Source organism: Halomonas lysinitropha, from assembly GCF_902500215.1.
Classification (GTDB): domain Bacteria; phylum Pseudomonadota; class Gammaproteobacteria; order Pseudomonadales; family Halomonadaceae; genus Halomonas; species Halomonas lysinitropha.
The window spans coordinates 234,359-290,167 of the sequence record NZ_CABVOU010000046.1; the positions used below are offsets into that span (position 1 = coordinate 234,359).

53 protein-coding genes (1 of these 53 running past the window's edge) are annotated in these 55,809 nt (G+C 65.0%); 34 read left to right on the top strand and 19 right to left on the bottom strand.

Annotated elements, in window-relative coordinates; genetic code table 11:
* The 12 genes from aspS to HALO32_RS17055 form a co-directional block, all read left to right on the top strand.
* Positions 1-1,381, top strand: the 3' portion of a protein-coding gene (gene aspS / locus HALO32_RS17000) for an aspartate--tRNA ligase (protein WP_151445077.1). The gene continues 401 nt to the left of window position 1, outside the view; only the last 1,381 of its 1,782 coding nucleotides appear in the window; its start codon lies beyond the left edge, outside the window; it ends in the stop codon at positions 1,379-1,381.
* A 77-nt stretch (positions 1,382-1,458) separates the two neighbouring features.
* A complete protein-coding gene (locus tag HALO32_RS17005) occupies positions 1,459-2,208 on the top strand; it encodes a YebC/PmpR family DNA-binding transcriptional regulator (RefSeq protein ID WP_151445078.1) in 750 nt (249 codons plus the stop codon).
* A 9-nt stretch (positions 2,209-2,217) separates the two neighbouring features.
* The gene (ruvC, locus tag HALO32_RS17010) at positions 2,218-2,760 is read left to right on the top strand and encodes a crossover junction endodeoxyribonuclease RuvC (protein ID WP_151445079.1); all 543 of its coding nucleotides are present in this window, start codon (positions 2,218-2,220) and stop codon (positions 2,758-2,760) included.
* 151 nt (positions 2,761-2,911) lie between these two features.
* On the top strand, positions 2,912-3,526 hold the full coding sequence (ruvA, locus tag HALO32_RS17015; RefSeq protein ID WP_151445080.1) for a Holliday junction branch migration protein RuvA: 615 nt from the start codon (positions 2,912-2,914) through the stop codon (positions 3,524-3,526).
* A 44-nt stretch (positions 3,527-3,570) separates the two neighbouring features.
* Entirely contained in the window at positions 3,571-4,587 is a 1,017-nt protein-coding gene (ruvB, locus tag HALO32_RS17020; protein WP_151445081.1) for a Holliday junction branch migration DNA helicase RuvB, read from the top strand.
* A gap of 47 nt (positions 4,588-4,634) precedes the next feature.
* A complete protein-coding gene (gene tolQ, locus HALO32_RS17025) occupies positions 4,635-5,324 on the top strand; it encodes a protein TolQ (protein WP_151445082.1) in 690 nt (229 codons plus the stop codon).
* 13 nt (positions 5,325-5,337) lie between these two features.
* Positions 5,338-5,781, top strand: coding sequence for a protein TolR (tolR, locus tag HALO32_RS17030; protein WP_151445083.1), 444 nt, complete (start codon positions 5,338-5,340; stop codon positions 5,779-5,781).
* Positions 5,782-5,790: 9 nt separating this feature from the next.
* Positions 5,791-6,894 carry a cell envelope integrity protein TolA gene (tolA, locus tag HALO32_RS17035; RefSeq protein ID WP_151445084.1) on the top strand — a complete coding sequence of 368 codons (1,104 nt, stop codon included), beginning with the start codon at positions 5,791-5,793 and terminating at the stop codon, positions 6,892-6,894.
* Positions 6,894-8,183, top strand: coding sequence for a Tol-Pal system beta propeller repeat protein TolB (tolB, locus tag HALO32_RS17040; RefSeq protein ID WP_151445085.1), 1,290 nt, complete (start codon positions 6,894-6,896; stop codon positions 8,181-8,183). The genes tolA and tolB overlap by 1 nt, the downstream gene beginning before the upstream one ends.
* A gap of 23 nt (positions 8,184-8,206) precedes the next feature.
* Positions 8,207-8,761 (top strand): peptidoglycan-associated lipoprotein Pal, encoded by a 555-nt coding sequence (gene pal / locus HALO32_RS17045; RefSeq protein WP_151445086.1) that lies wholly within the window; start codon positions 8,207-8,209, stop codon positions 8,759-8,761.
* Between the two features lie 29 nt (positions 8,762-8,790).
* Positions 8,791-9,570, top strand: coding sequence for a tol-pal system protein YbgF (gene ybgF / locus HALO32_RS17050; RefSeq protein WP_151445087.1), 780 nt, complete (start codon positions 8,791-8,793; stop codon positions 9,568-9,570).
* Positions 9,571-9,587: 17 nt separating this feature from the next.
* Entirely contained in the window at positions 9,588-10,352 is a 765-nt protein-coding gene (locus HALO32_RS17055; RefSeq protein ID WP_151445088.1) for a YciK family oxidoreductase, read from the top strand.
* Positions 10,353-10,379: 27 nt separating this feature from the next.
* On the opposite strand, the gene HALO32_RS17060 is transcribed toward HALO32_RS17055, so the two are convergent.
* A complete protein-coding gene (locus tag HALO32_RS17060; RefSeq protein ID WP_151445089.1) occupies positions 10,380-11,054 on the bottom strand; it encodes an HAD-IA family hydrolase in 675 nt (224 codons plus the stop codon).
* Positions 11,051-11,779, bottom strand: coding sequence for a bifunctional 2-polyprenyl-6-hydroxyphenol methylase/3-demethylubiquinol 3-O-methyltransferase UbiG (gene ubiG / locus HALO32_RS17065; protein ID WP_151445090.1), 729 nt, complete (start codon positions 11,777-11,779; stop codon positions 11,051-11,053). The genes HALO32_RS17060 and ubiG overlap by 4 nt, the downstream gene beginning before the upstream one ends.
* 143 nt (positions 11,780-11,922) lie before the next feature.
* On the opposite strand from ubiG, the gene galU reads away from it, so the two are divergent.
* Together galU and HALO32_RS17075 are read left to right on the top strand one after the other, a co-directional pair.
* Positions 11,923-12,813, top strand: a complete 891-nt coding sequence (gene galU / locus HALO32_RS17070; RefSeq protein WP_151445091.1) for a UTP--glucose-1-phosphate uridylyltransferase GalU — start codon at positions 11,923-11,925, stop codon at positions 12,811-12,813.
* A 5-nt stretch (positions 12,814-12,818) separates the two neighbouring features.
* Positions 12,819-14,108 (top strand): UDP binding domain-containing protein, encoded by a 1,290-nt coding sequence (locus HALO32_RS17075; protein ID WP_151445092.1) that lies wholly within the window; start codon positions 12,819-12,821, stop codon positions 14,106-14,108.
* Between the two features lie 38 nt (positions 14,109-14,146).
* On the opposite strand, the gene HALO32_RS17080 is transcribed toward HALO32_RS17075, so the two are convergent.
* A complete protein-coding gene (locus tag HALO32_RS17080) occupies positions 14,147-14,725 on the bottom strand; it encodes a superoxide dismutase (RefSeq protein WP_151445093.1) in 579 nt (192 codons plus the stop codon).
* Between the two features lie 246 nt (positions 14,726-14,971).
* Between HALO32_RS17080 and HALO32_RS17085 the strand changes: the two genes are divergently transcribed.
* From HALO32_RS17085 to msrA, 4 genes are read left to right on the top strand one after another with little or no spacing between them, the layout of a single operon-like run.
* Positions 14,972-15,814: a coiled-coil domain-containing protein gene (locus tag HALO32_RS17085; RefSeq protein ID WP_151445094.1), complete on the top strand. Its 843-nt coding sequence runs from the start codon at positions 14,972-14,974 to the stop codon at positions 15,812-15,814.
* A 28-nt stretch (positions 15,815-15,842) separates the two neighbouring features.
* Positions 15,843-17,696 carry an autotransporter assembly complex protein TamA gene (gene tamA, locus HALO32_RS17090; RefSeq protein WP_151445095.1) on the top strand — a complete coding sequence of 618 codons (1,854 nt, stop codon included), beginning with the start codon at positions 15,843-15,845 and terminating at the stop codon, positions 17,694-17,696.
* An 11-nt stretch (positions 17,697-17,707) separates the two neighbouring features.
* Positions 17,708-21,811 (top strand): autotransporter assembly complex protein TamB, encoded by a 4,104-nt coding sequence (gene tamB, locus HALO32_RS17095; protein ID WP_151445096.1) that lies wholly within the window; start codon positions 17,708-17,710, stop codon positions 21,809-21,811.
* Positions 21,812-21,854: 43 nt separating this feature from the next.
* On the top strand, positions 21,855-22,469 hold the full coding sequence (gene msrA, locus HALO32_RS17100) for a peptide-methionine (S)-S-oxide reductase MsrA (RefSeq protein WP_151445097.1): 615 nt from the start codon (positions 21,855-21,857) through the stop codon (positions 22,467-22,469).
* Positions 22,470-22,472: 3 nt separating this feature from the next.
* Here the strand turns inward: msrA and HALO32_RS17105 are convergent, their stop codons facing one another.
* The 11 genes from HALO32_RS17105 to can form a co-directional block, all read right to left on the bottom strand.
* Positions 22,473-23,219, bottom strand: coding sequence for a Crp/Fnr family transcriptional regulator (locus tag HALO32_RS17105; protein ID WP_151445098.1), 747 nt, complete (start codon positions 23,217-23,219; stop codon positions 22,473-22,475).
* Positions 23,220-23,451: 232 nt separating this feature from the next.
* Complete coding sequence (locus HALO32_RS17110) at positions 23,452-24,078, bottom strand: ferritin family protein (RefSeq protein ID WP_151445099.1); 627 nt, start codon at positions 24,076-24,078, stop codon at positions 23,452-23,454.
* 188 nt (positions 24,079-24,266) lie between these two features.
* The gene (locus HALO32_RS17115; protein WP_151445100.1) at positions 24,267-25,334 is read right to left on the bottom strand and encodes a hydrolase; all 1,068 of its coding nucleotides are present in this window, start codon (positions 25,332-25,334) and stop codon (positions 24,267-24,269) included.
* A gap of 7 nt (positions 25,335-25,341) precedes the next feature.
* Positions 25,342-26,661, bottom strand: coding sequence for a Xaa-Pro dipeptidase (pepQ, locus tag HALO32_RS17120; protein ID WP_151445101.1), 1,320 nt, complete (start codon positions 26,659-26,661; stop codon positions 25,342-25,344).
* Positions 26,658-27,608, bottom strand: coding sequence for a LysR family transcriptional regulator (locus tag HALO32_RS17125; protein ID WP_151445102.1), 951 nt, complete (start codon positions 27,606-27,608; stop codon positions 26,658-26,660). Before HALO32_RS17125 ends, pepQ begins: the two co-directional genes overlap by 4 nt.
* A 64-nt stretch (positions 27,609-27,672) precedes the next feature.
* Positions 27,673-28,737: an ABC transporter ATP-binding protein gene (locus HALO32_RS17130; RefSeq protein WP_151445103.1), complete on the bottom strand. Its 1,065-nt coding sequence runs from the start codon at positions 28,735-28,737 to the stop codon at positions 27,673-27,675.
* A complete protein-coding gene (locus HALO32_RS17135; protein ID WP_151445104.1) occupies positions 28,737-29,756 on the bottom strand; it encodes an ABC transporter ATP-binding protein in 1,020 nt (339 codons plus the stop codon). The genes HALO32_RS17130 and HALO32_RS17135 overlap by 1 nt, the downstream gene beginning before the upstream one ends.
* 3 nt (positions 29,757-29,759) lie before the next feature.
* A complete protein-coding gene (locus HALO32_RS17140; RefSeq protein WP_151445105.1) occupies positions 29,760-30,704 on the bottom strand; it encodes an ABC transporter permease in 945 nt (314 codons plus the stop codon).
* Positions 30,701-31,747, bottom strand: coding sequence for an ABC transporter permease (locus HALO32_RS17145; protein ID WP_151445106.1), 1,047 nt, complete (start codon positions 31,745-31,747; stop codon positions 30,701-30,703). Before HALO32_RS17145 ends, HALO32_RS17140 begins: the two co-directional genes overlap by 4 nt.
* 106 nt (positions 31,748-31,853) lie before the next feature.
* Positions 31,854-33,428 (bottom strand): ABC transporter substrate-binding protein, encoded by a 1,575-nt coding sequence (locus HALO32_RS17150; RefSeq protein WP_151445107.1) that lies wholly within the window; start codon positions 33,426-33,428, stop codon positions 31,854-31,856.
* A 147-nt stretch (positions 33,429-33,575) separates the two neighbouring features.
* Positions 33,576-34,226 carry a carbonate dehydratase gene (gene can, locus HALO32_RS17155; protein WP_151445108.1) on the bottom strand — a complete coding sequence of 217 codons (651 nt, stop codon included), beginning with the start codon at positions 34,224-34,226 and terminating at the stop codon, positions 33,576-33,578.
* Between the two features lie 166 nt (positions 34,227-34,392).
* Between can and gorA the strand changes: the two genes are divergently transcribed.
* From gorA to HALO32_RS17175, 4 genes are all read left to right on the top strand, one after another.
* Positions 34,393-35,754 carry a glutathione-disulfide reductase gene (gene gorA / locus HALO32_RS17160; protein ID WP_225810124.1) on the top strand — a complete coding sequence of 454 codons (1,362 nt, stop codon included), beginning with the start codon at positions 34,393-34,395 and terminating at the stop codon, positions 35,752-35,754.
* Positions 35,755-35,979: 225 nt separating this feature from the next.
* Complete coding sequence (ectA, locus tag HALO32_RS17165) at positions 35,980-36,558, top strand: diaminobutyrate acetyltransferase (protein ID WP_151445109.1); 579 nt, start codon at positions 35,980-35,982, stop codon at positions 36,556-36,558.
* A gap of 116 nt (positions 36,559-36,674) precedes the next feature.
* The gene (ectB, locus tag HALO32_RS17170) at positions 36,675-37,940 is read left to right on the top strand and encodes a diaminobutyrate--2-oxoglutarate transaminase (RefSeq protein WP_151445110.1); all 1,266 of its coding nucleotides are present in this window, start codon (positions 36,675-36,677) and stop codon (positions 37,938-37,940) included.
* 90 nt (positions 37,941-38,030) lie between these two features.
* The gene (locus tag HALO32_RS17175) at positions 38,031-38,441 is read left to right on the top strand and encodes an ectoine synthase (RefSeq protein WP_151445111.1); all 411 of its coding nucleotides are present in this window, start codon (positions 38,031-38,033) and stop codon (positions 38,439-38,441) included.
* 62 nt (positions 38,442-38,503) lie between these two features.
* Here HALO32_RS17175 and HALO32_RS17180 read toward each other — a convergent pair whose 3' ends face one another.
* Positions 38,504-39,046: a DUF3833 domain-containing protein gene (locus tag HALO32_RS17180; RefSeq protein ID WP_151445112.1), complete on the bottom strand. Its 543-nt coding sequence runs from the start codon at positions 39,044-39,046 to the stop codon at positions 38,504-38,506.
* A gap of 283 nt (positions 39,047-39,329) precedes the next feature.
* Here HALO32_RS17180 and HALO32_RS17185 point away from each other — a divergent pair, with 283 nt between their 5' ends.
* From HALO32_RS17185 to yidD, 6 genes are all read left to right on the top strand, one after another.
* A complete protein-coding gene (locus HALO32_RS17185) occupies positions 39,330-40,178 on the top strand; it encodes an ATP-dependent zinc protease family protein (protein WP_151445113.1) in 849 nt (282 codons plus the stop codon).
* 43 nt (positions 40,179-40,221) lie between these two features.
* Positions 40,222-41,727, top strand: a complete 1,506-nt coding sequence (locus tag HALO32_RS17190; protein WP_151445114.1) for a UUP1 family membrane protein — start codon at positions 40,222-40,224, stop codon at positions 41,725-41,727.
* Positions 41,728-41,731: 4 nt separating this feature from the next.
* Positions 41,732-42,694, top strand: coding sequence for an alpha-L-glutamate ligase-like protein (locus HALO32_RS17195; RefSeq protein WP_151445115.1), 963 nt, complete (start codon positions 41,732-41,734; stop codon positions 42,692-42,694).
* A 74-nt stretch (positions 42,695-42,768) separates the two neighbouring features.
* Positions 42,769-43,242, top strand: coding sequence for a transcriptional repressor (locus HALO32_RS17200; protein ID WP_151445116.1), 474 nt, complete (start codon positions 42,769-42,771; stop codon positions 43,240-43,242).
* Entirely contained in the window at positions 43,239-43,679 is a 441-nt protein-coding gene (gene hisI, locus HALO32_RS17205) for a phosphoribosyl-AMP cyclohydrolase (RefSeq protein WP_151445117.1), read from the top strand. The genes HALO32_RS17200 and hisI overlap by 4 nt, the downstream gene beginning before the upstream one ends.
* A 69-nt stretch (positions 43,680-43,748) precedes the next feature.
* Entirely contained in the window at positions 43,749-44,036 is a 288-nt protein-coding gene (gene yidD / locus HALO32_RS17210) for a membrane protein insertion efficiency factor YidD (RefSeq protein ID WP_151445174.1), read from the top strand.
* On the opposite strand, the gene HALO32_RS17215 is transcribed toward yidD, so the two are convergent.
* Together HALO32_RS17215 and HALO32_RS17220 are read right to left on the bottom strand one after the other, a co-directional pair.
* Positions 44,037-44,465: a SufE family protein gene (locus HALO32_RS17215; protein ID WP_151445118.1), complete on the bottom strand. Its 429-nt coding sequence runs from the start codon at positions 44,463-44,465 to the stop codon at positions 44,037-44,039. It abuts the gene before it with no gap.
* A 27-nt stretch (positions 44,466-44,492) separates the two neighbouring features.
* The gene (locus tag HALO32_RS17220; protein WP_407646895.1) at positions 44,493-45,698 is read right to left on the bottom strand and encodes a tyrosine-type recombinase/integrase; all 1,206 of its coding nucleotides are present in this window, start codon (positions 45,696-45,698) and stop codon (positions 44,493-44,495) included.
* Positions 45,699-45,916: 218 nt separating this feature from the next.
* Here HALO32_RS17220 and HALO32_RS17225 point away from each other — a divergent pair, with 218 nt between their 5' ends.
* Complete coding sequence (locus HALO32_RS17225) at positions 45,917-46,954, top strand: DNA-binding protein (protein ID WP_192576543.1); 1,038 nt, start codon at positions 45,917-45,919, stop codon at positions 46,952-46,954.
* Positions 46,955-46,987: 33 nt separating this feature from the next.
* Here HALO32_RS17225 and nfuA read toward each other — a convergent pair whose 3' ends face one another.
* Entirely contained in the window at positions 46,988-47,578 is a 591-nt protein-coding gene (gene nfuA / locus HALO32_RS17230; protein WP_151445121.1) for a Fe-S biogenesis protein NfuA, read from the bottom strand.
* Positions 47,579-47,883: 305 nt separating this feature from the next.
* Here nfuA and metH point away from each other — a divergent pair, with 305 nt between their 5' ends.
* From metH to HALO32_RS17245, 3 genes are all read left to right on the top strand, one after another.
* Positions 47,884-51,603: a methionine synthase gene (metH, locus tag HALO32_RS17235; RefSeq protein ID WP_151445122.1), complete on the top strand. Its 3,720-nt coding sequence runs from the start codon at positions 47,884-47,886 to the stop codon at positions 51,601-51,603.
* 223 nt (positions 51,604-51,826) lie between these two features.
* Positions 51,827-53,482, top strand: coding sequence for a nitrite/sulfite reductase (locus HALO32_RS17240; protein ID WP_151445123.1), 1,656 nt, complete (start codon positions 51,827-51,829; stop codon positions 53,480-53,482).
* Positions 53,472-54,005, top strand: a complete 534-nt coding sequence (locus tag HALO32_RS17245) for a DUF934 domain-containing protein (protein WP_151445124.1) — start codon at positions 53,472-53,474, stop codon at positions 54,003-54,005. Before HALO32_RS17240 ends, HALO32_RS17245 begins: the two co-directional genes overlap by 11 nt.
* Positions 54,006-54,078: 73 nt before the next feature.
* Here the strand turns inward: HALO32_RS17245 and smrA are convergent, their stop codons facing one another.
* Positions 54,079-54,672 carry a DNA endonuclease SmrA gene (gene smrA / locus HALO32_RS17250; protein ID WP_151445125.1) on the bottom strand — a complete coding sequence of 198 codons (594 nt, stop codon included), beginning with the start codon at positions 54,670-54,672 and terminating at the stop codon, positions 54,079-54,081.
* A gap of 116 nt (positions 54,673-54,788) precedes the next feature.
* Here smrA and HALO32_RS17255 point away from each other — a divergent pair, with 116 nt between their 5' ends.
* Both HALO32_RS17255 and HALO32_RS17260 read left to right on the top strand, forming a co-directional pair.
* A complete protein-coding gene (locus tag HALO32_RS17255) occupies positions 54,789-55,205 on the top strand; it encodes a gamma-glutamylcyclotransferase family protein (protein ID WP_151445126.1) in 417 nt (138 codons plus the stop codon).
* A gap of 101 nt (positions 55,206-55,306) precedes the next feature.
* Positions 55,307-55,768 (top strand): MgtC/SapB family protein, encoded by a 462-nt coding sequence (locus HALO32_RS17260; protein WP_151445127.1) that lies wholly within the window; start codon positions 55,307-55,309, stop codon positions 55,766-55,768.
* The last annotated feature ends 41 nt before the right edge of the window (positions 55,769-55,809 follow it).

The following is a 55,809-nucleotide window of genomic DNA, read 5'->3' on the forward strand; positions in this document are numbered from 1 at the left end:
CGAGATGGTCGAGAAGCTGCGGCTGCGTTCGCGCATCACGCACAGCGTGCGCGCCTTCCTCGAAGGGCAGGGCTTTCTCGATATCGAGACCCCGGTGCTCACGCGTGCCACGCCGGAAGGGGCGCGTGACTATCTGGTGCCCAGTCGCACCCACCCTGGCAGCTTCTTCGCGCTGCCCCAGTCGCCGCAGCTGTTCAAGCAGCTGCTGATGGTGTCGGGCTTCGATCGCTACTATCAGATCGCCAAGTGCTTCCGCGACGAGGACCTGCGCGCCGACCGTCAGCCGGAGTTCACCCAGATCGACCTCGAGGCGTCCTTCGTCAACGAGGACGATATCATGGCGATCACCGAGTCGATGGTGCGCCAGCTTTTCCGGGACGTGCTGGATGTCGAGTTGCCGGCCTTCCCGCGCATGGGCTGGGACGAGGCGATGAGCCGCTACGGCTCCGACAAGCCGGATCTGCGCATCCCGTTGATGCTGACCGATGTCGACGACCTGATGAAGCAGGTTGACTTCAAGGTGTTCTCCGGCCCGGCCAACGCCGACGACGGTCGGGTGGCCGCGCTCAAGGTGCCCAATGGCGCCGTGCTGTCGCGCAAGGAGATCGACGACTATACCCGCTTCGTCGGCATCTACGGTGCCCGGGGCCTGGCCTGGATCAAGGTCAACGACCGCAGCAAGGGTCTCGAGGGGCTGCAGTCGCCCATCGTCAAGTTCATGGAGAACGTGGTCGAGGAACTGCTCGACCGGGTCGGCGCCGAGGATGGTGACCTCGTCTTCTTCGGTGCCGACAAGACACGCATCGTCAACGAGTCACTCGGTGCCTTGCGCGTCAAGCTCGGTGAGGATCTCAATCTCTATACGCGCGACTGGGCACCCCTGTGGGTGGTCGACTTCCCGATGTTCGAGGACGACGGCAGCGCCCGTATGCAGGCCCTGCACCATCCGTTCACCGCGCCGGCCTGCGACGTGGAAACCCTCAAGGCAGACCCGATCGCGGCGCTGTCGCGGGCCTACGACATGGTCCTCAACGGCACCGAACTGGGAGGCGGCTCGATCCGTATCCATGATCGCCACATGCAGAGTACGGTGCTCGAGGTGCTCGGCATCGGCGAGGAGGAAGCGCGTGAGAAGTTCGGCTTCCTGCTCGACGCCCTGCAGTATGGGGCACCGCCCCATGGCGGGCTCGCCTTCGGCCTCGACCGACTGGTGATGCTGATGACCGGAGCGCGCAGCATCCGCGAGGTGATCGCTTTCCCGAAGACGCAGAGCGCCGCCTGCCTGATGACCGACGCGCCCAGCGAGGTCGACGCCGAGCAGCTCAAGGATCTCAATATTCGGCTGCGGCAGAAGGCCAAGACGGAAACCACCGGCGAGTGACGGCGACCCCTGCGACCCGAAGTCATCCCACCGGCGCCCTATGGCGCCGGTGTCATGTTTCTGGCAAGGAGCAGTGAATGGCAGGACACAGCAAGTGGGCCAATATCAAGCATCGCAAGGCGGCCCAGGACGCCAGGCGCGGCAAGATCTTCAACAAGCTGATCCGCGAGTTGAGCGTGGCCGCCCGCCAAGGCGGCGGCGAGCTGTCCGACAATCCTCGGCTGCGTGCCGCCGTCGACAAGGCGCTGGCCAACAACATGACCAAGGAGACCATCCAGCGGGCAGTGGACCGGGGCGCTGGTAACGCCGACGGCGATGCCATGGAGGAGTGCGTCTACGAGGGGTATGGCCCCGAGGGCGTGGCAGTGATGGTCGAGTGCATGACCGATAACCGCAATCGGACGGTCTCGGAAGTTCGACATGCCTTCGGCAAGCATGGCGGTAACCTCGGCACCACGGGCTCGGTGGCCTTCATGTTCCACCGCCAGGGCCGCCTGCTTCTTCCGAAGGAGGTCACGGAGGAAGCCGCCATCGAGGCCACCCTGGAAGCGGAGCCCGAGGAGATCGAGGCCCGCGACGATGGCCGCCTCGAGGTGGTCACCACGCCCGACTCCTTCGGCCGGGTCAAGGACGCGCTCATTGAGGCGGGGATCGAGCCCGAGCAGAGCGACGTGGGGCTCTATCCGGATTCCACGACGCCCGTTGCCGATGCGGAGTTCGCCCAGAGAGTTCTCAAGCTGCTCGACATGCTGGAAGACCTGGACGACGTCCAGAACGTCACCACCAACGCGGAGTTCGCCGACCATGTCCTCGACCAGCTCGACTGAGCCCTGCAGATGCTGATCCTCGGCATCGACCCCGGTTCGCGGATCACCGGCTATGGGGTGCTGGACGTCACCATGCCCACGCCACGCTACGTCGCCAGCGGATGCATTCGCATTCAGGCCGACGATCTGGCACAGCGCCTGGCCCAGGTCTATGCCGGAGTCGGCGAGCTTATTGCGGTGCACGGCCCGGGAGAATTCGCCATCGAGCAGGTGTTCATGTCGAAGAATGCCGACTCTGCCCTCAAGCTCGGCCAGGCTCGCGGCACGGCCATCGTCTGCGCGGCCAATCATGGTCTAGCGGTCAGTGAATACGGCCCTCGCCAGATCAAGCAGGCCGTGACGGGCAGTGGAAGCGCCGACAAGAGCAAGGTGCAGCACATGGTGACGGCCATCCTCGGTCTCTCGGCCACGCCACAGGCGGATGCCGCCGATGCCCTGGCCGTTGCGCTTACCCATGCCCATGCGCGCATGGGTCTGATTCGCGAGGGGAGCTTCGGAGGACATCATAGCCGCCGTAAAGGCGTATCATGGCGACACTTCCGGCCATTATGACCGGCGCCGCGTGATGCCGCTGCCAGATTGTCGAACGCTGTTCCCACGGGCTGGCATGCGGCACTGGCGAACAGTATAGTGGCCCGAAGACGGCCTCCGGGCCGCGAAAGATTCAACTCCCTGACCTATCCCCTGAGGGGCAGCGAATTTCATGATAGGACGCCTGCGCGGCACCCTGCTCGAGAAACAGCCCCCTTGGATGGTGGTGGACGTGGCCGGTGTCGGCTATGAACTGGAAGCCTCCATGACCACCCTGGTGGCCATGCCCGGGACCGGTGAGTCGGTATCGCTCTATACCCATCTGACCATCCGGGACGATGCTCATCTGCTCTTCGGCTTCGCCCGGGAGCAGGAGCGAGCGCTTTTCCGCGCCCTGATCAAGGTCAACGGGATCGGCCCCAAGCTGGCCCTGGGCATCCTCTCCGGCATGGACGAGGACGCCTTCGTGCGTTGCGTGATGGACGACGATGTCAAGTCACTGACACGGCTGCCCGGGGTGGGCAAGAAGACTGCCGAACGGCTGCTCATCGAGATGCGTGATCGCTTTCCCCATTGGGAGCAGCCGGGTGAGCTGGCTGTCGGCACCCACGCTGCCGCGGGTGGCGTATCATCCGATACGCCGGACCCTGTCGCCGATGCCGAGGCGGCCCTGGTCAGCCTGGGCTACAGGCCCGCCGAGGCGACGCGGATGCTCGTCGGTCTCGAGGCCTCCGGTTCCACCGAGGCGATGATCAAGGCGGCGCTGACCCGTCGTCTGGCGGGGTGAACCGATGCCACGTCCACGCTTGCAACTGATGCCGGATGGCCACCATGCTCGAGACTGATCGCCTGATCGCCGCCGACCCGCGTGACGGGGAGGGCGGTGTCGACCACGCCATTCGTCCCAAGCGGCTGGTGGACTACATCGGCCAGCCTCGGGTGCGCGAACAGCTTGATATCTTCATCAGCGCTGCGCGTGGCCGCGAGGAGAGTCTCGATCACACCCTGGTGTTCGGCCCGCCAGGGCTCGGCAAGACGACGCTCGCCAACATCGTCGCCGCCGAGATGGGGGTGGGGCTAAAGTCCACCTCTGGGCCGGTGCTCGAGCGGGCCGGTGACCTCGCCGCCATGCTCACGAACCTGCAGCCCGGCGACGTCCTCTTCATCGATGAGATTCATCGCCTGTCGGCAGTGGTGGAGGAGATTCTCTATCCTGCCATGGAGGATTTCCAGCTCGATATCGTCATCGGCGAGGGGCCGGCGGCGCGTTCGATCAAGCTCGACCTTCCTCCCTTCACGCTGGTCGGCGCCACTACCCGGGCGGGCCTGTTGACCTCGCCGCTGCGCGACCGCTTCGGCATCGTCCAGCGACTGGAGTTCTACAGCGTCGACGAGCTCACCGAAATCGTCGTGCGCTCTGCACGCCTGCTGGGCGTCGAGAGCGACCGGGAGGGCGCCAGGGAAGTCGCGCGCCGTTCCCGGGGTACGCCGCGGATTGCCAACCGGCTGCTGCGCCGGGTGCGTGACTTCGCCGAGGTGCGCGCCCAGGGTCGCGTGGATGCCGAGATCGCCGACCTGGCCTTGAATATGCTCCATGTGGACCACCATGGCCTCGATCACATGGATCGGCGCCTGCTGCTGGCGATGATCGAGAAGTTCGACGGTGGCCCGGTGGGCATCGACTCTCTGGCCGCGGCGATCGGTGAGGAACGCGACACTATCGAGGACGTCATCGAACCCTACCTGATCCAGCAGGGTCTGATGATGCGCACCGCTCGCGGCCGGGTGGTGACCCGTCAAGCCTGGGAACACTTCGACCTGGCGCCTCATGAACGCGCCTCCGACTAGCGGACGCCCACTTCCGTGACGACAGACCAAGACCGACGAGGATGCCCGTGAACGACTCGATGTCCATACCCCACCTGATCATTAACGCCAGTGGCGTGGTGCAGATCGTGATGCTGATCCTGATGATCGGCTCAATTCTCTCCTGGGTGGTGATCTTCCAGCGCACCTTCGTGTTGCGCCGGGCGCGCAAGGCGCACCGTGCCTTCGAGGACCGCTTCTGGTCCGGCGTCGACCTCAATGATCTCTACCGCGAGACCCCCGCCGAGCAGGATACCCAGGGGGCCGAGCACGTCTTCCGTGCGGGCTTCCGCGAGTTCAACCGTCTGCTGGCCAAGACCCGCAGCCCCCAGGCGATTCTCGAAGGGGTCCAGCGCAGCATGCGCGTGGCCTGGTCCCGCGAGGAAGACCGCCTCAGCCTGCACCTGGTATTCCTGGCCACGGTCGCCTCGGCCAGCCCCTACATCGGGCTGTTCGGCACCGTCTGGGGCATCATGGGCTCCTTCCAGTCTCTCTCCATGGCCCAGCAGGCCACCCTTTCCACCGTGGCCCCCTGGATTGCCGAAGCGCTGATCGCTACCGCCATGGGCTTGTTTGCGGCGATTCCCGCGGTGATCTTCTACAACCGGCTTTCCGCGGAATCTAGCCGCCTGCTGGGCAAGTACGAGGACTTCGCCGAAGAGTTCCATTCCATCCTGCACCGCAACCTGCAGGGTCGGTCCGACCCCGGCGCCGACTGAAGGAGAGGCTTTCATGCTAGGACCCTTCAATCGTGGCGGGCGTCGCAAGCCCATGGGCGAGATCAACGTCGTACCCTTTATCGACGTGATGCTGGTGCTGCTGGTGATCTTTATGATCACCGCGCCCATGCTGACCCAGGGCGTTCAGGTCGACCTGCCGCAGGTAGCCTCGGAGCCCATCGATCCGTCCGAGGACAGCGACCCAATCAATGTCGCGGTGGAGAGTGACGGTCGGTATTCAATCTGGGTGGGCGGCGATGAACCACGCGAGGTTGGCATTGATGAAATTGCCGAGCGCGTGATCATCCTGCTGGAGCGTCAGCCCGGTACACCCGTGATGGTTCATGGCGATCGCAATGTTCCCTATGGCCAGGTGGTGACGCTGATGAGCACGCTGCAGACCGCCGGGGTGAGCAATGTCGGGCTGATCTCGGAACCGCCTCCCGGGGAAAATTGAGGAGCCCAGATGGCCAGACATGACCGACGCGTGGGCTATGGCCTGCCTGTGGTGCTCGCCGTCGCCCTGCATCTGGCGATCCTGGTGGCCAGCGTGATCCGCTTTCCCGAGCGAGAGATCGAGCCGCCAAGCACCAGCATCGTACAGGCGACGCTCGTCAGCACCGAGACCACCACCGATCGGGCCCAGCGTGCCGAGGAGGCCCGCACCCGGGCGGCGGCTCGCCAGGATGAGGAGGAAGCCGCGGCGCGCGCTGCGGAAGAAGATGCTCGCCAGGCGGACGCCGAGGCGAACGAGGCTGTCGAGGAAGCGGCGCGCCAGGCCGCTACAGAAGCCGAGCGACAGCGTCAGGCTGAGGCTGAGGCTCGCGAGGCGGCTCGCCGGGCCGCCGAGGAGGAGGCCGCCCGTCGTGCTGAGCAGGCCGAGCAGCAGGCGCGTGAACGCGAGGAACAAGCCGAGCGGCGGCGCCAGGAAGAAGCCGAACGTCAACGCCAGGCGGAAGCCGAAGCCGAACGCCAGGCGGAAGCCGAAGCCGAACGCCAGGCCGAGGCAGAAGCCGAACGCCAGCGTCAAGCGGAAGCCGAACGCCAGCGCCAGGCCGAGGCAGAAGCCGAAAGCCAGCGTCAAGCCGAAGCGGAAGCCGAACGCCAGCGCCAGGCCGAGGCAGAAGCCGAACGCCAGCGTCAAGCCGAAGCGGAAGCCGAACGTCAGCGCCAGGCCGAGGAGCAGGCCCGCCGTGAGCGAGAACGGCAGGAAGCTGAAATGCAGCGCCTTATTCAGGAATCCGAAGAGCGTGCGGCCAATGCTCGCCAGGCCAGCGAGGCGGCCAACAGCTTCATCAACCTGGTGCGCCGAGCCGTGGAGCAAGCCTGGGTCATTCCGCCCAACGTGCCCGACGGGGCCACTGCCGACATTTTGGTGCGGCTGGGTCCCTCAGGGGAGCTATTCGCGGCTACCATTGAGCAGAGCAGCGGCTACAGCGCTTTCGACCGCTCTGCTATCCAGGCCGTGGAGGCCGCTGCACCTTTTGCAGAGCTGCGCCAATTACCGGCGTCTGTCCAACGCGACTACCGTCAATTCAACTTGCGATTCCGACCAGGGGATATCCGCTGATGAACGTCCTGAAGACCACCTGGCTGGCTGCCACGCTGCTGTTGTTCACCAGCCTGGCGCAGGCCGCCGATCTGACCATAGAGATCACCCGTGGCAGTGATCGTGCCACGCCCATCGCCATCGTGCCCTTTGCCGATGGCGACGACCTGCCCCAGGACATTGCCCAGATCGTCTCCGATGATCTGGAGCGCAGCGGCTATTTCGAGCCGCTGGAGCGCCGCGCCATGTTCGATCGTCCTGCTTCGCGAGAGGAAGTCCGCTTTGGTGAGTGGGGTGCCCTGGACGTTCGATACCTGGTCGTGGGTCGGGTCAGTCGTGAGGACGATGGCTATCGCATCGGGTACGAGCTCATGGACGTCAGCGGCGAGCGACGCATGCTCGGAGAGACCGTGACCACGGGTCGCAGCGAGCTGCGTGACGCCGCCCACTACATCAGCGACCAGATCTTCGAGGCGATCACCGACATCCGCGGTGCCTTCTCCACCCGCATCGCCTATGTGACCTCCAGCGGTATCGGTCCCGATACCCAGTATGCCCTGCATGTCGCCGATGCCGATGGCCGCAACAGCCAGCAGATCCTCTCGTCCGACGAGCCGATCATGTCGCCCGCCTGGTCGCCGGATGGTGGCAAGCTGGCCTACGTCTCCTTCGAGACCGAGCGCCCGGCGATCTATATCCAGGATCTTGCCTCCGGCCGGCGCGTGCGTGCCACCTCCTTCGAGGGGCTGAACAGCGCGCCGACCTGGTCGCCGGATGGTCGCCGCCTGGCGATGGCGCTCTCCAAGGATGGCCAGCCCGAGATCTATGTGATGGACATCGGCGCGCGCGATGTCCGGCGTGTCACCAACAACTCCAGCATCGACACCGAGCCCGCCTGGTCGCCGGATGGCCGCAGCCTGCTGTTCACCTCGGATCGCAGCGGTGGCCCGCAGATCTACCGTCTCGACCTGGACAGCGGCGAGGAAGAGCGCTTGACCTTCACCGGCAACTACAATGCCCGCGCGCGTTTCGCGCCGGACGGCGAGGCGATCTTCCTGATCCACCGGGGCAACAATGGCTTTCAGGTAGCGCGCCAGGATCTGGAAAGCGGCCGCCTGGTGGCTCTGACCGAAGCCGGGCATGCCGAATCCCCCAGTGTCGCGCCCAATGGCACCATGGTAATCTTCGCCACCCGGCAGGCCGGCAATGGGGTGTTGGGTGGGATCTCAGCGGATGGGCGTGCCTCCTTTCGTCTGCCGGCAGCGCAGGGTGATGTCCGCGAACCCGCATGGTCACCGTTTCTGAACTGATGTAGCCCACAAGGAGTTTCACGATGCAGCTCAAGCCCTATGCCAGAACCCTGGCCATCGCCCTGTCCCTGGCCTTCGTGGCCGGCTGTTCCAGCACCGGAGGTGGCCAGGACGGCGACTCGACAGGTGGCACTGGTGGCACCGGTGGCACCGATGGCGGTGGAGTCTCCACCGGAACGGCCGATGGCCGTGGCATCAACGGCGACCGTGACGGTCGTGAGGGACAGCGAGCCACCACCGACGATCGTATCCCGCAGACCCGAACCATCTACTTCGAATACGACAGTGACGCCATTCGTAGCGAGTTCGAGCCAGTGCTGACCGCTCATGCCCGTTTCCTGCGCGCCAACCCTAGCGCTAGCGTCGTTCTGCAGGGGCACACCGACGAGCGCGGCACGCGCGAATACAACCTGGCGCTGGGTGAGCGTCGTGCCGATGCGGTCGAGAGCTACCTCAATGTCCAGGGCGTTTCACCCTCCCAGGTCGAGGTGGTCAGCTACGGAGAGGAGCGTCCTGCAGCACGCGGTCAGAATGAGCAAGCTTACGCCCAGAACCGTCGAGTGGTCTTCGCCTACTGAGCCGGGCCGATTCCACGAGGGAGAGAACGATGAGACAGGGTCTTAAGAGACTGTGCGGCGCGGGAGCTCTGCTTCTCCCGCTGACCGTAGCGACGCCGCTTGTGGCGCAGCAGCCGGTGGTGGAGGACCTCACTGGACAATCCGAATCCGGTAGTTTCTATGACCAGGCGGCCACTCGTGAGGAGGCCGGCGGCAGTCTGGTGCTCTTCAACCAGGTCCAGAAGCACCAGGAAGAGCTCCGCCAGCTGCGCGGGCAGGTGGAGGAGCTGCGCCACCAGCTGGAGCAGCTGCGCCGTCAGACCCGCCAGCAATATATGGACATCGAGGATCGCCTGATGGCGACGAGCGGCGGGGTCGACCAGGCCGTTCCGGCCGTGGACGAGGAGAGCGCCCGTCAGGTCGCCGAGGCTCCTTCGCCAAGTGCGGAGGAACCCGGCATACAGGAGGCCTACCAGGAGGCCTTCTCCCACGTTCAGGCCCGCGAATTCGGCCAGGCCATCAGTGCCTTCAACGCTTTCGTCAGCGAGCATCCCGATAGCCGTCTGACCGCCAACGCCCACTACTGGCTCGGCGAGCTCCATTCCGCCGAGGGCGAACTGGAGGCCGCCGATGCCGCGTTCCGTCGGGTCCTGGATGACTTTCCCGAGAGTAGCAAGGTGCCCGACGCTCTCTACAAGCTAGGCCTGCTCGAGGCTCGCCAGGGACGCCCGGAAGAGAGCCGGGCGCTACTCGACCGCGTACGCGAGGAGCATCCCGACAGCAGCGCCGCCGGTCTGGCCGACGACTTCCTCCGCCAGGCAGGCAACTGAGGGACAAAGGAATAATGATGACCTGCAAGATCGACTACCAGCCTGCGGCCGACCTGCTCGACGGCCGCATTATCCTGGTGACCGGTGCCGGGGATGGCATCGGTCGAGCGGCGGCGCTGACCTTTGCCGACCATGGGGCCACCGTGGTCCTGCTCGGGCGCACCATCAGCAAGCTGGAGAAGGTCTACGACGAGATTGAAGCCGCCGGAGGGCCCCAGCCGGCGATCTTTCCGCTGAACTTCGAGGGAGCCACGCTCAAGGATTACCACGATATGGCCGAGACCCTCGACAAGGCGTTCGGCCGCCTCGACGGGATCCTGCATAATGCTGGTATCCTTGGCCGCATCACGCTCTTCGAGCAGTACAACCCTGAACTCTGGGAGCAGGTGATGCAGGTCAACATCAATGGGCCGATCTGGATGACTCAAGCGCTGATGCCATTGTTGAAGCGCTCGACGGATGCCTCGGTGATATTTACCTCCTCAAGCGTTGGGCGCCGTGGCCGGGCCTACTGGGGGGCCTACGCGGTATCCAAGTTCGCTACCGAAGGCTTCGTCGAGGTGCTGGCCGATGAAGTCGAGCACCTGGGGTCGGTACGCGTCAACAGCCTCAATCCAGGAGGCACGCGAACCGCCATGCGCAAGGCTGCCTATCCCGGCGAGAACGAGATGACGCTGCGGACTCCCGAAGAGATCATGCCCACCTATCTGTGGCTGATGGGTCCGGACAGCCGCGGCCACAACGGCGAGAAGTTCGACGCCCAGCCACCGAAACATGGATGATGACGGGCCGGGTCTCTCGAGGGCCACTTACTTTCCTCGCCCGGTGTTTCTCAGGGCCGCCGCCAGCGCCTCGGCCGTATCGAACCAGAGGTCGGCGGGCCACCCTCGGTAGTCGTCCCCTTCCTCGATATAGCCATAGCCCACCGCCACCGCGGCCATGCCGGCCGCGCGTGCCGCCTGCATGTCGCGGCGGTGATCACCGATATACCAGCAGTCGGCAGGTGCCGCTCGGAGATAACGCGCGGCTTCTCTCAGGGGCTCGGGGTCGGGTTTCTTGACCGGCAGGTCGTCGGCGCAGAGCAGGGCGCCAGGGGTAAGCTGCAGCGCTTCGATCAGTGGCGCGGCATAGGCCCGAGGCTTGTTGGTCACGATTCCCCAGGGACGAAAGCTTGCCTCCCATTCGGCGAGCAGTCGTTCCAGCGGGGGAAAGACCCGGCTCTCCTCGGCTACCGCGCGACCGTACGCCTCGAGCAGGAAAGCACGCGCCTCGCCATGGCCCTCGGCTTCCTTGTCGAGACCCAGGGCCAGGGTTACCAGGGCACTGCCGCCGTTGGAGACCTGGGCGCGAATTACCCCATAGGGCAGGGCCGGCAGCCCATGATGGTGACGCAGGACGTTGGTGGCCCGGGCCAGGTCCGGTGCGGTATCCACCAGGGTGCCATCCAGGTCAAAGAGCAGGGCCTGGGGAAGGTGCCCGGTCATCTCGTCGCTTCCCGGCGACAGTGCATCAGGTAGTTGACCGAGACATCGCGCGTCGACAGGGCATAGCGACGGGTCAGCGGATGGAAGACCAGGCCGTTCTGCTCGCGCACATCCAGCCCCGCCTCACGGCACCAGCCGGCCAGTTCCGAGGGGCGGATGAAGCGCCGGTAGTCGTGGGTGCCGCGAGGCAACATGCGTAACACGTATTCGGCGCCGAGCACCGCCAGCACATAGGCCTTGGGATTGCGGTTCAGCGTCGAGAAGAACACCTGGCCGCCGGGCTTGGCCAGAGTAGCGCAGGCGTGAACCACCGAGGCGGGGTTCGGCACGTGCTCGAGCATCTCCAGGCAGGTCACCACGTCGAACTCGCCGGGCTGGGTCGCCGCCATCTCCTCGACGCTGATATGGCGATAGCCGATGGCCACCCCGCTCTCCTTGGCGTGTTGCCGGGCCACGGCCAATGGTGCTTCGCCCAGATCGATGCCGGTGACCTCGGCGCCACGGTGGGCCATGGCCTCGGCAAGAATGCCACCGCCACAGCCCACGTCGAGCACTCGTCGACCGGCCAGTCCCGCCCGGGCATCGATGAAGTCCAGCCGCAGCGGGTTGATGTCGTGGAGCGGCTTGAATTCGCCTTGTGGATCCCACCAGCGATCGGCCAGGGCCTCGAACTTGGCGATCTCTGCCTGGTCGACGTTATCCGCTTCCGGGTGGCTTGCACTCATCTGCTGTCTCCATGAAGTCGCTGAACTGACACGCTGGCAGGCCGGGCTCGGTCCGGTATCATGGGGCATTGTACCTGCTCCCGGGAGGGCATTCCCACGCTTTCCCGATGGCCATATCTTCAAACAGTGACAGGGACCGCACCATGATCAACAAGGCCGTTCTTCCCGTTGCCGGGTTCGGCACGCGCTGTCTCCCGGCTTCCAAGGCCATTCCCAAGGAGATGATCACCATCGTCGACCGGCCGGTGATCCAGTACGTGGTTCAGGAAGCCGTCGCCGCCGGCATCCGCGATATTGTGCTGGTGACCCATGGCACCAAGAGCGCCATCGAGAATCACTTCGACAAGCACTTCGAGCTCGAGGCGAGCCTCGAGGCCAAGGGCAAGACGGAACTGTTGGAGGAGCTACGCTCCATCGTGCCCGCGGACGTCAACATCATCAGCGTGCGCCAACCCGAACCGCTGGGCCTGGGTCACGCCGTGCTCTGTGCGCGCCCGGTGGTAGGTGACGTTGAGCCCTTCGTGGTCCTGCTGCCCGACGTGCTGGTCGACGGCGAGGGCATCAAGCCCAATGACCTGGCGGGAATGATCGCCGCCTTCGAGGCCAGCCATCACAGTCAGTTGATGGTCGAGGAGGTGCCCCACGACATGGTCCACAAGTACGGCATCGTCGACACCGGCGGCGAGCTCCCCGGCCCTGGCGAATCACGGCCCATCGCCGGCGTGGTGGAGAAGCCCCCCGTGGATGAGGCGCCTTCTGACCTGGCGGTGATCGGCCGCTATGTGTTGCCGGGCCGAATCTTCTCGCTGCTTGCCGACACCCCGCCAGGCGCCGGCAACGAGATCCAGCTCACTGACGCCATCGAGACCCTGCGTCGCGAGGAAGGCGTTGACGCCTGGCGGATGCGTGGCAAGACCTACGACTGTGGCCACCAGCTGGGCTATCTGGAGGCGATCCTCGCCTATGGTCGCCGTCACCCGCGCTACGGCCGAGGGTTTCGTGAGCTGCTGACGCGCTACGCCGGAGAGGAGTGACCTCCATGCGGGTACTGATCCACGGCAGCGAGCTGGCCGCTGCCACCGCCGCGGCGGCGCTCTCCTGGGTCGGCCACCGGACCACCTGGCTGCCCCATGCCTCGGCTGACTGGCCAGCGCTCTCCGCCAGCGGCTGGCTGACCAGCGAACCGGAGCTGATGCGCCGGCTCGAGGAGGGATTGGACCAGGGCAGCCTGCGCCTGGTCGCCGACGAGCGTGACGCCGTCGGCGGCGAGCCCTACGACGTGTTCTGGCTCGCCGTCTCCCCGGACCAGCGCCAGGATGCGGCCGACAGCGTCGAGCGCCTGATGGACGGTCTCTGCCCGGGGGCGGTGCTGGTCAACAACTCCACCTTCCCGGTGGGCGAGACCGAGCTTTTGGAATCGCGCCTTGGCGGCTGCCGAGCGGTGGCCCTGGCCGACCTGCTCGAGGAGGGGCGCGCCTGGGAGACCTTCACCCGGCCCTCCCGCTGGCTGCTGGGCTGTGACGACGACAGGGCGGAGCGTCAGGTGCGCGAGCTGCTGCGCGCCTTCAACCGCCGTCGCGAGGTGTTCCAGCGCATGCCTCGGCGCGCCGCGGAGCTCACCAAGCTGGCTATCAACGGCATGCTCGCCACGCGCATCAGCTACATGAACGATATCGCCGGGCTGGCCGACAGCCTGGGAGTGGATGTGGAGTACGTCCGCCAGGGCATGGGCGCCGACTCGCGCATCGGCTACGAGTACCTCTACCCCGGCTGCGGCTTCGGCGGCCCCAACTTTTCCCGCGACCTGATGCGCCTGGCCGACGTCCAGTCGGCGAGCGGGCGCCACTCGGCGCTGCTCGATCAGGTGCTCGATATCAACGAGCACAAGAAGGAGACGCTGTTCCGCAAGCTCTGGGCGCACTTCCACGGTCGCCTGGAGGGTCGTTGCGTGGCCATCTGGGGGGCGGCCTTCAAGCCCGGCACGGCCCGCATTGATCAGGCGCCGGTGCTCACCTTGTTGCGCGCGCTCTGGGCCCAGGGGGTGCGGGTTCGCCTGCACGATCCGGCAGCGATCCCTGCGGTGCTGGCCGAGGTCGGCGAGCACCCGCTGCTCGAGGTGTTCCGGGGGGAGCCCCTGGAAGCCTGCGAGGGGGCCGATGCCTTATTGCTGGTCACCGAGTGGAAGGCCTACTGGAACCCCGACTGGACTCAGCTGGCCGAGCGGCTCGGCGAGAAGTTGCTGCTCGACGGACGCAACATCTACGATCCCGCTCACGTGGCCGCCTGTGGCATGCACTATAGAGGCATCGGGCGACGCGCCGATCCCTGACCTTGCACCCGACAATAAGGTGCCGGAGCGCCGCGCGATCAGCTGAAGTTCTGTGCGACGAAGTCCCAGTTGAGGACGCTCCAGATGTTCTCGAGGTACTTGGGACGCGCATTGCGGTAATCGATATAGTAGGCGTGCTCCCAGACGTCGATGGTCAGCAGCGGGGTCTGGCCGTGGGCGATGGGGGTATCGGCATTGCTGGTGTTGACGATGTCGACGCCGCCGTCGTCAGTCTTGATCAGCCAGGTCCAGCCCGAACCGAAGTTGCCCGCGGCCTGGGCGTTGAAGGTTTCCTTGAACGTGTCGAAGGAACCGAACTTGGCATCGATGGCCTCGGCCAGTGCGCCGCTCGGCTCACCGCCACCGTTGGGCGCCAGGCAGTGCCAATAGAAGGTGTGGTTCCAGACCTGAGCCGCCTGATTGAACAAGCCGCCGGAGGAGGACTTGATGATCTCCTCCAGTGACTTGTTGGCGTCGTCAGTACCGTTGGTCAGCTCGTTAAGCTTGTTCACGTAGGTCTGGTGGTGCTTGCCGTAGTGGTACTCGAGGGTCTCGGCGGAAATGTGCGGCTCCAGCGCGTTCTTCTCGTAAGGCAGTGCGGGCAGTTCGAATCCCATCGAATCTCTCCTTGTCAGCAGCGGTCTTGGTACAGCACGCCGTGGCGCGCCATCGGGTTAGCGGAGTTCAAGGCCCGGCAAGCTGGCGTTGACGTACTCCGTGCGTTCCGGTGACGAAAAACCTTACACTATCAAGTCGATGTGTCGGTGCTGTCGCGGCAGCATAGCACCCGGCTCTGGAGGCGCCAATCAGACGGCGCCTGCCGGCGGCCCCGGCCACCCTGTTTTCCAGAGAAGGAGTTCGCCATGGCAGAGCGCCCGGATGCCTCCCGGTACAGCCGGCCGATCGTCCCGGACCCGGATGCCAGTCTCTCGGCGCCCCGTTGGCGTCAGCCCCCGCCACCGCGAGTCTGGCCGTTATGGCTGCTGGTGGTGTTGCTGATTGCCGCCGGTGTCGCCCTTTCCTGGGTCGGCTGGCAGGAGCGCACCCGCCTGCAGGCGGAGCTCGCTCGAGTCAGCGGCGAACTCTCCAACGTGCATGCTCGCTTCGATGCGGAAGAAGGGCGAGGAGAGGCTTTCGCTATGTTTCAGGAGCGCATGGACGAGCTCGCCAACCTGGAAGCCGAACTCGATGCCGTCATCGACGAACGCCTGGCGACGCTCAATACGCAACAGGAACAGCGCCTGACGCCTATCGAGAACAGGGTGACGTCTCTCGAAGAGTCTACGACGTCTCTCGATGACCGGCTCGCCGCTCTGAGCGACGAGAACGATACGCTGGCTGCCATCCTGGCCGCGTCCCGCACCTCCCTGGATGCCCTGGAGCGGGCGGGCGAGGGGGGGCGAGCCGCACTTCAGGAGCGGCTCGCCGCGCTCAATGAGGCCCACGAGGCAGCGCTGGATGAGCTGAATGAGCTGGACGGGCGCCTTGCCCGCCAGCGTGATGCCCAACTGTCGCGTCTGACCGCCCAGGAAGAGGCATTGTCAAGCCTCGAGGCCGACGTTGAAGCGATGGCGGGATCACGCGATGATGCGCAGGAACAGAGGGAAATGCTGGGCAACCAGATTCGAGATATCGAGTCCGAGCTGCGTGAGCTGCGCCAGTCGCAGCTTGTCATGAACGCCCAGCTCGAGGCCCTGCGCGAATGACTTGTCGCCAGTTCAGGAAGCGTTAGCAATGGATAGTTGCGTTTACACACGCCTGGGGTTGGCGGCACTTTGCCTGGGTCTCGCGCCTGGCACCCTGGCCCTTGAGGCAACCATCGAGGGCATCGAAGATCCATTGGCAGAGAACGTCCGCCTCTACCTCGATGGCCTGGAAGCCGAGCAGTACAGTCCCGATCGCCTGGAAAGCGAGGTGTTGCGGCGCAGCAGCGAGGCGCTGCGCGTATACGGTTACTACTCGCCCCGGATCGAGCCGCGTTTCGATGATCCCGATTCACCGACTCAAGTGACGCTGACCATCAGTCCGGGAGAACCGGTGCTGATCGAGGTCCTCGAACTCTCCGTGACCGGCGATGCCGCGGGAGATCCTCCCTTCACCGAGGCCATCGAGGCGTTTCCTCTGGAAGAAGGGGATCGCCTGCGCCATGCCCCCTTCGACAGTCTGCGCAGCCGGCTGGCCAACCTCGCTCTCGAACGCGGGTACTTCGACTGGCGTTTTGCCGATCGTCGGATGGAGGTCAGGCCCTACGCCAACAGTGCCCGGCTCTATCTGGCGCTGGACAGCGGCCGTCGCCATCGCTTCGGTGACGTAAACTTCCGGGGCCATCATATCGAGACCGCCCGGCTGGAAAACCTGGCCCCCTTCGCCAGCGGGGAACCCTACCTGGCGAGCCGGGTCGCCAGGTTCAACCAGCGCCTGGGCGAGACCGAGTGGTTTGCCTCGGTGAACGTGCGTCCGCGTCTCGCCCGGGAGCTGAGGCGCCTGGCGTTGCCGGAGGCAGAACCGACCTGGTGGCAGTCGCTGGATGTGGCGGGCGTGGAGCCCGTCACCGCGACGCCTCGTATTGCCGAGGCGTCGTTATTGGCGGCCGCCAGTCTGCAGCGCCCCACTGTTCCCAACGTACCGATCGACGTGGTGGTGACTCCTGCTGACCGCCACCAGTTCGAGGTAGGCGTGGGCTATGCCACCGACGTCGGCCCTCGCCTGCGATTTGCCTGGGACCAGCCCTGGATCAACCGCTATGGTCACGGCCTGGATCACAACCTCTACATCTCGGCGCCGGACCAACGCTTCTCGGGCGTCTACACGCTGCCGCTGGCGGACCCGTTGCGTGACAGCTATCGCTTCCAGTACGGTCTGCGCCACAAGGACAACGAGGACACCCGGACCTTGGAGAGTACCCTGGAGGCGGCCCGTCGCTGGAAATTCGACAATGACTGGGAGCAGAGTCTCTATCTGCGCGGTACCTTCGAGGATTTCACCCAGGCCGGTGTTTCCAATCAGGTGTTGCTGCTCTATCCCGGTATCAGCTGGTCGCGCACCCGCACGCGCAACCCCACCTTTCCCACCTGGGGAGATCGCCAGCGCCTGGCCGTGGAGTACTCCAGTGACTGGTGGGGGTCGGCCGCCGAGTTCCTGCGCCTGACGGGCGACAGCGAATGGATCCGCAAGGTCGGCGACGACAATCGTTTCGTGGGTCGAGTCGGCCTCGGTATGATCACCACCGATGACTTCGCGGACATTCCCCCCTCGCTGCGCTTCTTCACCGGCGGCGATAGCAGCGTGCGGGGCTACGCCTACGAGAGCCTTGCCCCCGAGGACGACGAGGGCCGGCTAATCGGCGGTGAGCAACTGCTCACCGCCAGCCTCGAGGCCCAGCGTCGTATCACCGGGAAGTGGTGGGCGGCGAGCTTCATCGACACCGGCGATGCCTTCAGCGACTGGGATCCGAACGACCTGAAAACCGGCGCCGGCCTGGGCGTGCGCTGGATCTCCCCGGTGGGTCCGATTCGTTTCGATGTGGCCCACCCCTTCGATGCCGATGATGCCTTCCGCATCCACTTCTCTATCGGCCCGGAATTCTGAGAGCTCGCATCTTGAGAACCCGCGCATTGACCTGGGCCCTGGCCCGACTGTTGATTGTCCTGCCTATCTGGCTGATTGGCCTGGTGCTGCTGCTGCTCGGCCTGGCGCTCTCCCCATGGGGCACCGGTGTCCTGCTCGAACAGGGTGCCAAGCACGGTCTCTACGAGCTCGGGGCCGTGGAGGGCGCCCCGCTGGATCGCCTGGTGCTGCATGACCTTCGTCTGAAGGCCGGGCCGGCCCGTATCGCCCTGACGCGTTTCGAGCTGGCCTGGTCCGAGGAGTGCGTCCTGCAGGGGCGGCTGTGTCTCGACCGGCTGGCCGTGGAAGGCGCCGATATCCGCCTGGCCGAAGCGGACGCAGAGCCGGAGGCAGAGCCAGAGGAGGGCGCAGGAACGGCACTCGAGGAGATCCGCCTGCCGTTGCCGGTGGAACTGCGTGAGCTTTCGCTGGTTGATGTGAACCTGCAACTCGCCGATGGCACACAGCTGACCTGGGTCTCCTTCACCACCGGCGTTCGGGCCGAGCAGAGCACCCTGACCCTGCTGCCCACCCGGCTGGCCGGTGCGCGGCTGACCCTCCCGCTCTCTGCCGGCACTCGCCTGGCCCTGAGCGAGGCCGAACATGAGGGCGCGCGGCCCTCGGCGGTGGCCATCGATGCGGCCATTGCCGTGCGCTCTCGACTACCGGCCCAGGCTGCCGCCGAACTGGAAGGCCTCGCCAACCTGCCCCTCGACGAGCAGCCACGCCGCGAACTGCCCGACGTGACCCTGCCCATGGCCGTGGAGGTACCCGAGCTCACCATCGAGGACTTCGCCATTGCCGGGTCGGTCGAGTATGGCGTGGAGGAGCTCCTGCTGCGCCTCACGGCCCGCGGGCAGGAAGTCGAGATCGACACCCTGGCAGTTGCCACGCCCGATGCCGATGCGGAGCTGATGGCCCGTCTGTCACTTCGTGACGACTATCCCCTGGAGGCCCGACTGGCTGCTGATCTCTTCCTTCCGGAGCGGATGCCGGCGCTGCAGGGAGAGCGTATCGAGCTTGTCCTGGCCGGAAGCCTGGCCGATCTGGAGGTCGACCTGGCCACTCGAGGTCCCGTCGAGGCCCACCTGGTGGCCCGCCTCGACGCCCTCGACCCGACTCTGCCGTTCACCGCTTCACTGGAAAGCGATGCCCTCCAGTGGCCATTGCCCGGGGCCGAGGTCACGCCGGTCGATGAGACGCAGGAAGCACCGCCCCAGTCGGACGCGCCGGCCGAGGGGGGAGAAGAGGCGGTCGATAAGGGAGAAGAAGCGAGCGAAGCGTCCGCCGAGCCCTGGCAGGTCGAGGACCTCGCGGTGCACCTGGAGGGCAGCCTGGTCGACTATCGTACCCGCGTGTCGCTCAATGCCCAGGGGCCGGACCTGCCGCCCACCGACCTGCTGGTCAGTGGCAGTGGTGATCTCGAACACTTCCGCTGGTCGCCGTTGTCGGTCAACCATCAAGGGGCCGTGCTGGTCAGCCGCGGCCAGGCCGCCTGGCGCGACGGGCTGGACGTCGAGGCCACCTTGTCGCTGGATAATCTGGATCCCGGGCGCTTCGTCGAGGGATTCGATGGGCGCCTGGGTGGCGGGGCTGAGCTGGCCTTCGTCCAGGACGACGCGGGCTGGCGACTCGAGGTGCCGGCGCTGGATATCCAGGGCGTGCTGGACGACCGGCCACTGAGCCTCGAGGCCGTCCTCGCCGGTGATAGCGAGATGCGCTGGGACGTCGAAACCCTCGACTTTCGTCAGGGCGCCAATCGGCTCAGCCTGGCCGGGCGGGTAAGCCGTCAGGCCCTGGATCTGGCCGGCGACCTGGACATGCCCGCGCTGGAAAGCCTCTACCCCGACCTCGGCGGCAATCTGGCCGGGCGCTTCACCACGGCCGGCAGCCTTGAAGCCCCGGAGCTCGATCTCACGCTGACGGGCCGATCGCTGGCCTTCGCTGACAATACCGTGGCGTCCCTCGACCTGACGGCACAGGTCGCCGGGCTGGAGGACCCCGACCTGGCGCTGGCCCTGGAGGTCGGCCGCGTGGAGGCCGGCGAGCAGCGTCTCGACCGCCTTACCCTGGACCTCGACGGGCGACTCTCGGAACACCGCCTGCGCCTGGCCGCCCAGGGCGGCGATGACTTGCCGCTGTCGCGGCTGGTCCTGGCCCTGGAGGGCGGACTCGACAGCGCTCGTGAGCGCTATCGCGGGGCTTTGTCGCCACTGGAGGTCGACAGCGAATTCGGTGATATCCGCCTCGCCGAGACACTGACCTTCGATGCTGACCTGCCTGCGGGCTCGGCGCGGGTCTCACCGTTCTGTCTGACCCGCCGCCAGGGAGGCGAGGTGTGCCTGACCGAGCCGCTGGAGGCCTCGGCCCAGGCCGGTCGGGCCGTGCTCGCGATCCGCGACCTGCCCATGGACCTGGCCGATGCTGCCATGCCGCCGGGGTGGCGTATCAGCGGCGAGAACACCGGATCCATCGAAGCCGGCTGGTCGGCCGGTGGGGCGCGTTGGCAACTGGTCGCCGATCTCGACAGCCGCGCCGAGGTCACTGGCGAGGATGCCTACGGCCGTCCCTGGTCGGTGCCCGGCACCCGCCTGGGTCTGGAGGTGACGGCGAGCGAGGCCCGTGCGGAGCTCGATCTGGTACTGGGGCTGGCCGACAGCGGCGAGGTACGCCTGGCCCTGGCCGTCGACGAGCCCTTGACCGTGGGCGCCCTCGACGGCCAACTGCGCATCGATGACTTGCGCCTGGGTCCCTATCGTCCCCTGGCCACCGGCCTGGAGGCTTTGGAGGGGGGCCTGGACGGTGATATTCGCATCACCGGCAACCGCGAGACACCACGGCTGGATGGTCGGCTCGCTCTCTCGGGGCTGAAGGCCGGCGGTCTGGATTTACCGCTCGAGGTTCGCGACGGGGAACTCGTCCTCGAACTGATCGGTGATCGGGCTGACATCGACGGCTTCCTGGCCGCTGACGAGGGACGCCTGCAGATCGGGGGCAATGCTCGATGGTCCGGCGGCGGCAGCTGGCAGGCCGCCGTCGACCTGCGGGCCGTCGATGACCCCCTGTTGGCGGTCCTGCCCGAGTTCGGGCGTCTGCGCCTGGCACCGGATCTGAGAATCCGCGCCACCCCCGAGCGGCTCAGAGTCCGAGGCACGGTCGATATTCCCTGGGCGCGACTCGAGGTGGGAGAGGTGCCCTCGTCGGCCGAGGCGCCGAGCCCCGATGAAGTGATCATCACCGAGGAGCAGGACCAGCGCGCCGCTGAGGCCGAGGCTGAAGCGGAGCGAAAAGCGGCTGCGCAGCGCGCCGGCGCGGGAGAGGACGAAACGGGGGAGACCACGGCCGAGGCCATGGCGCGTGCCGGCATGGCCACGGATATCCTGATCACGCTGTCGCTGGGACCGGACATGCAGCTCGAAGCTTACGGGCTGACGTCCAAGCTCTCGGGCAATCTCGAGGTACGCCAACAGAACGGACCCGTCCAGTTGTTCGGTGACGTCAGTCTGGACGACGGTCGCTTCAAGGCCTTCGGGCAGGACCTGGTGATCCGTGAGGGGATCCTGTTCTTCAGTGGACCGCCGGGTCAGCCACTGCTCGATTTCGAGGCGATCCGCAATCCGGCGGCCACCCAGGACGAGGTGATTGCCGGTCTGCGCGTCAGCGGCTCGGCCGATTCACCAAGCCTCGAGATCTTCTCGGAACCGGCCATGGACGAAGCCAGTGCGCTCTCTTACCTGCTGCGCGGGCGTGCCCCGGACAGCAGCGGTGGCGCCGATGGGGCCCTGACCTCGGCACTGATCGGGATTACCCTGGGTCAGACTGGGGGGGCCGTGGGCGCCATCGGCGAAGCCTTCGGCATCGATGACCTGAGCCTCGATACCGCCGGGGCAGGGGAGGAGAGTCAGGTCGTGGTCTCCGGCAACCTCACCGACCGCCTGAGCATCGGCTACGGGGTGGGTGTCTTTTCGCCCATCGCCGAGATCACCCTGCGCTATCAGCTGTGGCGCAACCTCTATCTCGAGGCGGTCTCCGGGGCTTCCCAGGCGGTCGACCTGGTCTACAGTTTCAGCCTGCCGGGCGATCCGCCGTCCCCGTGAGGCAGGTCAGATTTACATTTCACAAAACGATGGAGTCAACGCCATGCCACTGTCCCCCGACCATGCTCTTGAAGGACGCGATACGCCAATTCCGATCAGCGGGATCCATCTGGTCAACGGCCATGCCATGCAGCCGCCCTGGCCCGAAGGCATGGAGGAGATCGTGCTGGGAATGGGATGTTTCTGGGGAGCCGAACGGCTCTTCTGGCAGCTGCCGGGCGTCCATGTCACCGCCGTGGGCTACGCCGGCGGCGTGACGCCAAACCCCACCTACGAGGAGACCTGCAGCGGCCGGACAGGTCATGCCGAGGTGGTGCGGGTGGTCTTCGATCCTCGTGAAATCGACCTGGAAACCCTGCTGAGGGTGTTCTGGGAAGCCCATGACCCGACCCAGGGCCATCGCCAGGGCAATGATATCGGCAGTCAATACCGCTCGATTATCCTCACCACCACGCCAGCACAGCGCGAGACGGCCCAGCGCAGTCTGGAGGCCTATGCCTCGTCACTGTCGCGTAGCGGAAAGGGGGAGGTCACTACCGAGATCGAGCCTCTCGAGGCCTTCTATTACGCCGAGGAGTATCATCAGCAGTACCTGGCAAAGAACCCCGGCGGCTATTGTGGCCTGAAGGGCACCGGCGTCAGCTGTCCGCTGGGCTGAGCGTCACGGCCCGTTCGCCGACGCAGCGCCATGCTGGAGCTGGGCCAGCCTTTCCGTCAGGCCGTCCATTTCATCGCCCAGATAATCGGTGTCGAATTCGGCTTCCTCGAACATTCGCTTCGCGTCGTAGACCGCGATATGGCCGCGAAACTTCTTGAGTATCCCGTCCTGCTCGAGGGTCTTGAGAAGGCGGTTGATGTGTACCGGCGACAGGCCCAGTATGTTGGCCAGCAGTCGTTGGGAAACCGGAAACGCGAATGCCGCCAGATCGACATGATGTATCTTGTCGAGACGAAAGAAGGTTTCGATGATGAAATGCAGTAGCCGCGAGCGCGCGCTGCGATGATGGGCGATCAGCATTCGCTCTGTGACGAGGGCCTGCTGGCGGCTGATATTGGCAAACAGGGCGATCGCGATGGACGTGGAGGCCGAGATGATATCGACGATATTCTCGTGGGGAAAGGGCACGACCGTACCTTGAGTCACCATGTTGGCGTCGCTCACGTGCTTCATGAAGGTGAATTCTCCGAGCCCGACGATATCACCGGGCAACAGCAATTCTATCACTTGCTGCTCGCCATCCCGGGAGAGGCGAAGGGTGATGGCCCATCCACTCTGCAGAAGGTAGAGTTCGCCAACTTTGGCGTGGGCGCGCCAGAGTAGCGTTTTCTTGTCGATGGATTGCGGGCTCTGCTCGAACCCCGCCAGCAGGTCTTTATCCGAGGCGCTCAAGTCCACATGTCGCGCCATGGTTCTCTGAAGCAGGGTAAGTTCTTCGTGCTTGGCGGAGAGGGTAGTACGATGATGGGTGTCGATAATAACGTGCCTGTAGGATCATGCCGGAACCAGGTGGTTTGCATCTTCTGCTACCAGTGTAGCCGTAAATGCCATTGTGCATCGTGATATGCCATTGAGTATCGTGGCCTGTCACCTCATGGTCAGGACAGGCCACGCGTCAGATGCTTGCTCAGTGAATACCCGATCAGCGGGGGGAGTCCGGGTGTCCCGGCCGAGGACGATGCCCGTTTGCGGCCTCGCTGCTCGAGGCGTATCGGAGGGCTGTCCAGTACATCTCCTGATGTTCGCGGGGCGGGGTTGGCAGTAGCCATTCGGCTTCCTTGAGGACCTGGAACTGTGCCTGGGCCTGACCGATGCAGCTCTTTAAATGGCCATCCAGCTGGGGCGTGCCGTTGTCGGCATGAAGGCGCTCGTAGAAGCGCCGCGACTGCCACTCCTCGAGCAGGGCGAGGCTGATCGCCTGGGCGGCTCCGGCATCATCGAGGATGAAGAAGTGGGATTGAGAGGGCAGGCTGGGGGGCTCCCAGTCCGTCGCTCGAGCGACCGGCTGAGAGAACGTCAGCTGTGACGACTGTTCGATCAGCGCCTGGATCCGCTGCCGGCTCTCCTCGGCGAGGGCCTGCATGAGTCGGCTTATTCCGATGCTGTAGGTCAGGAAACGCAGGGAGAGCCAGCGATATCGGTGGTACGCATGGTGCTCATGGCCGTTGGCCTGACCGAGGACATCCTCGGTCAGGGCGATCTCACCGGGCTGCGGACTCGGCGGCGTGGCGAGAGGGTCGATGCGGTCATTGATGCTTGGCAAGCTCACGATATGTCACCTCGTTGTTATTGATGGAGACGTCACCGGACATGGGGCAACGTATCCGGCGGCGGTCATGCGGCCTGTTTTCCGCTGAGACTAGGCAGCAACGTCGCAGCGGTCTGCCAACCTGGGTTAACAACGCCATGATTTATTGCCTTTCCTGATCCAGATCAAGTCCCGCGACGGGACGGCCTTCACGGTTTTCCCCGCTTCAGGCTCATGCGCGAGGAAGCATCGGCCTGGTGAGGCCCTCGCGGTGCAGCGAGGATCCTCGCCGTGGACTGCCAGTCGACGAGCTGCTGGCCGACCCGCCGGGCCAGCCAGCTCTGCAGGCGCCCCTGGCGCCACTCCACGAAGCCCACATGCCCGCCATGCCGGGCGATCTCCACTCGCACCGACGGGGACGGTATCGGCAGCCTCGCGAACAACCCCGGCGGCATGAAGGGGTCATCGTCGGCATGCAGGACGAGCGTCGGTATCTCGATCTCGTCCAGCAGCGGGCCGGCGGCGGCACGGCGGTAGTAGTCCTCGGCGCCATCGAAACCGTGCAGCGGGGCCGTCACGGCCTCGTCGTAGTCACGCAGGCTCTCCAGGGCCTCGAGCGCCTGCAGGGTGATCGAAAGCGGCAGCTCGCCTCTGGACAGGCGAGGGGCCATCTTGCGCTTCAGCGAGCCAAGCAGATGGCGCTCGTAGATTCGGGCGATGCCGTGGTGCAGGGTATCGGCGCAAGCCGAAAGGTCCAGGGGGGCGCTTATCACGATGGCCCCCGCCAGATCGAGGCCGTCGCCGCCCTGTTCGGCAATCAGCTTGACCAGCATGTTACCGCCGAGGGAGACGCCGGCGGCGACCTTGAAGGCGCGGGGATAGCGATGGGCCAGCTCGCCGATCAGCCAGTAGGCATCCGCGGTATCGCCGCTGTGATAGGCCCGGGGCAGCCGGTTGGGCGAGGCCCCGCACCCGCGAAAGTGCATGAGCAGCGCTCGCCAGCCAAACTTGGCGGCGGTGTCCAGCAGCTGTCGGGCGTAGGGCGAATCCAGCGACCCCTCGAGCCCGTGGAAGAGCACCAGGATGGGGGCGTCCGCCCGTTCGGGCTGCGGTCGTGCCCAGGCCAGCTCGACGAAATCCCCGTCCGGCAGCTCGAGGATCTCGGTCTCGGCGTCAATCGCCGGTCGCGGCAGGCAGCGAGGCAGCAGCGTCTGGATGTGCCGGTTGGCGAGCCCCCGCGGGGGGTGAAAGTCGGCAGCGTTCCAGATCGCGTCCATCGGGGCGTCACTCCGGCGGAGTGAGGTTGTCGTGGCCGGTGGAGTTGATCGCCACATTGTCCTCGATGCGGATGCCGCCGTGGTCGGCCAGGCGGTTGACGAGCGGCCAGTCGATGTCGCGGCTCGCCGTGCCCTCCCTCAGCGGTGCCAGCAACATGGGGATCACGTAGAGGCCGGGTTCCATGGTGACCACCATGCCGGCCTCCAGTTCCCGGGTCAGGCGCAGGGCAGGGTCCGTTTCGGGGGGCGGCAGGGGCCGACCCGCCCCGTCCACCCGGCCGGCCACGTCGTGAACCTGCAGGCCCAGCGAATGGCCCAGGCCATGGGGGCAGAAGGCTCGGGTGATGCCCTGGGCCACCGCCGCCTCGGGCGAACAGTGCACCAGACCCTGGTCGGCCAGCAGCTGCCCCAGACCCTGGTGCAGCCGCTGGTGCAGGCCGACATAGTCGACACCCGGCGCCAGGGCCTCGACCAGCCGGATCTGCAGTGCCCTGAGGCCCTGGATCAGCGGGGCGAAGGCGGGATCGGCGTCGGGCCCGGCCCAGGTGCGGGTAATGTCGGCACAATAGCCCCGGTAGCGATGGCCGGCGTCGAGCAGCAGGCTGCGCTGCCTGGCGGGGGGAACGGCGTCGTAATGCTGGTAGTGGAGCACACCGCCATGGGCATTGACCCCCACGATGCTGGCATAGGGCAGCGCCGTTTCGCGCTGGCGGGAGGCTCCCAGGTAGGCGAGCTGAACATCGAGTTCGGCGCCACCCGCCAGAAAGGTGCGTCGCGCTGCACGATGGCCGGCCATCGCCTGCTGGTTGGCGCCTCGCAGACACTGGATCTCGTAGTCACTCTTGCGCACCCGGCGCTCGTCCAGTGCGCCCAACAGATCTGTCGGATTGCAGGTAGCGCCGAGCGACTCGGCGAGCGCCACTGATACGTCACCGAGCACCGCGAAACGGCCGGCCGGCAGGGTGGGCGGGGCGTCGTCGCGGCCCATCTCGACCTCGAAGGCCTCCATCCAGGCCTCGTCGGGCAGGCGGGCAGGCAGGTGCCAGAAATCGTCCGGGGCATGGACCTTGAGTCTCGGTCGCTCGCCCGGGCGGATCAGCAGCCAGCTGCGCGCCAGATCGGCCTGGCCGGTCCAGTGCATGAAATGGCCAAAGGCGGCGAAGCTTGCCTCCTGGTCGTCGGCGAAGTGGGGGCGAGGGTGGCCGCTGTAGAGCAGAACCCCATCCAGCCCCAGTTGCGCCAGAACGTCGCCGTAGGCCTGTTGGAGAGCCACCAGGTGGTCCCGTTGAAGGGAGGCGGTGGACGAGGACGTGTCAGCTCCGGTCATGGGGGCTCCGTTGATGAAATGGACATGGGGTAACGCTGAGCCGTGCCGTTGGATAGTGCCTCCCAGAGGGCTTCGAGGGCGGGCTGCGTGTGACCGCGACGGCGGTAGAGACGGATCTCCAGGGGAACCTCCCAGCGTGTATCGCCGGCCCGCACAAGCCGGCCGGCGACCAGGTCGCCGCGCACGGTGCGCTCGGGCAGCCAGCCCAGACCATAGCCCAGGCCGACCAGTTCGCGAATATTACCGCTCTGGATGCTTTCGTGAAGCACCTGGAAGTGGGGTGCTGCAGGCAGGTGTTCCAGGTGGCTGCGCAGCGCCAGATCGATCAGACCGCGAGGGTGGTAGGCGATCAGCGGTAACGTGCCGCATGACCTGGCTTCCAGATTGAAGCGTGGGCGGCCGTCGGCCTCGGGCAGCGAGATCGGGATCATCCGCTCCGTGCCCAGGCAGCGGTGTTCGAGTCCCTCGCTCTCGGGCATAAGCGGGCAGGCGCCCTGCGGCCAGTAGCAGAGCACCAGATCGCACTCCTCGCGGGCCAGGGCCTCGAAAAAGTCGCTGGCCAGCCAGCTGGTGGCTCGCAGGTAGGGCGTCAACGGAGGGGGTGAGGCCCAACCGGCGAGCCACTGCGGGAGGAATTTCGCCAGCAGACTCTGCGGCGCCGCCAGGCGCAGCTGGCCGGCCTGCTCCTCGGCGAGGTGGACCAAGCGCTGCCGGGTCGCTGCCACCCGGCGGGTGACCTCCTGGCAGAGGCCGAGAAATTCTTCGCCGGCCGGGGTCAGCGATAGCGGCAGGGTCTGGCGGTTGATCAGGGTAGTGCCCATCTCCTCCTCGAGCAGTTTGATGCGCCGCGAGAAGGTCGGCTGGGTGACGTTCTGTTCATCCGCCGCGCGGGAGAAATGCCGGGTCCGAGCCAGGGCGATGAAGTCTTCCAGCCAGCGCAGTTCCATGTCGCTCCTCGTGGGTACCGGAGCCGTGTGTCGGCCCCGGCATTGTGCCATACCGCAATGGGCATCAGTCGATGCGCCCCTCTTCCACGGCGTGACAGGCCACCTGGCCCCCATCATCGGTGGCGATCAGGCTCGGGATCTCACGCCGGCAGCGGTCGTTGACGTGGGGGCAGCGCCCATGGAAGACGCAGCCTGAGGGCAGATCGACCGGCGTGGGCACCTCGCCTTCCAGGCGAATATGCTGGGGTCGGTCGTCCTCGAGACGCGGGATGGCCGACATCAAGGCCTGCGTATAGGGGTGTCGCGGTCGGGCGAAGAGCGTCGCCGTCGGTGCTATCTCACAGACCCGCCCGAGATACATCACCGCCACCCGGGTACCGAAGTGCTCGACCACCGCCAGGTCATGGGTGATGAACAGGTAGGTCAGATTGCGCTGCTGCTGGGCCTCCATCAGCAGGTTCAGCACCTGAGCCTGGATCGACACATCCAGCGCCGAGATCGGCTCGTCGGCAACGATGAACTCCGGGTCCACCGCCAGGGCACGGGCGATGGCAATGCGCTGACGCTGCCCGCCCGAGAACTCGTGGCCATAGCGCCCGCCCCAGTCAGCCGCGATGCCCACCGAAGCCATCACGTCGGCGACCTGCTGCTTGATGCGCTGAGGTGTCCAGTCCGGATGGTGAAGGCGAATCGGCTCCTCCAGGGTCTGCTGGATGGTCATCCGCGGATTGAGGGAGGCATAGGGATTCTGGAAGATCATCTGCATGCGACGGCGGTAGGGCATCAACGCCTTGTGGGAAAGATCGTCGATGCGCTGGCCGTCATAGTGCACCTCACCGGCACTGGGATGGAGCAGGCCCATGACGGTACGTGCCACCGTGGACTTGCCGCAGCCGGATTCACCGACCACGCAGAGCGCCTCGCCGCGCTGGATATCCAGGTCAACGCCGTTGATGGCATGCACATGTTTCTGTTCTCTAACGATCCTGCCACGCTTGAACTTCAACTGCTCGAGGAAATCCCCGGAGAGCGAAAAGCGCTTCACCACGCCGCGGATTTCCAGCAGCGGGGCCGCCGCGTCGGAGACCTGGGCAGGGGCTTGGGTCTTGGCTTGGGTGGTCGCATTCATCAGCGAATCTCCTCGGCCGGGATGCGTTCACGCTCGAGCATCTCGGCCACCATGTGGCAGGCGACCCGGCAGTTGCCGGAGGTCACGAAGCCGGGAACCTCATCGATACAGGCGCGCCGGGTCGTGCCGTCGGCGCGGTCGATGAAGCCGCAGCGCGGATGGAAGGCGCAGCCTGTCGGCAGGTTGTCCAGCGAGGGCATGCTGCCGGGGATCTGGTTCAGTCGACTGCCCGGGGTGGCCATCTGGGGCAGGGCGTTGATCAACCCCTGGGTATAGGGATGCTGAGGATCGTTGATGATTTCCCGGGTCGGACCCTGCTCGATCACCCGACCGGCGTACATCACCAGCATGCGCTGGGTGACCTGGCTGACCACGCCCAGATCGTGGGTGATCAGGATCAGGCCGACGTTGTGCTGCTCGCAGAGCTCCAGCAGCAAGGCCATGATCTCGGCCTGGATGGTCACATCCAGCGCGGTGGTGGGCTCGTCGGCGATGATGATGTCGGGGTCGAGCAGCAGGGCAATGGCAATGATCACCCGCTGGCGCATGCCCCCGGAGAGCTCGTGGGGGTACTGGTCGAGGCGTGCCGAAGGCGAGGGGATCTGCACATGCTCGAGCTTGCGCAAGGCGATCGCCCTGGCTTCCCGGCTCGAGATCCGCCGGTGGGCCTTCAGGCATTCGACCATCTGCTCGCCGATGGAGAGCACCGGGTTCAGGGTCATCATCGGATCCTGGAAGATCATCGACATGCGGTGACCGCGCACGTGACGCAGCGCCCGGTCGCTCATCTGGGTCAGGTCTTGGCCGTCGAAATGGATGCTGCCACCGGCGATATAGCCCGGCTTGGCGATCAGGTTGAGCAGGCTGAAGGCCGCCACCGACTTGCCGGCGCCGGACTCGCCCACGATGCCCAGGCGTTCGCCGCGCTCCAGGCTGAAACTGACATCGCGCAATGCCTGAACATCGCCGCGGCGAAGGGCGAAGCGCACATCGAGATGGTTGACGTCGAGGAGTGGCATGGATCAGCCCTTGTAGAGTCGCGGATTGAGGACGTCGCGTAGCCAGTCACCCAGCAGGTTGATCACCAGCACCAGCACTACCAGCACCAGGCCGGGGATCAGCGTGATCCACCAGGAGCCCGACTGCAGGTAGTCGAAACCGGACTTGATCAGCGAGCCCAGCGACGGCTGCGTCTCGGGCATGCCCAGGCCCAGAAAGGAGAGGGCAGCTTCGGCGATGATGGCATTGGCCACCTGGACCGTGGAGATGACGAAGATCGGCGAGAGGGTATTGGGCAGAATATGGCGGAACATGATCCGCCGGCTGGTGAAGCCCATCACCCGCGCCGCATCAACGTACTCCTTGTGGCGCTCGGCCAGCACCGAGGCGCGCACGGTACGCGCGTACTGGGGCCATTCGGCCAGGCCGATGATCAATACCAGCAGCGGCACCGCGTAGGCGCTGAAGGTGGCGCCACCGAAGATCGCCTTGACCAGGGCACCCACCACGATGGCCACCATCAGGGTGGAGAATGACAGCTGGATATCGGCCAGGCGCATCAGGAAGGCATCCACGCGCCCTCCCAGATAGCCGGCGAGCAGCCCGAAGCTGACCCCCAGTATTGCCTGGAGGGCCACCGCACCGAAGCCGATGATCAGTGACACTCGGGCGCCATAGAGGATCGTGGAGAGCATGTCACGGCCCTGAGCGTCGGTGCCTACCGGGTAGGCCGGGTCGCTGCCCTCGATCCAGAAGGGCGGCAGCTCGGAGGACATGATGTCGATTTGCGCCAGGTCATAGGGATTCATGGGCGCCAGCCACGGGGCCAGAACGGCCACGGCGACCAGGGCAATGAAGACCACAAGACTCAGCTGGGCAACGAGGTCACGCTTGAAACTGTAGAGCAGGTAGGAGCTGCGAAAGCGCGACCAGCGGCTTGCTACCTGGGGTGTCGTGGTGGTTGTCATGCGGGTTTCCCTGTCAGCTTGACGGTGGGATTGACCAGGCCATAGATGAGGTCGACCAGCGTATTGGTGATCACGAAGATCAGTCCCACGATCATCAGGTAGGTGATGATCAGCGGCACGTCGGAGCGCTGGATGGCGTTGAGGAACATCAGTCCCATGCCCGGCCACTGGAAGACCGTCTCGGTGAGGATGGTGTAGGCCACCAGGGTACCGATCTGCACCCCGCCCATGGTGATCACCGGGAGCATGGTGTTCTTCAGGGCATGCAGGAAGTAGATGCGGCGCAGCGAGATCCCCTTGGCGCGAGCGAATTTCACGTACTCCGACTGCAGGACCTCGAGCATCTCGGCGCGGATCAGGCGGATGAACAGTGGCAGCATGATCGAGGCCAGGGAGACCGTGGGCAGCACCAGGTAGGTGAGGCCCTCGAGTGAGGCGAAATTGGTGGCCCAGGTACCGAAGACGGGCACTGGATCACCACGCCCGTAGGCCGGCATGCCGCCCTCGGTGGTGATCAGGTCGTTGAGCCACGCCCCCCAGCCGGTATCGGCGGGGAAGGGGGACCAGCTCACTCCGATGGCAAACAGCTGGATCAGCATGATGGCGGTGAGAAAGACCGGGATGGAGATGCCGATGATCGACACTCCCATGAAGAAGCGCGATAGCCAGGCGCGGGGCCTGATGGCGCTGTAGACGCCGATCGGCACCGAGAGCAGAACGATCAGCAGGGTGGTGGAAAATACCAGTTCCAGCGTTGCCGGGAGGTGGCGCAGGATCACCTCGGTGGTCGGCTGATTGAAGATGTAGGAGTAGCCGAAATCCAGCTGCAGGGCATTACCCGCAAAGCGCAGATACTGGATCAGGAAAGGGTCGTTGAGACCCAGCTGCTCGCGCAGAATCTCGCGTTCGCTCTCCGGAACCGACTGGCCGACCATCTGCTGGATGGGGTCGCCCAGGTTGTCCTGGATAGCGAAGGCAATGACGCTGATGATGAACATCACCAGCAGGGCATGAAAGAGGCGCTTGATCAGGAAGGCGATCATGGCTTGCGTCCGGTGTGCAACACGCGACGACGCCCTCGTTGGCCGAGCGCGTCGCAGGGGTCAGGGTTTGGGATGGCCGGCCCACGCGGGGCCGGCGCGGGGAGGTTTACTCTTCCTCGATGACCAGGTCCCCGAGATAGGGGAAGTTCATCACGTTGAGGATCGGCTCGATATTGACGTTATCCGCCGAGGCCCAGGCCAGGTCCTGCCAGTGCAGGGGCACGACGGCAGCTTCCTCATACAGGGTCTGCTCGACCTGCTGCAGCATCTGGGCCCGCTTCTCGAGATCGACTTCCAGGTTGGCCTCGGCCACCAGCTTGTCGAGCTCGGGGTTGCAGTAGTTACCGGCGTTGTACTGGCCGGCGCCGGTATCGGCATCCGGGCAGGCCGTCAGATACTCGTGGAAGTTGGCGCTATCCTCGGTGTCGGAATGCCAGCCGATCATCATCATGTCCGCTGCGCGGTCATCGTACTCGCCCCAGTACTGGGCCTTGGGCAGGGTCTTGAGGTCTACCGTGACGTTGATGCGCGCCAGCATGGCGGCCACCGCCTGAGCGATCTTGGCATCGTTCACGTAGCGGTTGTTGGGCGCCATCATGGAGATCTCGAAGCCGTCTCCATGGCCGGCATCCGCCATCAGCTGCTGGGCCTTTTCGAGGTCATGGCGCAGCTCGAGGTCTGCCACATGGCCGGCGTAGCCTTGCGGGGAGAACTGCGCCGCCGGGGTGGCAAAGCCCTTCATCAGGCGGTCGGCGATGGCCTCCTGATTGACGGCATAGGCGAAGGCCTGGCGCACACGGGGATCCTGGAAGGCGTCGACGCGCTCCTGGTTCATGTGGAAGAAGATGATCCGCGTGCCGGACATGGTAACCAGCTGGACATCCTCGTCCTCGCGTACCCGGTCCAGGTCGTTGGGCGGCACCGGGGCGATGAAGTCCACATCGCCGGAGAGCAGGGCGGCCACGCGGGTGGCGTTCTCGCTGATCGGCGTGTGCACGATACGGTCCACGTTGCCCGGCGATTGCTCGTCCCAGTAGCCGTCGAAGCGCTCGAATTCCATGCGGTTGCCCTTCTGGTGCTCGACCACCGTGAAGGGGCCGGTACCGGAGAGGTTGGCCGAGGCGAAGGAATTACCGTTCTTGACGATCTCGTCCTTGGGGTCACCATCCTCGGCGGTGCCGCTGTAGAACGTGCTGTCCATGGGGAAGATATAGGTGGCGAGGTTGAGCAGCAGCGGGTACGGGTCGGTGGTCTTGAACTCCACCGTGGTCTCGTCGACTGCCGTGACGCTCTCGATGGGCTCGAAGATCGCCTTGAAGTCCGGGCTGCGCTTGAGGCGCTCGACGGTCCACACGACGTCCTCGGCGCTGAACGCATTGCCGCTGTGGAATTCCACATCGTCGCGCAGCGTCATGCGCATGGTGGTGTCGTCGACCTGTTCCCAGGCGGTGGCCAGGCGCGGTTCGAAGGAGAGGTCCTTGTTCCAGCGCACCAGAGGGTCATGCGTCATGTGGGAGAGCTGCAGGATGCCGCCGGAGAGCTGCTCATGAATGTCCAGCGATACCGGGTCGGCATCATAGGCCATGCGCAGGGTTGTCTCGGCGCTGGCGACGGTGGGCAGCACAGCGGTGGTCATGGCGGCGCCGATCACGCTCGCCAGCAGGGTCTTCTTGAGAGTCATGTGTCGTTCCATGCCGGTTGACTTGTTGTTGGTGCGAGACCATGAAGGTCCAGGTAACAACATAGTGAGACCGGGCACGAAGGCACAATCGAAATTGTGACAGCGTTCATGCGCATGGTGAATGAACCCCAGGGTGAGTGGCCTGACTCAGTCCCCGGTGGGCGCGACGCGATCAATACGATAGAGGGTGGCGACCTGGTCGAGGCCATGGACGCTGCAGTCGAGATCGGAAACCCGGCCGTCACTCAGACCATAGACCCAGCCATGGACAGAGAGTGACTGGCCGCGCTGCCAGGCGCGCTGGATGATCTTGGTCCGGCAGAGATTATTGACCTGGGCTTCGACGTTGAGCTCGCACATGCGGTCGACCTGCTCATCGAGCGGGAGCGCTTCCAGGGCATCACGGTGGAGACTGTACAGCTCGCGGACAGAATGCAGCCAGTAGTCCACCATGCCGCACTCGCCGCCGACGACGGCCGCCCGCACGCCGCCGCAGCCATAGTGACCGACCACCATGATGTGACGGACATTCAGCACGTCCACGGCGAACTGGACCACCGACAGGGCATTCATGTCGTTGTGGTGGAGCAGGTTGGCAACATTGCGATGGACGAAGACCTCGCCCGGCGGCAGGTCGATGATCTGGTTGGCCGGTACCCGGGAGTCGGAGCAGCCGATCCAGAGGTACTCGGGGCTCTGCTGGCGGGCCAGGCGTGCGAAGTAGTCCGGATCGTCGCGGCACATCTTCTCGGCCCAGCTGCGGTTATTGGCCAGCAGTGTCTCGATCTCGCGCTTCATGCAAATCCTCCGGAAAATTCGACAGGGGTATGAGGCTGTGGCCCCTTTTAACCCTGCCTGCCGGGGCGGTCAACTGCTCTCCCGGGGCGTCGTCTCGGCTGGTATGATCCACCTCGAGATTCCCAGGCGGGCCGAGCGCGGCTCGCCCCATCGACAGGAGATTTGCGTGTCAGACTTCGACTATGACCTGTTCGTTATCGGGGCAGGTTCCGGTGGCGTACGTGCCGCCCGTACCGCCGCCAGCACCGGCGCGCGGGTCGCCGTGGCGGAGGAGCGCTACCTGGGTGGGACCTGCGTCAACGTGGGCTGCGTGCCCAAGAAACTCTATTCCTATGCGGCGCATTTCCACGAGGCCTTCGAGGATGCCGGCGGCTTTGGCTGGCACCTGCCCGAGGCCCCGCGCTTCGAATGGACCACGTTGCGCGACAACAAGATAAGCGAGATCAAGCGGCTCAACGACATCTATGGACGACTGCTGGATACGTCCGGGGTGCGCCTGATCAACGGCCGTGCCCTGGTGGAGGACGCACACCATGTCGCGGTCAACGGCGAGACGATCAGCGCCGAGAAGATCCTGGTCGCAGTGGGGGGATGGCCCTGGGTGCCCGATTTCCCGGGCAAGGAGCATGTGGTCGATTCCAATCGGGTATTTGATCTCGCGACCTTTCCCGAGCGTTTCCTGGTGCTTGGCGGCGGCTATATCGCCGTGGAGTTCGCCAGCATCTTCAATGGCCTGGGCAGCGATGCCCACCTGGTCTACCGCGGTGATCTGTTCCTGCGCGGCTTCGACCAGCAGGTGCGGGAGTTCACCCGCGACGAGATGGCCAAGAAGGGTGTCCAGCTGCACTTCAACACCAACATCGCTTCGATAGAGAAGGTCGAGGGTGGCTTGCGGGTGAGCCTTACCAATGGCGAACATCTGGAAGTGGATACAGTTCTATCCGCCACTGGCCGCCGACCTCACCTCGAGGGCCTGGGCCTGGATCGTCTCGACATCGCGCTTACCGATAGCGGTCACCTGCATGTCAACGAGCGCTTCGAGACCTCCACGCCCTCGATCCTTGCCCTGGGTGATGTGACCGGCGGGCCCGAACTGACCCCGGTGGCACTCGCCGAGGCCATGCAGCTGGTCAGGTACCATTTCGACGAGGCCGAGCCGGTGCCCCTGGACTATCGCAACATCCCCACGGCAGTGTTCTGTCATCCCAATATCGGCACCGTGGGGCTTTCCGAGGAGCAGGCCCGTGAAACCTGTGGCGAGATCCGCATCTATGTCGCCGACTTCCGACCCATGAAGCACACGTTGTCCGGCAGCAGCGAGCGCTGCTTGATGAAGCTGATCGTCGACGACGCGAGTGATGTGGTGGTGGGGGCCCATATGGTGGGTGAAGAGGCCGGCGAGGTGATCCAGGGCATTGCCGTGGCCGTGCGTGCAGGGCTTACCAAGGCCGACTTCGATGCCACCGTGGGCATCCATCCCACCGGCGCCGAAGAATTCGTCACCATGCGCGTGCCAACCCGGTCCTGACGTTCTCGCCGCAGCGGGTCAGTCACGGGGTTGGCCCGCTGCATTTTGTTATCCCGACGTTATCGCCGTGGGCTATGCTCGAAAGGAAGCGGCACGACTGGCGGAAACGGACGGCGTAACATAATTTTCCATTATGGATGGGCGATGCCAGGATAATCATGGTTTTGAATTGCCGGTATGCCGCTGGTATGATTGCTCCTGAATTCGCTACAGCGAACCATGATAATGAACACGACCACCGAGCCCTTTACACCCTCCGCCGAACTTGCCCGTCCTACTGTCGCTGATGCCGTGGTGGGTCATGACGCCTATCCGCTGTTCATCCGCAAGCCCAATCCCGATGACGGTTGGGGGATCTACGAACTGGTCAAGTCCTGCCCTCCGCTGGACGTCAATTCCGCCTATGCCTATCTGCTGCTGGCGACCCAGTTCCGCGACAGCTGTGCCGTGGCCACCAATGAGGAGGGCGAGATCGTCGGCTTCGTCTCTGGCTACGTGAAGAGCAATGCCCCCGATACCTATTTCCTGTGGCAGGTGGCGGTCGGCGAGAAGGCACGCGGCACGGGCCTGGCACGGCGCCTGGCAGAAGCCGTGATGACCCGTCCGGAAATGGCCGAGGTCCACCACCTCGAGACCACCATCACTCCCGATAACCAGGCGTCGTGGGGCCTGTTCCGGCGGCTTGCCGAACGCTGGCAGGCGCCCCTCAACAGTCGCGAGTATTTTTCCACCGACCAGCTCGGTGGCGAGCACGATCCGGAAAATCTCGTACGCATCGGTCCCTTCCAGGCCGATCGTATCTGAGCGCTGCTCTTCCTTGGACCTACCTTATTCAGGTGGCAGGTTTCCCCTCACCCCTTCAGTCGCGCTCTCGCCGCGTCTCGAATCTATTCTATTCTATTGCTAACAGGAGGTCGCACATGCAGACCCAGATCCTCGAACGCATGGAGTCCGAAGTCCGGACCTATTCCCGCTCCTTTCCGGTCGTGTTCACCAAGGCCCGGAATGCCCGTCTGACCGACGAGGACGGTCGCCAGTACATCGATTTCCTGGCCGGTGCCGGCACCCTGAACTATGGCCACAACAACCCGAAGATCAAGCAGGCGCTGCTCGACTACCTGGCCGAAGACAACATCATTCACGGCCTGGATTTCTGGACGGCCGCCAAGCGCGACTACCTCGACGCCCTCGATGAGGTGATCCTCAAACCGCGCGGCCTGGACTACAAGGTCCAGTTCCCGGGACCGACCGGCACCAACGCCGTCGAGGCGGCCATTCGTCTGGCTCGCAATGCCAAGGGCCGTCACAATATTGTGACCTTCACCAACGGTTTCCATGGCGTGACCATGGGGGCACTGGCGACTACCGGTAACCGCAAGTTCCGCGAGGCCACCGGCGGGGTGCCGACGGTCGGCGGCAGCTTCCTGCCCTTTGACGGCTACCTGGGCGACGGTGCCGACACCCTGGACTACTTCGAGAAGCTGCTTGGCGACAAGTCCGGCGGCCTGGACATCCCGGCCGGTGTGATCGTCGAGACCGTGCAGGGCGAGGGCGGCATCAATGTCGCCGGCCTCGATTGGCTAAAACGCCTCGAGAGCATCTGTCGCGCCCACGACATCCTGCTGATCGTCGACGACATCCAGGCCGGCTGCGGCCGCACCGGCAAGTTCTTCAGCTTCGAACACGCCGACGTCGTTCCCGATATCGTCACCAACTCCAAGTCGCTCTCCGGCCTGGGCTTGCCGTTTTCCCAGGTGCTGATGCGCCCCGAACTCGATATCTGGAAACCGGGCCAGTATAACGGCACTTTCCGCGGTTTCGCGCTGGCCTTCACTACCGCGGCCGCCGCGCTGCGCCACTACTGGAGTGATGATGCACTGGCCCAGGATGTGGCGCGCAAGGGAGAGATAGTGGCCAAGCGCTTCCAGACGATTGCCGGCGTCATTAAGGAGTTAGGTATCGAGGCCTCAGAGCGCGGCCGTGGCTTGATGCGCGGCATCGATGTAGGTAGCGGCGATATCGCCGACAAGATTACCCACAAGGCCTTCGAGAACGGGCTGATCATCGAGACTAGCGGCCAGGACGGCGAGGTGGTCAAATGCCTATGTCCGCTGACCATCACTGACGAAGAGCTGAACGAGGGCCTCGATATTCTCGAGACCAGCACCAGGCAGGCGCTTAGCTGATAGTCTAAGGATGTCGCCCTTGGGTGGCACAGTCATCGACCGGCCGGCAGGAAGCGGCCGCTTTGTTACTGACACTAATGGAGATCAATCATGATCGTTCGCAATCTCGATGATGCACGCAAGACCGACCGTCTGGTGAAGGCCGAGAACGGCAACTGGGACAGCACGCGTCTGTCACTTGCCGATGACGGCGGCGACTGCTCCTTTCATATCACTCGCATCTACGAGGGTACCGAGACCCACATCCACTACAAGCATCACTTCGAAGCCGTGTTCTGCATGGAAGGGGAAGGCGAAGTCGAGACACTGGCCGACGGCAAGATCTGGCCGATCAAGCCGGGCGACATCTACATTCTCGACCAGCATGACGAGCACCTTCTGCGTGCTAGCAAGACCATGCATCTGGCCTGCGTTTTCACGCCTGGCCTGACCGGCCATGAGGTGCATCGCGAAGACGGCTCCTATGCGCCGGCCGAGGCCGACGACAAGAAGCCGCTCTGATCAATCGCCGGTCGAGACAATCCTCCGACGCCCCCGGCTCCTGCGAGTCGAGGGCGTTATAGTCAGCGCGTCTGGTCGAAAATGATGGTGATCTCGGCCAGGGTGACCCCAAATTTCTTCATCGCCGTGCGGTTGATCAACCGCCCGTCGGGCTGCAGGTACATCCAGTCGTCCAGGGTGAAGGTGATTTCGCGGCCCGAGACCTCGACGGGCAGCCGGTAGCGCATGGTAAAGGCGTGGCCAGCCTGGCGTGCCTCAACCGGACCCTCCACATCATTGGCGTTGCCGATCCAGCGATCCTCGCCCTGACGCTCGAAGGTCCAGATGCGGCGATCGGTCTCGCCGTCGTCATAGGTGAAGCGTTCGTCCAGGGTCAGGGTGTTGCCCTCGAGTCGTCCATCGATCTCCACGGTGAAGCGGCGCTGCACCTCGCCGCTGTAATCCTGCACCATTCCCCAGGCACGGGTCGAACCATCGAAGTATTCGCCGATGTCGAGGCGCGGGGTGGTGCCCGCATAGCGGTCGATAGCGACACTACCGCAGCCGGCCAGCAGGCCGAGGAAGAGCATCAGCAAGGCCAGGCGAGGGAGCCATTTCCTGTACATGTACATTTCCTTTAAAGGTTTTGTATAGAAAATGCTAGCGGATTCACCATGCCGACGCCATCCCGAGGTGTAGCGTGTTGATGAGGAGATGCATAGGGCGGGCATCAGGGGACTGAAATGGCACACTACTTATGGTTCGTATAATGTATATTATGTTAAATCATGGCCATAGGTAAATCTGCCGAGGCCGGCTATAATCATGCTGTCGCGCCCCGTCGACGTTGGACAAGGCTGTCGGCGACTCCTTATCATCACGCATCGTCCTGATGTTCGAGCCCTGTTCATGCGCCATTGCCTGCCGTCCGCCGGCACTCTGCTTCTTGTCACCCTGCTGTTGAGCGGCTGCACCCTGCTGCCCGACCGCGATCCTGCGCCGCCGCCCGTCACCAGCTCGGAGTTTCAGGTACGCATCGACCGGCTGGAAGGCGCCGTCACCGACAGCTGCGCGGCCGGCCAGCAGGCCCGGCTCGACCAGCAGCTGCACCGCCAGCAGGCCCTGTCGGCCGATGTGCGTGAGGTCGGCAGCCTGCTGCGGCAGCTCAGGGGCGACCTGGCGCAGCTCCGCCGCCCCGACGACCAGCCCGATGCGACCCGCGAGTGCAGCGACAGCCAGGCGCAGCTGGACAACAAGGAGGTCCTGGGGCGCAGCGAGTGGATCGGCCTGCCCGGTGTCGGTACCTACCTCAAGGCGCGCATCGACTCCGGTGCCACCACCTCGTCGCTGTCGGCCACCGAGATCACCCGCTTCGAGCGCGACGGCGAGAACTGGGTGCGCTTCAAGCTCGGGCTCAACGAGGACGACAGCGTGGTCGACAGCGTGCGCGACGAGTGGATCGAGGTGCCGGTGGAGCGCCGCGTGCGCATCATCCAGGCCTCGGGCGAGGATTCGCGCCCGGTGATCAGCCTGCTGATGATCCTGGGGCCGCTGCGCGAGGCGGTGCAGTTCACCCTCAATGACCGTTCTCACCTGGACTATCCGGTCCTGCTGGGTCGCCGTTTCCTGATGGACATCGCCGTCATCGATGTCGCCGAGCAGTACCTCCATGACCGTCCCGAGTACCCGGGCGGGCGTCCGGCAGAGGAAGCCGCCGACGACGAGGCCGCTGAACGTGATGAAGAAGCGGATGAGTGACGCTCGTCACCTCGCCTGACTCAAGCTCCCTCAAGGAAGACCCATGTCACGACTGCCCTTCTACCTGATCGTCGCCTTCCTGCTGGTGGCCGGCGTCGCCCTGAGCATCCACCGGCACGTGCAGTTCGAGGTCCCCTGGACGCCCGGCGAGCAGCGTCAGGTCTGGGAGGTTGAGGCCCAGGTCAACTTCACCGCCGATGGCGGGCCGGTCAAGGTCAACATGGCGCTGCCCTCGAGCCAGCAGGGGTATCGCATCCTGACGGAACACACCGCCTCGCCCGCCTACGGGCTGGCTTTTCTCGAGGAGAACGGCGTTCGCCGCGCGGAGTGGTCCACGCGCGAGGCGATGGGCGATCAGCAGCTCTATTACAACGTCCAGGCACTGGTCGCCCCGGAGTCGCGCAATCCGCAGATCGAATCCCCTCCCCTGCGCCGCGACATCGTCTGGGAGTCGCCCTATGACACCGCGGCCAGTCAGGTGATCGAGCGGGCCTGGTCACGCAGCGCCGACCCCGTCACCTTCGCCCGCGAGCTGATCACCGACTTCACCGAGGAGCGCCAGGGCGAGAATGCCCGCCTGCTGCTGACCCAGTTCGATCGTACCCCGCTGCTGGTGCGCCTGCTCAACCAGGCCGGCGTGCCGGCCCGCGAGGTCAGCGGCCTGCTCCTGGAGCACGGCCGCCGGCGCCAGAGCCTGACGTCCTGGATCCAGGTCTTCGATGACCAGGAGTGGGTGCTGTTCGACCCCCGCACCGGGACCCGCGGTCGGCCGGACAACATGCTGCTCTGGGAGTCCGCCGGGCAGGCGGTGCTCGAGGTCCAGGGCGGCAGCAACTCGCGCATCAACTTCTCGATGCTCTCCCGCAACCAGTCGGCGGCGGCGGCGATGCGCAGCCAGCTGGCCGACGATACCCTGATCAACTTCTCCATCCACAGCTTGCCACTGGAGGACCAGGCGTTGTTCCAGACCATCCTGCTGATCCCCATCGGCGCCCTGATGGTGGTGATCCTGCGGGTGCTGGTTGGCATCAAGACCTCGGGTACCTTCATGCCCGTGCTGATCGCCCTGGCCTTCATCCAGACCACGCTGATCACCGGGTTGGTCGGCTTCCTGCTGGTGGTCGCCGTGGGCCTGGTGATCCGCAACTACCTCTCCTACCTGAACCTGCTGCTGGTGGCGCGAGTGACGGCGGTGATCATCACGGTCATCGCCATCATCTCGGTCTTCTCGGTGCTTTCCTACCGCTTCGGGCTCAATGCGGGCCTGACCATCACCTTCTTCCCGATGATCATCCTCTCCTGGACCATCGAGCGGATGTCGATCCTCTGGGAGGAGGAAGGCCCCAAGCAGGTCCTGATTCAAGGGGGCGGAAGCCTGCTCACTGCGGTGCTGGCCTATCTGGCGATGAACAACCCCTGGATCCGCCACATCACCTTCAACTTCCTCGGGGTCCAGCTGATCCTGATGGCGCTGATCCTGCTGCTTGGCAATTACACGGGATATCGTCTGCTCGAATTGCGCCGCTTCAAGCCGGTCACGGAGGACTGACCCCATGTGGACAACCCCCGCCCGCCTGCGTGCCAAGGGCATCATCGGCATGAACCGGCGCAACATCCGCTACATTGGCCGCTACAACAGCCGACGACTCTATCCCCTGGTGGACGACAAGCTCCAGACCAAGTTGCTGGCCCAGAAGTACGGCATCACTACGCCGGCGCTGATCGGCACCGTGACCACCCAGTTCGGCGTCAAGCATATCGGTACCATGCTGAGCGGTCACCACGGCTTCGTGATCAAGCCGGCCAAGGGCAGCGGTGGCAAGGGCATCCTGGTCATCGAGCGGGTCGAAGGCGGTCGTTTCATCAAGCCCAGCGGCGCCCAGCTGACCCTCGGCGACGTGGAGCGCCATGTCTCCAATATCCTCTCCGGACTCTACTCCCTGGGGGGCTCACCGGACGTGGCCCTGATCGAGGCGCTGATCAACTTCGACGAGTCCTTCTCCGAGTACACCTATGAGGGGGTACCGGACATTCGGGTCATCGTCTTCCAGGGCTATCCGGTAATGGCGATGATGCGCCTCTCTACCGCCGCCTCCGACGGCAAGGCCAACCTGCACCAGGGGGCCGTGGGAGTGGGCATCGATATCGACAGCGGCTGCGCGATCCGGGGGGTGCAATTCGACCGCAGGCGCCACGACCATCCGGATACCGGCCATGAGCTCGCCAGCCTGCAGATCAGCGACTGGGGCTCGCTGCTGAGGCTGGCCGCCGGCTGCTTCGAGATGACCGGGCTCGGGTATCTCGGTACCGACATGGTCCTTGACCGGGATCACGGTCCCATGCTGCTAGAGCTCAACGCCCGCCCGGGGCTGGCGATCCAGATGGCCAACGGCGAGGGGCTGCGCTCCCGGCTCGACCTGATCGAACGCCAGCCCGAGGGCGTCGCGCCCGAGGAAAGGGTCGCCTTTGCCCAGCATCATTTCGCCCGCTCCAGCGAGCTGCGCGAGACGGCCTGACAGCGCCCGCGGCTGGCCCCTCGCCGGCCCGGCGCGTAGAATGGCGCTTCCTCCCAGCCATCGCCCCGGGTGCCATGACCGATCCCCGCGACATGATTCGACAGGCCGAGCGGCAGTGCCAGCAGCGCGGTGCGCGCTTCACGCCGATTCGTCGACGGGTGCTGGAGATGATCGCTGACGCCCCCGGCAGCCTGAAGGCCTACGACCTGCTCGACCGCCTGGCCGCGGAGCACGCCGCGGCACGGCCTCCTACCGTCTATCGTGCCCTGGAGTTTCTCATCGACCAGGGGCTGGTGCACCGCATCGAGTCTCTCAACGCCTATGTGGCCTGCCCCTGTCCCGAGCATGCACACGGCTTCCAGCTGCTGATCTGTCGCCTCTGTGGCCGAGTCGAGGAGCTGCACCTGGACGAGATCAATGACCACCTGGCACGACACGCCAGGGGGCTGGGTTTCGAGGTCCAGCGGCAGACCATCGAGTTGCTGGGCCAGTGTGACACCTGCCGACAGGCCTCCGAGGCCCCTGCCGTTTCCGCGGAGTTTCCATGAGCGATCCCTTCAAGAGCCTCGAACGCGCTCCCGGCGACAGCCGCTTCCCCCTGGCCGGGATCCTCGACGCCATTCGCTTCAACGCCGACGGCCTGATCCCGGCCATCGCCCAGCAGCATGACAGCGGCGAGGTGCTGATGATGGCCTGGATGAACCGCAAGGCCCTGGAAGAGACCCTGCGGACCGGCCGGGTCTGCTACTGGTCGCGCTCACGGGGCCAGCTGTGGCGCAAGGGCGAAAGCTCCGGCCAGCAACAGGATCTCAAGAGCGCGGCGCTGGACTGCGACGGTGACACCCTGCTGCTGCAGGTGGACCAGACGGGGCCCGCCTGCCACAGCGGCCGGCGCAGCTGTTTCTACGTGGCGCTGGAGGGCGACGAGGCGCGCATTGCCAGCGACCCGCTGATCGACCCCGATACGCTCTACGGCAAGGGCTGAGGCGTGTCCTGCCTGGCTGCGGGGATCCATAGGCTATTTCGCCTGCTAAGCGGGGCCCTCGGCTGGCTGATGATCGCCGCGGTAAGGCTCTATCAGCTCACGCTCAGCCCGCTGCTGGGGCCGCGCTGCCGCTACTGGCCAAGCTGCTCGAACTATACCCTGGAGGCGCTGCAGGTACATGGCCCGTTCAAGGGCGGTATTCTGGCAGTGCGGCGAATTTCCCGTTGCCACCCGGGCTGCGAAGGGGGCATCGACCCGGTCCCGGATGGACCCAGCGAGCGGCTTTGCCGGGAAGACCCGGAACTGGACGAGCAGTTCCGGTGCCGGACGGACGACCTGCCGCCGGACAACCGCTGATCAGGCGGCCGCTTCCCCCTCGGCCACGCGGTAGATCCGCTCCAGCATGGCGTTGAGGCCGTTGCTTCGGGTCGGTGACAGGTGCTTATCGAGCCCCAGGTCCTTCATGAAGTGTGGGCTGGTGGCACGGATGTCCGCTGGATGGCGGTCGTTATAGATGCGCATCAGCACGGCGATCAGCCCGGAGACGATGGCAGCATCGGAGACTGCATCGAAGTGCAGGGTCTCGCCATCACGGCGATGATGCATCCAGACATTGGACTGGCAGCCCTGAATCTTCAGCTCTTCGACTTTCCATTCCTCGGGAAAGGCCGGCAGCTGCTTGCCCATGTCGATGATGTACTGGTAGCGATCCATCCAGTTGTCGAACATCTCGAATTCGTCGAGAAGCTCCTGCTGAGCCTGTTCGGCGGTGGTCTCGGCGCTCATGATCTCTCCTGGCATTGTCTGTCGGTATTATAACGGTTCGCGGCTGCCATCTCGATGCTCGACGTGGGTTGGCGCCTCCCCCGTGACCCCGAGCCCGTGCTGTGCCTGCTGGCGATGCCACTCCTCGTCTTCCGAGTGCAGGTAGCGCGCCGTGGTGTCGAGTCGCGAATGGCGCGCCGTGGCGGCCAGATAGCGCAATTCCACCCCGGCCTGCGCCTGATGGGTCAGGGCCGTATGCCGCAGCCAGTGCGGTGTCGCCTGCCGCAGGCGTCCCACTTCGGCCTGCGCCGCCTCGCCTGCCTCCCCCTCGAGCGCCTCGGCCGCTTCCTTGAAGCCATCGCGGACCAGCCGATAGAGGCGGTTGTCACCCAACCCGCGCCGGCCGTCCAGCGACCGCAGCAGGGGGGAGGCGTCATCCGGCGACAGTTCCGCCGCCAGGCCCAGCGTACTGCGCCACTCTCCGAGCAGCGCCATCATGTCAGGCGGTACCGGGATGCGCGCCACCTTGTCGCCCTTCCCCACCACGTGCCACCACCAGCGCCCCTCGCGGCGCTGGAAGTCGTTCATGCGCGCCGCGCTCATCTCGCTGATCCGCGGGGCCAGCAAGTAGGCGAAGCCGAAGACCAGGCGCCGCCGGGTCAGCTCGTAACGGTGTCGAAACGAGGCGCCCTCCTCCGCCGGTCGGCTCAGCCAACGCCAGAGCCAGTCCCAGAGGGGGCGCTCCAGGTAGCGCTCGACCCCGCCCTGGCGGTTATCCAGGCGGCGGCGCTTGTCGCGCATCAGCCGGAAGGGGTTATGGCGGACCCAGCCCGCCTCCACCAGCCAGTCGAACATGCCCTGCAGGATCACCAGGCTCTGCCGGCGGCTGACGGGCGACAGCGGACCGCGAAACGGCCGCCAGCGCGGATCATGGCGCGGGCGCACTGGCCCGATCCAGCGCTCGGCGGGGGTCGGGTCGGCCAGGAAAGCCTCGAAGGCGTCCAGGTCCTCCCGACGCAGCGCATCGAGCCCCCTGCCCTGCTCATCCAACCACAGCAGCAGTCGCTGCGCCTCGCGATGGTAGGCGCGCCGGGTCCGGGGAGAGGCCCGGTACTCCGCAAGCCACTGTGTCACGGCCTCGGCGTCCGTACGGGCGGCGATATGCAGGCCTTGCCGTTGCCCCGTCTCTTCGGGCAATCGCTCAAGTGCCGTCGATGCCACACCCAGCACCTCACCGGGCGCAGCCGGTCTCACTCTACTGTCCATATCCCTCCTTACTCCATGCTGGGCAAGTATCAGGCCTTCCTGGCATAAAAATCAAGATAAGCCGCGTAATCTTGATTTTCTATCGAGTTTCATAAATACAATTACATTGTACGTAGTACGTAATTACCTTCAATATCGAGACGCCAGGGGATACAATCCCCTGATCGCCCAGAAAACAGCCGGCAGACAACCACGAGGAGATGGTCATGGCGCGCAGCGGCGTGCGTTACGAGGATGTTCAGCGGGCCATCGATGCCCTGCTGGAGAAGGGAGAGGCGCCCAGCGTGCACAAGGTGCGCGAGGTGCTCGGGACCGGCAGCTTCACGACCATCAGCGAGCACCTGAGGGAGTGGCGGACACGGCGTGAGCAGAATCGCGACCTCCCCCCGCCCCGGGGCATGCCGGAGGCCCTGCAGGAACTCGCGGAGTCGCTGTGGGAGAAGGCCCAGGCATCCGCCAACGAGGCCCTTGCCCACTATCGAGTGGAGGCAGAGAGTCGCGTGGAGACGGCTCGGGAGGAAGCCGGCGAGGCGTCGCGTCGGGTCGAGGACGCCGAACAGCGTGAGTCGGCGCTGGCGGCCCACCTGGCACGCACCGAGCAGCGCCTGGAGGAGCGGAGCGGCGAACTGGCGCGTCGAGAAGCTGAACGCGATGCGCTGGCGGAACGGGAGTCGAAGCTCGCTACCCGACAGACACGACTCGAGTCGCAGTTGGCGAGCCTGCAGCAGGAACACGAGCGCCAGGCACGTGAACAGCAACAGGCTCTGACCGAGCAGGCCGCGCGCCATCAGGAACGCCTGGCCCGGGAGGAAAAGCGTCACGAGAGCAGCGAATCGCGCCTGATGGGGCTGCTCGACGAGGCGCGTCAGGAACGACAGACCGCTGAGAAGCGCCATGCTCAGAGGCTGCAGCAGCTCGAGACGAGACTGGAGCGGGCCCAGCAGCTCGTGCAGGAAGCGCGCGGCGCCCTGGCCGAGGAGGAGAAGCGCCACCGCGAGACCGAATGGGCGCGACACCAGGCCGAGGAGCGCAGCCGGACGCTGCAGCATGAGCAGGTTCTGATGCAGGCGCGTATCGACGAGCAGAAGCAGCTGCTGGAGGAGCAGGTGCGCCGCCTGCGTGACCTGGAGACACAGCTTCATCGCTGCCTCTGGCAGGCGCCGGTAGCTGACCGGACTCACGACGAGGTGCCCGAAGACGATGAAGGCCCCGCCGTGGCGGAGCCTTCAGATTCCCGGGAGTGATCGACTCACCACTCACTATTTAGCGCTCACGCCTTACCGATAATAGGCGTTGGTGGTGTCCGTATGGTCGGTCACGTCGCGAATGCCAGCGAGCTCCGGGATGCGCTCCAGCAGGGTTCTTTCCACGCCGTCCTTGAGGGTGAGATCCACCGCGGCACAGCCCTGGCAGCCACCGCCGAACGCCAGGACGGCTACCTGGTCCTCGGTCAGCTCAACCAGCTTGATCTCGCCGCCGTGGGACGCCAGGCCCGGATTGATCTCGCTGTAGAGGATATAGTTGACGCGATCCTCGAGCGGGCTGTCGGCATTGACCTTGGGCATCTTGGCGTTGGGCGCCTTGATGGTCAGCTGCCCGCCCATGCGATCGGCGTTGAAATCGACCACGGCCTCCTCGAGAAAGGGCAAGCTGTTCTTGTCCAGGTAGACGCGGAGCTTCTCGAGTTCCAGCAGCTCGTCGCTGGGCTCTTCCTCGCCGGGCCGGCAGTAGGCCAGGCAGGTCTCGGCATAGGGAGTACCCGGCTGGGTGATGAAGATGCGGACCGCGATGCCCTCGACGTTCTGCTTCTCGAGCAGTTCGGCAAGGTAGTCCTGGGCGCTGTCGGTGATCTGGATGCTGTCGCTCATGGTGCTCTCGCTATCGCGACATGCCGCGGCGGGGCGTCGCGACATGTACAGAAAGTGTGATGCCCTCAATGGTAAGCGACCTGTGCGGCCGACACAATCCCGACTGAATTGCTGGGTTTTATCCAGCCCCCTGCCGGGGCGCCCTGGCTTTTGCTAGGATGATAGCCGTTCCCGACGGCTTGCCGATGAAGTGAACCCCGGCAGGACCGCCCCTCGCCCGCAGCGTATAGCCACGACAGGACACCCCCAGGCGCCCCGCTGCAGGCACGACCCCTGATGCCCCACGCTGGAGATTGATTCGACCCATGGCCGCCGCACCTACTGCCCTGACCGCCACGCTGATCGACCGCCTCAACGAACACATCCTGATGCTGGACGGCGGGATGGGCACCATGCTGCAGAATGCCGGGCTCTCAGAGCAGGAGTTTCGCGGCGAGCGCTTCAGCGACTGGCCGAGTGATCTCAAGGGCAACAATGACCTGCTAGCCCTGACCTGCCCTGACCTGGTGACGCGTATTCATCGCCAGTACCTGGAAGCCGGGGCCGATATCGTCGAGACCAACACTTTCAACAGCACACGTCTCTCCCAGTCCGACTACGGCATGGAGGCGCTGGTACCCGAGCTTAACCGGGAGTCGGCACGCCTGGCTCGGGCGGTCTGTGACGCCGTGGCCGAAGAGACCGGGGTACCTCGCTACGTGGCCGGGGTGCTGGGCCCCACATCGCGCACCGCGTCGCTGTCGCCGGACGTCAATGATCCCTCCAAGCGCAATGTTACCTTCGACGCCCTGCGCGAGAACTATTGCGAGGCCGCCGAAGCACTGATCGCAGGCGGCTCCGACCTCATCCTGATCGAGACCATCTTCGACACCCTCAACGCCAAGGCGGCGATCTATGCCCTGGAAGAGGTCTTCGCACATCGCGGCGAACGCCTGCCGGTGATGATCTCCGGCACCATCACCGACGCCTCTGGACGCACCCTGTCGGGCCAGACCACCGAGGCGTTCTGGAACTCGGTGCGCCATGCAAGGCCGCTCTCCATCGGGCTCAACTGTGCCCTGGGCGCCGAGGAGCTGCGGCCCTATGTCGAGGAGCTTGCCACCAAGGCCGACACTTTCGTCTCGGCCCATCCCAACGCCGGCCTGCCCAACGAGTTCGGCGAGTACGACCAGACGCCGGAAGACATGGCGGCGATCGTTGCCGAGTTCGCCGAGAGCGGGCTGGTCAACATCATCGGCGGCTGCTGTGGCTCCACTCCCGAGCACATCGCGGCGATCCACGCCGCCATCCAGGGGCTGGCGCCGCGTCGAGTGCCCGAGCGGCCGCGTGCCTGCCGCCTTTCCGGACTCGAGCCCTTCAACATCGATGCCGATTCGCTGTTCGTCAATGTTGGCGAGCGTACCAACGTCACCGGTTCGGCGCGTTTCAAGCGGTTGATTGTCGATGAGGACTTCACCACCGCGCTGGAAGTGGCCCTGGAACAGGTGGAGAACGGCGCCCAGATCATCGATATCAACATGGATGAGGGCATGCTCGAGTCCGAGGAAGCCATGGTGCATTTCCTCAACTTGATCGCCGGTGAACCGGATATCGCCCGGGTGCCGATCATGATCGATTCCTCGAAGTGGGAGATCATCGAGGCAGGGCTCAAGTGCGTTCAGGGCAAGGCGGTTGTCAACTCCATCTCGATGAAAGAGGGCGAGGACGCCTTCCGCGAACAGGCGACCCGCTGCCACCGCTATGGCGCTGCCATCATCATCATGGCCTTCGACGAGCAGGGCCAGGCGGACACTTTCGCCCGCAAGACCGAGATCTCCCGGCGGGCTTATCGAATTCTGGTCGACGAGCTCGACTTCCCCCCGGAAGACATCATCTTCGATCCCAACATCTTCGCCATCGCCACCGGCATCGAGGAACACGACAATTACGCTGTGGACTTCATCGAGGCTACCCGCTGGATCCGCGAGCACCTGCCCCACGCCCTGGTCTCGGGCGGCGTCTCCAACGTCTCCTTCTCCTTCCGCGGTAACAACCCGGTGCGCGAGGCGATCCACTCGGTGTTCCTCTACCACGCCATCCGCGCCGGGCTGACCATGGGCATCGTCAATGCCGGGCAGCTGGCCGTCTATGATGACCTGCCAAACGAGCTGCGCGAGGCGGTCGAGGACGTAGTGCTCAACCGGCGCAGTGACAGCACCGAGCGACTGCTGGACCTGGCCGACAAGTACAAGGGTGACGGCAGCGGCCCGGCGAAGAAAGAGGACCTTGAGTGGCGCTCCTGGGAAGTCGAGAAGCGCATTGCCCACTCCCTCGTCAAGGGGGTCACGGCCTACATCGAGGAGGACACCGAGCTCGCCCGGCAGCGCGCCGAACGGCCCATCGAGGTGATCGAAGGGCCGCTGATGGACGGCATGAACGTGGTCGGCGACCTCTTCGGTGCCGGCAAGATGTTCCTGCCCCAGGTGGTCAAGTCGGCCCGGGTCATGAAGCAGGCGGTGGCCTACCTGATCCCCTATATCGAGGCCGAGAAGAGTGCCGACACCCAGGCCAAGGGCAAGATCGTCATGGCCACGGTCAAGGGGGACGTCCATGACATCGGCAAGAACATCGTCGGCGTCGTGCTCCAGTGCAACAACTATGAGGTCATCGACCTCGGGGTGATGGTGTCCGCCGAAAAGATTCTGCAGACCGCCCGCGACGAGAATGCCGATATCATCGGCCTCTCCGGCCTGATCACCCCGTCGCTTGACGAGATGGTTTACGTGGCCAAGGAGATGCAGCGCCAGGGGTTCGCCCTGCCGCTGCTGATCGGCGGTGCCACCACCTCCAAGGCCCATACCGCGGTGAAGATCGAGCCCGGTTACGAGCATCCGGTGATCTACGTCACCGATGCCTCGCGGGCCGTGGGGGTGGCCGGCAAGCTGCTATCCCCGACCCTCAAGCCGGCCTACATCGACGAGATTCGCGCCGAGTACGAAACGGTGCGCGAACGCAACGCCAAGCGTCGCCCCAAGGCAGCCGACCTCTCCTACGCCGAGGCCCGCCAGCGCAAGCCGGCCATGGACTGGGACGGCTACACGCCGCCGAAGCCTGCCATCACCGGCCTCCAGGTGTTCGACGACTATGACATCGAGGAACTGGTCGAACGCCTCGACTGGACCCCTTTCTTCATGAGCTGGCAGCTGGCCGGCAAGTACCCGAAGATCCTCGACGATGCCAAGGTCGGCGAGGCGGCTCGCAGTCTTTTCGACGATGCCCGAGCGATGTTGCGCAAGCTGATCGACGAGAAGCGCATTCAGGCCCGCGGCGTGATCGGCCTGTGGCCGGCCAACAGCGTCGATGACGACGTCATCGAAGTCTATGCCGACGAGTCACGCAGTGAAGTGGTCGAGCGGCTGCATCACATCCGGCAGCAGACCACCAAGAACCGCGACGGCGTCTGCCACAGCCTGGCGGATTTTATCGCCCCCCGTTACGACGTGAATGGAGAGCCGAACGGCAAGCCCGACTGGATCGGCGGTTTCGCCGTCACTACCGGACATGGCGTGGAGGCTCTTGCCGAGCAGTACAAGGCCGCTGGCGACGACTACAACGCCATCCTGATCCAGTCGCTCACCGACCGCCTGGCCGAGGCCTTTGCCGAGCGCCTGCACGAGCGGGTGCGCAAGGAGTTCTGGGGCTATGTGCCGGACGAGACCCTGGACAATGATGCGATTATCGCCGAGAAATATCAGGGTATCCGCCCGGCACCCGGCTACCCGGCCTGCCCCGATCACACCGAGAAAGCGACCCTCTTCCGCCTGCTCCGGGCCACGGACACTGCCGGCCTCACGCTCACCGAGAACTTCGCCATGTGGCCCGCGGCCGCAGTGGCCGGCTGGTATTTCTCCCACCCACGGTCGAAATATTTTTCCACCGGCAAGATCACCCGGGACCAGGTCGAGGCGCTGGCCAGACGCAAGGGCATGACCGTAGAGGAACTCGAGCGCTGGCTCGCGCCGGTGCTCTCCTACGACCCGGCCTGACCCTTCCGGTCCGCTGCGGCGGGCCGCCTGCCCTCGCCTGCCAGGAACACGGCTGCTGCCCGAGCCCAGGCGCTGCCGGCCAATCCGCGGCATAGTCCTGCCGATTGATAACCTTTTAATTAAATTCTATGATTATTTATTCTTTCATAGAATATAGGAAGAGGAGTATGTTGCCCTTCTCGGCATTCTCCTTCACCCGCTTCGACCTGCAGGAAACGCCTGAATGTATCGGTACGACACCTACGACCAGACTCTCGTGGATGAGCGCGTCGCTCAATTCCGCGACCAGATGGATCGCCACCTGGCCGGCCGCCTCGGGGAAGACGAGTTCCGTCCACTGCGACTGCAGAACGGCCTCTATATCCAGAAGCATGCGCCCATGCTGCGCATTGCTGTCCCCTACGGCATGCTCGGCAGCCATCAGCTCCGGCGCCTGGCGGCGATCACGCGCCGCTATGACCGCGGCTACGGACACTTTTCCACGCGCCAGAACCTGCAGCTGAACTGGCCGGCCCTGGAAGATGTGCCGTCTATTCTCGCCGAACTGGCCGAGGTCCAGATGCATGCCATCCAGACCAGTGGCAACTGCATTCGCAACACCACCAGTGACCAGTTCGCGGGTATTGCCGCCGACGAGGTGGAGGACCCGCGCCCCTGGTGCGAACTGATTCGCCAATGGTCGACCCTGCACCCGGAGTTCGCCTTCCTGCCGCGCAAGTTCAAGATCGCGGTGAGCGGTGCGGCGGAGGACCGTGCCGCCATCCAGGTCCACGATATCGGCCTGCGTCTGTGGCGCAATGAGCAGGACGAACTCAAGGTCAGGGTGCTGGCCGGCGGAGGCCTGGGGCGCACGCCGATGATCGGCGATGTGGTACGTGATGATCTGCCCTGGCAGCACCTGCTCACCTATCTCGAAGCGTGCGTGCGGGTCTACAACCAGTTCGGCCGCCGCGACAACAAGTTCAAGGCGCGTATCAAGATCCTGGTCAAGGCATTGGGCATCGAAGAGTTTCGGCGCCGTGTCGAGGCCGAGTGGGCCCACCTCAAGGATGGCCCCCAGACGCTGACGCCCGCCGCCGTGACGGCCGCTCGTGGCCACTTTCCCGAACCCGAACGTCGCCCCGTCGGCGACACGGCAATCGCCGACTTCGAGCGGCTTCGCGCCGAGAATCGTGCCTTCGCAAGGTTCGTCACCAACAACGTCACCGACCACAGGGTACCCGGCTACAAGGCCGTCACCCTGTCGCTCAAACGCCGAGAGCATGCGCCGGGTGACGTCACCGCCGACCAGATGGAGGCGGTGGCCGACCTCGCGGATCGCTTCAGTTTCGGCGAGATTCGGGTCACCCATGAACAGAACCTGGTGCTCTCGGACGTGCCGGTGGACGATCTCGAGATGCTATGGCGGGAACTGGACGCCCTGGGCATTGCCAACCCCACCGTGGGCACCCTCAACGACATCATCTGCTGCCCGGGCGGTGATTTCTGCAGCCTGGCCAATGCGGTGTCGATCCCCATCGCCCAGGCACTCCAGGAGCGCTTCGAGGATCTCGACTTCCTTTACGACCTGGGGCCGCTCGACCTCAATATCTCCGGCTGCATGAACGCCTGCGGGCACCACCACGTCGGCCACATCGGCATCCTCGGCGTCGACAAGAAGGGGGAGGAGTACTATCAGGTCTCGCTTGGCGGCAACTCGACCGATGACGCCTCGCTCGGCAAGATCCTCGGTCCCTCCTTCTTCCGTGAGGATGTTCCCGACGTGATCGACAAGGTACTGGAAGTCTATGTGGAGCAGCGACACGAGGATGAGCGCTTTCTCGATACCTATCGCCGTATCGGTCTCAAGCCATTCAAGGAGCGGGTCTATGCCAAATGACAACGCGCCAGATCAGCAGCTCGAACACGCCCGTACCCTGATCAAGATGGGACAGCCAGAACAGGACGAATGGGCGCTGTCACGCGATGAACAGGCAATGCCGTCACGCCGTCCGGTGATCGTGCCGTTCACCCTCTGGCAGCAGCTCCCCGGCGAGGAGGGACTCGCCCCCTGGCTGCCCAGTGATACCGAGCTGGACGATACCCTGGCCGCCGCGCTCAGCGCCGCACCACTGGTGGCCATCGACTTTCCCGCCTTCACCGACGGCCGGGGCTACACCCTGGCCCGCCTGCTTCGGGAACGCTACGGCTATGGGGGCGAGGTGCGCGCCATCGGTGACGTCCTGGTCGACCAGCTGTTCTACATGACCCGCTGCGGCTTCGATGCCCTGGCCCTGCGCGAAGATCAGCAGCTCGAAGACGCCCTTCGCGCCCTGGGAGCCTTCAGCGTCAGCTACCAGCCAGCGGTGGACATGGGCGAGGCGATCTTCGAGCGTCGTCTGCGCGAGAATGGTCACGCCTGACATCCGGTACGCCATGCTGACAACGAACGGCCCGGCATCCTGTGCCGGGCCGTTCATATTTCGCGGGTTCGCCTTAGCCGCGCCGCTTCTGCTGACGCTCGCGATTGGCCGATCTCGCCCGCTCGCTCTTGCGCAGCATCACCCAGGTGGCCCCCAGACCACCGTCTGCCTGGCCCGCCGAGACGAAGGCCTGGACCTCGTCGAACGCCCCGAGCCACTTCGCCAGGTAGGATCGCAACACATTGGCTGGACTATCGATCTCGCGCCCACGTCCATGGACGATCAGCACCGAGCGCAAGTCATGAGCGTAGGCCTCGCGGATGAAGGGAGGCAGCAGGCGGCGGCACTCCTCCAGTGGTCGACGCAGCAGGTGCAGGCTGGCCTGCACCGGATAGCCGCCGTGGCGGAGGCGATCCACCACCGCCTGCTGGATGCCGTTGCGGTGGAAGGTCAGGGGGTCGAAGGGCGGTACCAGGTCGACGAAGTCGTCGGAGAGAAAGTCGCGATGCGACGTCTCGGCCGAGGCACTTGCGCGCCTGGCCAGTTGGGCTTCGCTGGGCTCATCGCGTGTCCGCCCGGGGTCGGCCCGGTTGGTGGCGCGGTTCAAGGGGCGCACATCCTCCATCAGCGCCCGGAAATCCATGTCGTTTCGATTCGCCTGGCTCATGGGGGCACCTCCCGGACGTGATTAGGAAAACACATCCTAGCAGAGCCGCCCCGGCGGCTTAAGCCGCCGGGGCGATCATGGCAAGATGCCCCGTCTTCCCACGAAAAGGATGCCTTATGCGAACCCTCAAGTGGCTGGGCGCCCTGACCTTCGGTCTCCTGCTCGTTCTGGCCGGCTGGCTGTGGCTGTCCATGCTGAGTCCCTGGACCTATGATCGCCCCGACCATCTGGACCCGGTCCAGGAAGGCCCCCACCGGGTCTTCGTGTACGGCACTCTCACCCATGCGCCAGTTCGCTGGCTAGTCTATGGCCGCGCCGGCGACCCCGAGCCCGCCGTGCTGGAGGACGTCGAGCGCACGGGCCTCGATTTGTCGCCGGCACCCGGGGCACGGGTCGAAGGGCTGTTGCTGCGCGTGAAGGCCGAAGAACTCGAGCGCCTGGATCGCTACGAGAGGCTAGGCATTCGCTATGAACGCGTTCGCATGACGCTGTCGGATGGACGACGCGTGTGGGTATACCAACGACTTGATTAAGTAAGGCAATCTTAGCGAAAGTGTTGATCAGTTCCGTTGATGAACTCACATGGCTGCCAAGCCACGCTCATTTAACGATGTATTCGAATAACGGGGATGCCATGGAATCCGAGATCTCGCTGTTCGATATGTTTTCTCGCCTGGGCGTGGCTGCGGGCCTGGCGCTGGTGCTGGGCCTGGAGCGCGAGTTACGCGGCAAGTCCGCAGGGTTGCGCTCGCACATGCTAGTGGCCTTGGGGGCCGCGGCCTTCCTGATCGTGGGCCTGGAGATCCTGTTCGCCACCGCCGAGGGTGATCCCTCCGCGCGCATCGACCCCACTCGCATTGTCGAAGGGGTGATCGGGGGCATCGGCTTCCTGGGTGCCGGCAGCATCATCCGCAGCGGTGCCAGTGTCCACGGCATCACCACGGGGGCCTCGATCTGGCTGGCTGGTGCAATCGGCGTCGCGGCCGGGGTCGACAATTTTGCTCTGGCTTCCATGGTGACCATCATGGCGCTGGTGATCATGTCGGTACTGGGAGCCATCGAGCGCACTTTCCCCAATCACCGAGGCAGAGACTGACCCGCTCGGTTGTGGCGGGATTCGGCCGCGGCCTACAATGC

What these genes read in the sequence shown, in the direction of transcription:
- ruvC (WP_151445079.1), top strand. Translation starts at nt 2,218, where the DNA reads ATGCTGATCCTCGGCATCGACCCCGGTTCGCGGATCACCGGCTATGGG.
- HALO32_RS17085 (WP_151445094.1), top strand. Translation starts at nt 14,972, where the DNA reads ATGGCAGAGCGCCCGGATGCCTCCCGGTACAGCCGGCCGATCGTCCCG.
- ectA (WP_151445109.1), top strand. Translation starts at nt 35,980, where the DNA reads ATGAACACGACCACCGAGCCCTTTACACCCTCCGCCGAACTTGCCCGT.
- HALO32_RS17195 (WP_151445115.1), top strand. Translation starts at nt 41,732, where the DNA reads ATGTGGACAACCCCCGCCCGCCTGCGTGCCAAGGGCATCATCGGCATG.
- HALO32_RS17175 (WP_151445111.1), top strand. Translation starts at nt 38,031, where the DNA reads ATGATCGTTCGCAATCTCGATGATGCACGCAAGACCGACCGTCTGGTG.
- HALO32_RS17255 (WP_151445126.1), top strand. Translation starts at nt 54,789, where the DNA reads ATGCGAACCCTCAAGTGGCTGGGCGCCCTGACCTTCGGTCTCCTGCTC.
- HALO32_RS17055 (WP_151445088.1), top strand. Translation starts at nt 9,588, where the DNA reads ATGACCTGCAAGATCGACTACCAGCCTGCGGCCGACCTGCTCGACGGC.
- HALO32_RS17145 (WP_151445106.1), bottom strand. Translation starts at nt 31,747, where the DNA reads ATGATCGCCTTCCTGATCAAGCGCCTCTTTCATGCCCTGCTGGTGATG.
- yidD (WP_151445174.1), top strand. Translation starts at nt 43,749, where the DNA reads ATGATCGCCGCGGTAAGGCTCTATCAGCTCACGCTCAGCCCGCTGCTG.
- HALO32_RS17260 (WP_151445127.1), top strand. Translation starts at nt 55,307, where the DNA reads ATGGAATCCGAGATCTCGCTGTTCGATATGTTTTCTCGCCTGGGCGTG.
- HALO32_RS17245 (WP_151445124.1), top strand. Translation starts at nt 53,472, where the DNA reads ATGCCAAATGACAACGCGCCAGATCAGCAGCTCGAACACGCCCGTACC.
- HALO32_RS17225 (WP_192576543.1), top strand. Translation starts at nt 45,917, where the DNA reads ATGGCGCGCAGCGGCGTGCGTTACGAGGATGTTCAGCGGGCCATCGAT.
- ruvB (WP_151445081.1), top strand. Translation starts at nt 3,571, where the DNA reads ATGCTCGAGACTGATCGCCTGATCGCCGCCGACCCGCGTGACGGGGAG.
- tolR (WP_151445083.1), top strand. Translation starts at nt 5,338, where the DNA reads ATGCTAGGACCCTTCAATCGTGGCGGGCGTCGCAAGCCCATGGGCGAG.
- HALO32_RS17060 (WP_151445089.1), bottom strand. Translation starts at nt 11,054, where the DNA reads ATGACCGGGCACCTTCCCCAGGCCCTGCTCTTTGACCTGGATGGCACC.
- pal (WP_151445086.1), top strand. Translation starts at nt 8,207, where the DNA reads ATGCAGCTCAAGCCCTATGCCAGAACCCTGGCCATCGCCCTGTCCCTG.
- HALO32_RS17105 (WP_151445098.1), bottom strand. Translation starts at nt 23,219, where the DNA reads ATGGCGCGACATGTGGACTTGAGCGCCTCGGATAAAGACCTGCTGGCG.
- HALO32_RS17215 (WP_151445118.1), bottom strand. Translation starts at nt 44,465, where the DNA reads ATGAGCGCCGAGACCACCGCCGAACAGGCTCAGCAGGAGCTTCTCGAC.
- HALO32_RS17190 (WP_151445114.1), top strand. Translation starts at nt 40,222, where the DNA reads ATGTCACGACTGCCCTTCTACCTGATCGTCGCCTTCCTGCTGGTGGCC.
- hisI (WP_151445117.1), top strand. Translation starts at nt 43,239, where the DNA reads ATGAGCGATCCCTTCAAGAGCCTCGAACGCGCTCCCGGCGACAGCCGC.
- HALO32_RS17140 (WP_151445105.1), bottom strand. Translation starts at nt 30,704, where the DNA reads ATGACAACCACCACGACACCCCAGGTAGCAAGCCGCTGGTCGCGCTTT.
- ybgF (WP_151445087.1), top strand. Translation starts at nt 8,791, where the DNA reads ATGAGACAGGGTCTTAAGAGACTGTGCGGCGCGGGAGCTCTGCTTCTC.
- HALO32_RS17240 (WP_151445123.1), top strand. Translation starts at nt 51,827, where the DNA reads ATGTATCGGTACGACACCTACGACCAGACTCTCGTGGATGAGCGCGTC.
- tamA (WP_151445095.1), top strand. Translation starts at nt 15,843, where the DNA reads ATGGATAGTTGCGTTTACACACGCCTGGGGTTGGCGGCACTTTGCCTG.
- HALO32_RS17115 (WP_151445100.1), bottom strand. Translation starts at nt 25,334, where the DNA reads ATGGACGCGATCTGGAACGCTGCCGACTTTCACCCCCCGCGGGGGCTC.
- metH (WP_151445122.1), top strand. Translation starts at nt 47,884, where the DNA reads ATGGCCGCCGCACCTACTGCCCTGACCGCCACGCTGATCGACCGCCTC.
- tolB (WP_151445085.1), top strand. Translation starts at nt 6,894, where the DNA reads ATGAACGTCCTGAAGACCACCTGGCTGGCTGCCACGCTGCTGTTGTTC.
- HALO32_RS17180 (WP_151445112.1), bottom strand. Translation starts at nt 39,046, where the DNA reads ATGTACAGGAAATGGCTCCCTCGCCTGGCCTTGCTGATGCTCTTCCTC.
- HALO32_RS17005 (WP_151445078.1), top strand. Translation starts at nt 1,459, where the DNA reads ATGGCAGGACACAGCAAGTGGGCCAATATCAAGCATCGCAAGGCGGCC.
- ubiG (WP_151445090.1), bottom strand. Translation starts at nt 11,779, where the DNA reads ATGAGTGCAAGCCACCCGGAAGCGGATAACGTCGACCAGGCAGAGATC.
- HALO32_RS17200 (WP_151445116.1), top strand. Translation starts at nt 42,769, where the DNA reads ATGACCGATCCCCGCGACATGATTCGACAGGCCGAGCGGCAGTGCCAG.
- HALO32_RS17130 (WP_151445103.1), bottom strand. Translation starts at nt 28,737, where the DNA reads ATGAATGCGACCACCCAAGCCAAGACCCAAGCCCCTGCCCAGGTCTCC.
- pepQ (WP_151445101.1), bottom strand. Translation starts at nt 26,661, where the DNA reads ATGACCGGAGCTGACACGTCCTCGTCCACCGCCTCCCTTCAACGGGAC.
- msrA (WP_151445097.1), top strand. Translation starts at nt 21,855, where the DNA reads ATGCCACTGTCCCCCGACCATGCTCTTGAAGGACGCGATACGCCAATT.
- HALO32_RS17185 (WP_151445113.1), top strand. Translation starts at nt 39,330, where the DNA reads ATGCGCCATTGCCTGCCGTCCGCCGGCACTCTGCTTCTTGTCACCCTG.
- tolA (WP_151445084.1), top strand. Translation starts at nt 5,791, where the DNA reads ATGGCCAGACATGACCGACGCGTGGGCTATGGCCTGCCTGTGGTGCTC.
- can (WP_151445108.1), bottom strand. Translation starts at nt 34,226, where the DNA reads ATGAAGCGCGAGATCGAGACACTGCTGGCCAATAACCGCAGCTGGGCC.
- smrA (WP_151445125.1), bottom strand. Translation starts at nt 54,672, where the DNA reads ATGAGCCAGGCGAATCGAAACGACATGGATTTCCGGGCGCTGATGGAG.
- ruvA (WP_151445080.1), top strand. Translation starts at nt 2,912, where the DNA reads ATGATAGGACGCCTGCGCGGCACCCTGCTCGAGAAACAGCCCCCTTGG.
- HALO32_RS17075 (WP_151445092.1), top strand. Translation starts at nt 12,819, where the DNA reads ATGCGGGTACTGATCCACGGCAGCGAGCTGGCCGCTGCCACCGCCGCG.
- ectB (WP_151445110.1), top strand. Translation starts at nt 36,675, where the DNA reads ATGCAGACCCAGATCCTCGAACGCATGGAGTCCGAAGTCCGGACCTAT.
- HALO32_RS17080 (WP_151445093.1), bottom strand. Translation starts at nt 14,725, where the DNA reads ATGGGATTCGAACTGCCCGCACTGCCTTACGAGAAGAACGCGCTGGAG.
- HALO32_RS17135 (WP_151445104.1), bottom strand. Translation starts at nt 29,756, where the DNA reads ATGCCACTCCTCGACGTCAACCATCTCGATGTGCGCTTCGCCCTTCGC.
- galU (WP_151445091.1), top strand. Translation starts at nt 11,923, where the DNA reads ATGATCAACAAGGCCGTTCTTCCCGTTGCCGGGTTCGGCACGCGCTGT.
- HALO32_RS17150 (WP_151445107.1), bottom strand. Translation starts at nt 33,428, where the DNA reads ATGACTCTCAAGAAGACCCTGCTGGCGAGCGTGATCGGCGCCGCCATG.
- nfuA (WP_151445121.1), bottom strand. Translation starts at nt 47,578, where the DNA reads ATGAGCGACAGCATCCAGATCACCGACAGCGCCCAGGACTACCTTGCC.
- HALO32_RS17125 (WP_151445102.1), bottom strand. Translation starts at nt 27,608, where the DNA reads ATGGAACTGCGCTGGCTGGAAGACTTCATCGCCCTGGCTCGGACCCGG.